Origin of the sequence: Sphingomonas eleionomae, assembly GCF_049889035.1 — a bacterium.
Taxonomy (GTDB): Bacteria; Pseudomonadota; Alphaproteobacteria; order Sphingomonadales; family Sphingomonadaceae; genus Sphingomonas.
On the sequence record NZ_JBLTWP010000004.1, the window covers coordinates 1 to 52,944 of the forward strand.

A 52,944-nucleotide genomic window follows, 5' to 3' on the forward strand; every position below is an offset into this window, starting at 1 on the left:
GCGAAAACGGCCCGGTCCGGCAGCCCAGAAACTGCCGGACCGGGATTAACCAGATTTTCAGCCCTGGTGCGGTATCCACAGGGCATCATGTTGAATATGGTGTGCCAGATCGGCGTCGTGCCGCCCCCAGCCGTGGATGGCCGTCGCCATCCGCGCCATGAGGTTGCGGTAGGCGCGGCGATGCGCACGGCGGGCCAGGGACGCTTCGGCGCCGTGCTTCAGGACCTGTCGGTTGCCGGATGCCGAATCGTCACATCCACCCCGATGCACGTCGGCGAGCGTGTGTTCGTGCGGCTGCCGGGATTTCAGGCATTTGTCGGCGAAATCGTGTGGATCGAGAACGGTCAGGCCGGTGTCCTGTTCGATGTCGCGCTGCATCCGGCGGTTGTCGACCACATCTGTCAGCCGACAACGCGTCGCTGACCCGCGGCGAGCCGGACGATCAGCGTTTGGCAGCGAACGCCATCACCTGCTGCATCATCACATCGATCCCGCCCGCCGATTCCGCCAGCCAGTCGCTGTTGCCGACCGTGTTGATTGCAACACCCATTGGCGTCGGCCAACCGCGAAGGGCGTGAACGACGGTCCGCAGCGCTTGCATGGTCGATACCGCCGCCTGCCAACCAGCCGCTGTGGCGATCACGCCGACCGGCAATCCGTCCAGATAGGGGCGGGCATCGCCCCGCGTCAGTTCGATATGATCGAGCGCGTTCTTGACCAGGCCGGACAAGGTGCCGTGATAGCCGGGCGATCCGATAACCAGTCCGTCCGCCGAGCGCACCGTATCGATAAAGGCGCGGATCAGATCATTGTCCATCGCCGATTCCGGGTCGAAATTCGGGAAATCGATCGCCGGACCGGTCAGCAAGGTGGTGCGCGCGCCCGCCGCCTGAGCCGCATCCAGTGCGCGGGACAGGGCGGCGGCCGTACCCGACAACGGGCGGAGCGTGCCACCGATGGCAACGATATGCGGCTGGGTCATGCGGTGGAGCGCTAGCCCATGGCTGCACCGCTTTCCAGAAGGATTTACGGCCGCCTGCGTCAGACGCGGACGGAGCGCCACGCCTCTGCAATCTCGGCAAGATCGGCGCCAACCCGGCGAAATGGTTCCGGATCGCCGCCAAGGCTGGCGTCGATCACCTGTTTCCGAAGGCCGGAATAGAGCGTGGCCAGCGTGCGGGACACATCGCCGCCGCGATCGAAATCCAGCCCCGCCTCCAGCGCGAACAGGATGGCAATGGCGCGGGTCACCCGATCGCTCTTCATCTTGAAATTGCGGTTTTCCGTCGCCCATGCGGCCGTGGCGAGTGCGCGGATCAACTCTTCATAAAGCAGCGTGACCAGCGCATGCGGATCCGCGCCGCCTGTCCGCCCGGCCAGATCGACCGCGCGATAGACGCGTTCCGGGTTCGCCAGTCGGGATGGCTTGGTCATCGCGTTCAACGCTGGGCGTTCCACGCGTCGATCTGCTGGGTCAGGAAGTTCTGCGTCGATTTATAGGCGGCAACGCGCGCGTCCATGCTGGCAAACTGCCGGGTCATCCGGGTACGCGCGGCCTCTGCCTGCTCGGTCGCCTTTGCCTGCTGATCGGTCAGGTCGCTTTGCTGGCGATTATATCGCTGTTCCGATGCGCCAAGGCCGGTGGACCGGCTGGTCGCGGCGGTCGAGATGGCGAACAGCGCGCCCGACAAACCACCGGTTCCGGCTGCAAACATCCGGCCGACCGCCTCGGGATAGCTGGTCAGCGCGCGGTTCAGCTGGGCGCTGTTGACGCTGAGCGATCCATCGCGGGCCGTGGCGACACCAAGTTCGGCGAGGGTGCGCGGCGCCTTGCCATCCGCCGGGATCAGCTGGCGCAGGGACAATTCGCGCATCGCCTGCATCATCGAACGGGCGCCGGGATCAGCGCGCAGCGGACCGGAAATCGGGTCCGTCGCCTCCCGCAGCGCGGAGTAAAGCTCGTTATAGGTGGTGACAACATCGTTCACCGCCTGGCGCAGATTGTCGGTCGGCTGCGACGCGCCGATCTTGATCGTGGTGCCCGTGCTGGCCGAAACCAGATCGAGGCGGACGCCGGGGATCAGATCGGAGATGCTGTTCGTCGACCGGCGAACGGCAACGCCATCGACCGCCACAACCGCATCAGCGGCGGCGGTGCCGATGTTCGTGCCCGTCGCCCCCACGCCGATGGCAAGCGCCGACAGGCCGGGGGCGGCCTCATCCTCCGTCGCGGTGAGCCGGAACGCCTGTGCCGCACCGCTCGCCCCCTTAAGAACCAGGCGCGCGCCTTCGCTGTCGGCCACGATGGAGGCGGTGACCCCCGCCTTGGCAGCGTTGATCGCGTCGCGGACCCCGGTCAGGCTGTTGTTGGTTTCGTCGATCGTGATGTCGATTGCGGCCGAAGCGCCGGCGGTAAAGCCGGTCATCGTCGTGCCGGACACGGTCGCCGTGCCGAATTGAAGGGACAGCACGCCCGTGCCGATCGCGGCGGCGGGATCCGTTACCGGATTGGCAAAGGCAACCTGTGCGGCGGCAAGCTGGCGCACCTCCACATCCGCGTTCAACGACGTGATCTGCGCCCCGTTCAGACTGGTGGCGCGCACGATGCTGGTGTTGCTGCTGGTCGCTTGGGTGGTCAGCGTGCCGCCACTGACGAGCTGAGACAAGGCAGTTGAAAAGCCGCTGATGCCGCTTTTCAGCTGCGCGACCGTCGACAGCTGCGTCGTCAGCGTTTCCTGACGCTGTTCAAGCTGGGCGTTCTTGGCCGCGAACTGCGCCTCGACCAGGCTGTTGACCAGCGCGGTCGTGTCAATCCCGGAGCCGGTGCCCAGCGTCTTGGTGATCGATTCAACCATGGTCCGTATCGCCTTGCGCTATTCCCAACCAGAAACGACCGAACGTCCGCCCGGCTTTAGGGTTTTCGGCTGAGTTGATTGCCATTTTCGTCGAACCAGGCGGTGCTCGGCACATCGATGTCGGGCAGCGCCGGACGCGCCGCGGCGTTGATGTTGAAGATGAAGGCAAGGACGGTGGCGATCGCCATGTACAGGTCGTCGCGCACCTCCTGCCCCTCGCGGCTGGTGTAATAGACCGCGCGGGCGAGCGTCGGATATTCCAGCACGGGCTTGCCCATTTCGGCGGCCAGTTCGCGGATGGCGAGTGCGGTGTCGCCGCGCCCCTTTGCTACCACGACCGGCACCATGTCCTGACCCTGCACATAGCGCAGCGCGACGGCGAAGTGCGTCGGGTTGGTCAGCACGACGTGCGCCTCTGCCACTGCCTTGCGGAACCCGCCCTTCAGGATCTGGCGCTGGCGCTGACGCTGGGCGGCCTTGTTCTCCGGATTGCCTTCCGATTCCTTGTGCTCGTCCTTGATTTCCTGCTTCGACATTTTCAGCCGGTTCATGCGGCGGATGATCGCGATGGGCAGGTCGATGGCGGCGATGGCGGCAAGGCCCGCTGCCATGGCGAAGACGAGATAGATGAAGGTGTCACCCAGCGCGCCCATCGCTCCGGGCACGTCGGACGCCATCAATCCCGTCATGTCGTGCGCCGCAGACCACAGGATCGACCCGCCGATCGCGCCGAGAAGGATCGCCTTCAGGATGGCCTTGCCAAGCTCGATCCAGCCCTGCGGCCCGAAAATCCGTTTGAGGCCCGCGCCGGGATTGATCCGGCTGGCCTTGGGTGCCCACAGCTTGCCATTGAAGCGCAGGCCGCCGATCCCCGCCTGCGCGAACAGCGCCGCCGCTGCGGTCATCGCCAGCAGGCCGCCCAGCGACGGGGCGATTTTCCACCCCGCCTCCAGAATCGGCTGCCAAGGCTGAAAATCCTCGATCTCGCCGCGCCCAAAGGCAAAGCTGGCGCGCATCAGTTCCTTGCACGCGCCCAGCAGCGACGGTCCCAGCGTCGCCATCCACAGACAGCCGGCCAGAATGACAATGGCCGCGCTAAAATCCTGGGATTTAAGGACATCGCCGTCATCCAGCGCCTTTTGGCGGCGTTTCTGGGTTGGTGCTTCTGTCCGTTCGCCGGCGGTCTCTGCCATCAGCCGAACACCAGGTTCTGCGTGGCATCAAGCCCTTCGCGGACGATGACCTGCATGTAATCGCCCATGGCGGGCAGCGCGACGAACAGCGCGACGACGCCGACCAGCAAGCTGGCCGGCAGGCCGACGGCGAACAGATTGAGCGACGGGGCCGAGCGGGACAGCATCCCGACAACCACGTTCATGCACAGCAACAGGAACCCGACCGGCAGGGCGAGCAGCAGCCCGGCGGCAAAGGCATAGCCGCCGAACATGGCAATGTCGCGCAGCCGCTCTGCCGCCAGCCATGAGGCACCGGGCGGCATCACCTGATAACTGCGCACGATCAAGTCGACGAGGATCAGGTGCCCGTCGACCGACAGGAACAACAGGGTCAGCAGGACCGACAGGAAATTGCCGAGCGCAGGGCTTTGCTGGCCGTTCTGCGGATCGACCGCGGCCGCAAAACCGATGCCCATCGACATGCCGATAGTTTCAGCCGCGACCAGCGGAGCGGCAAATGCGATCTGCAGGACAAAGCCGAGTGCCAGGCCGATCAGCGCCTCTGCACCGATCGCTAGAAAGGTGGTCAGCGAGAAAATCTCTGCCGGGGCCTGAACCGTCGTGACGTTGAGCGTCAGGATGCCGATGGCGGCCGACAGGATGACCCGCACCTGTACCGGGACAGCGACTGCACCGAAGACCGGGGCGGCCAGAAACGCCGCGCCGATCCGCACCATGGTGAAGACCAGCGCCCAGAGCTGAGGTTCGATCGAGAGGCCGAAGCCGAGCATGTCAGTGCAGCGTCCGGCGATCCCCGGCGCCGGACGGCGCCGTCAGCGGTGGCAGGGTGATCGCGCGCGGCCGGGACGGCCAGCGCAGCGCGCCAGTCGGCGCGGGCGCGACGGCGGGACAGGGTGTCATCGAACCAGCTCCGGAATGCGTTCAAAGATGCTGATGGTGAAATCGCCGAGCAGCGACAGGATCATGCTGCCGAACACGACCAGCGAGACGCCGACGATCGCCAGTTTCGGCACGAAGCTGAGCGTCTGTTCGTTGATCGACGTTGCCGCCTGGATCATGCCGAGGATCAGGCCCGACAACAGCGCCGGGATCAGGATGGGCGTGGCGGCCAGCGCCAGCACCCACAGCGCCTCGCGCGCGACAGAAAGGAAGTAATCGGCGTCCATGTCAGGTCATCCGGCAAAGGGGTGATAGGTCGTGTCGGTCGAGCGCGCTCATGTGACGAAACTGTTGGCCAGGCTGCCCATCGTCAGCATCCAGCCATCGACCAGCACGAACAGCAGAAGCTTGAACGGCAGGGAAATGATGGTGGGCGACAGCATCATCATGCCCAGGCTCATCAGCACGGTCGCCACGACAAGGTCGATGATGATGAAGGGCAGAAAGATCAGGAAACCGATCTGGAACGCGGTCTTCAGCTCGCTGGTGATGAAGGCGGGCAGCAGGACCGAGAAGGGCACGTCGGCCGCGTTCTGGAACGGCCCCGTCTTGGCCATGTCGGCGAACAGCTTGATATCCTTCTGACGCGTCTGCGCCATCATGAACCCGTGCAGCGGCTTGCCCGCCAACTCGATCATCTGGGTCGCGCCGATCTGTCCGGCGGCATAGGGCTGGATCGCGGTGGTGTTCATCCGTTCGATGGTGGGCGCCATCACGAAAAAGGACAGGAACAGCGACAGGCCGATCAGCACCTGATTGGGCGGCGTCTGTTGCAGGCCAAGCGCCTGGCGCAGGATCGACAGCACGATCAGGATGCGGGTGAAGCTGGTCATCATCAACAGGATGCTGGGCAGGATCGTCAGCAGGCCCATGATGATCAGGACCTGCAGCGACAGGCTCAGCGGCGCATCGCCGCCGCCAAGGTCGCCCAGCGCCCGATCGATCGCATCGCCCGCACCCGGCGCCGCAGGCGCGGCTGGCGGGACGGGGGCGGGGACGGCGATGCCGGCCGCGTGCGACGGATCGGCGATCAGCAGCAGCGATGCCGTCAACAGGAACGTCGCCAGCGTGAGAATCCACGCGGGCGTTTCCCGGAACCGGTGCAGCGCCGCGGCAATCACCGCTCGATCCGATCGATCAGGGTCACGCCGCTGCGCGCGACGGACAATAATAGGGTGCGGCCTTCAAACTCGACCACCGCAAGGCGGGTGCCGGGCGAGACCATCATGGTTTCCTTGACCTGGATACGGCGGTCCGCCTGCTGGCCGGGCAACCGCGCCTCCAGCTTGCGCCACAGCCACAGGCTGCCGACCAGAAGGCCGCAGACCAGCGGCAGCAGCACCACCAGCTTCAGGATATATTCCCACATCATCAGCGGGCAGCCCGCTTTTCGGGGGACACCAGTTCGGTCATGCGCACGCCGAACCGGTCGCCGACAGTCACCACCTCGCCCCGGCCGATCAGCGTGCCGTTGACGAACACGTCGAGCAGCTCATTGGCCTGACGGTCCAGTTCGATGACGCTGGATTCGCCGAGCGCAAGCAGTTCGCGTAGCGTCAGATGGGTCGATCCGATCTCCACCGTCAGCCGGACGTCCACGTCCTGCAACAGCCGGAAATTGGCTGCGACGGCGCCGTCCACGGGCAGATCCCCGGTGATCGCGTTCATTGGAAATCCTCTTCAGGCAAAGGGTCGATTGAGGTGAGGCGGATGGCGGCATGGCCGTTGGCCGTGCCCACCGTGCCGGTGCCCAGTCGGCGATTGCCGACCATGACAGGCACGTTGGGGCCAAAGCTGATCGGGATGATGTCCCCTTCCTTCAGCTCCAGCAGCTTGCCCAGCGACAGGGTGGGTTCCGCCAGCACGGAGCGGACCGGGAAATGCACGCTCATCGCGGCGCGGGTCAGCCCGGCCAGCCAGCGCGGATCCGGTTCCGACGACTTGCCATGCACCTTGGCCGTCAGCGACGGGCCGTGCGGCTTCAGCGCGGCGACCGGATACAGAATGTCGATCATCGCCGGATGGCTGCCATCGGCGGCAATGCCGAACCGGGTGACGATCACGGGATCATCGCCATCGATGACGGAAAGCATCGCGGCATTGGTTTCAATGTTGCCGGGGGCAAAGCCGATCCGGGCGACCGGTTCCCAGGCATTGGCCAACGGGCCGCTCATCGACTGGGCCATGCGGCGGATCACGGCTTCGGCCGCCGGGGAAAACTCCGTCGGCAGGCTGTGCGGCGCTTCGCCGAAGCCGCCAAAGAACAGATCGAGCAGTTCGAGCGCAAAGCGGCCAGGGACGACCATGATCGCCTGGCCGCCGTCCGGGCTCATCGCCACGGGCAGCCAAGCAGTCAGCCCCGGTTCGCGCTGCGCGCGATACTGGGCAAACCGTTCGACCTCGACCGGTTCGGCCCAGCTGCGCACCGCGCGCCGCAGCATCGGTTCAAACACCCCGCGCAGCGAACGCGCAAACCGCGCCGACAGATGCTGCAGCGTATGCAGATCGCCGAACGGGTTGACGTTGGACACGCCGATCGCAAGCGCATGTTCCGCCTTGCCGCGGGGCTGTGCGCGCCGTTCCGTGTCCGGAGTGTTTGAAGCCGTGTTAACCATCGGCGTTCACTGAACGATAAAATTGGTAAAATAGACGTTACTAATTCCGCCAAAGCCCTCTTTTTGCTTCAGCGTGTCGTTCACCGCCTTGGTCAGCCGGCGCTGCAGTTTCGCCTTGCCATCGGCGGTGAACACCTCTTCCTCCTCGGTCTCGCTCAGCGCGAGCAGGATGGCCGAACGCACCGCAATCTCGTGCGTTTTCAGATTGTTGATGACCGTGTCGTCATAGGGCGTGGAAACGGCGACGCCGACCTGGATGAAGTGGACGCTTTCGCGCAGGTTCGACGTGAACTCTTTTTCTAGGGCATAATAGTTGCTGGCATATTCATCGCCGCCTTCGCCCTTTGGTGTCGGCTTGCCGGCCGATTCGGAGCCGCCTTCGCTGCCCTCGCCTTCGCCGCCGCCTTCCTTGCCGGCCTCGGCCCGCTTCTGTTCGGAGTGAGGGACCAACTTGGGGCCGGATGCTTCGGCATGGCCATCAGCCTTGCCGCCGATCACGCCGCCGAAATACAGGCCGGCGCCCGCGCCCCCGCCGCCCAGGACGAGGACGCCCAGGCCGATCAGGATCCATTTCATCTTGCCGCCCTTTTTCTTGGGCGCTGCTTCGTCGGTTTTTGCGTCGCTCATTGGTCAGGTTCCTTGCAAGTCACGCGATGCGGTCATCGGGCCGAGCCTTGGCGTCGGCGTCGGCGGTGGTTGAAACGGAGGATGCAGGGCGCGGCCGCGACGGCGCGTCCTGTTCCGGCTGGTAAGGGGATCGGCCCGGCGACTGCCGGTCGCTGCCATCGAACTGGGCGGTCAGGCGCAGCCCCCGGCTTTCAGCGAGTTCGCTCAGGCGGGGCGCAGCCTCGGCCAGCATCGCGCGGGCGCTGGCCTGTTCGGCGGTCACCTGGACATCCGCGACGCCGCTGCGTTCGGTAATGCGGATCTCGATACTGCCCAGCGCATCGGGCGACAGGCGGATGCGTACGTCCTGACGCCCATCGGCGCGCAGCGTTTCAATCCGGTCGATCATTGTCGCCATCCATTCGCGCCGTTCCATGTCGAGCCGGCCCTGATCCGCAGCCGCAGGCGCAGCGACGGCGATGCCGGGCAGCTCGGCGTGCTGAGCACCCGCGGGGCCGGTTGCGGCAAGATCGACGGCCAGGTCGATCAGGCGGGCGCCGCTGCGCTGGGCACGGTCATCCAGCGCGGTCGCGATCTGACCGATGAACAATTGTGCCGCAGGCACCGGTTCGGCGCGGGCGGGCGGGGCGGCGGTGTGCAGCGGCTGCGGTTGCGGCTGCAACTGCGACTGCGGCACGGGATTGGTGTCGGCAGGGATGGGCGGTCCAGCCTGACCCATGCCGATCGGCACTGGCTGCGCGGCCGCCAAAGGCTTGCCGTCGGAAATTGCGCCCAGCCCAGCTGGCGGAAAGGGGAGTGAGGACATCGGCGCTGCACGGGCAGGTGCCGCTGGCGCTGCGACCGGCAATGGTGCCGGACCTGTCCGCGGCTCGGCGGGCTGAAGGGCGGGCGGGACCGACACGGCCGCCGGGTTTGCGGGCTCGCTATCGCTCACCACCGGCAGGACGGCGTTCTGGGCCGGCTGCACGGGTGATGCGATAGTCTGCAATCCCTGTCCTTGGTCGGGCAGGGGCGCCGGTGCGGCTGCCGGTGCCGGTGCCGGTACCGCTACCGCTGCGGCCAATGGCTGAACAACGGGGGACGGCATCGGCCAGAATGGCATTTCGGCAACCGATGCAGGCTGGTCGGCATCGGAGTCGGGCGACGTTTTGGGCGCTGCCGCATCCATTTCGATCGAATCGGACGGGGCGGTGAGCAGCGGCTCGACCGGCAGGGTTTTGCCGATGGCGGCACCGTTTTGCCGGTTAGCGATCGCCAGCGTTTCGGGCAGGGCTGCGATGACGGGTTTGACCGGCGTAGGGGCAAGCCCGGCCAGCATCGCGCCGAAACCGGCGGAAACGGCCAGCGGTCCGGGCGCGGAGACGCTTCCGGGCACTGGGCTGCCGGGCAGGGCAGCGAAGGAAGGCAGCATGGTCGGCATCGGTTCAATTCCCATGCCGATCCATTCAGCAAGGATCGTGCCGTTTTGGCGGCTTGCCCGGTGGCAGGGATTCCATGGCGCGCCGGGCGCGGGCGGCGGCTTCTCCGGCGGCACGCTGCATCAGCTTTTCCATCGCGGTTTCATCGCGCCGCGCCTCGACCGTGCGGGCGCGGGCCTGATCCAGCTGGCGGGTGGCACCGGCCACGCGCTGTTCGGCGGCCATCGCCGTCTGGTTCAGCCGGTCCCGATAATGGGCCGACGCGATCATGGTCAGCGCGGCATCGGGCGCGGGGGTTGGTACGGGCGCGACTTCGGCGGCAAGCTGGGCGATGCGGGTACGCAGCGCCTGTTCCTCGTTCAGCCGGCGCTGCGCCTGCGCCTCCTCTGCCTGAACCAGGCTGAGCTGAAGGCCGCGAACGCGGTGCAGCCGGGCGAGCCGAGCGCTTTTGCTATCCATCGCCGAACACGCCGATCAGTTCGGCGGCGGCTTCCTCCAGCGGGATCACCGCGTGGGAATCCTGGCGGATATAGTCCATGATCGCCGGGTGGCAGGCGATGGCAAGATCCAGCGCCGCATCCGTCCCCGTGCGATAGGCACCCATCAGCACGAGATCGCGGTTTTCCTCATAGGTGGCGAGGTGACGGCGCAGAATGCGGGCCGCCTGTTGATGCTGGGTCGGCGTGATGTCGGTCATCACGCGGCTGACCGAGGGGCCAAGGTCGATGGCGGGATAGACGCCGCGTTCGGCGAGCTGACGCGACAGCACGATATGGCCGTCAAGGATCGAGCGGGCCGAATCGACCACGGGATCATTCCCGTCATCGCCATCCGCCAGCACGGTATAGATGGCGGTGATCGATCCGCCGCTGACCACATCCGTGCCCGCCCGTTCGATCAGACCGGGCAGCATGGCGATGGCCGAGGGCGGATAGCCGCGCGCGCTGGCCGGTTCGCCCAGCGCCAGCCCGATCTCTCGCCCGGCATGGGCAACGCGGGTCAGCGAATCCATGATGAGCAGTACCTGCTTGCCCTCTGCACGGAATGCCTCGGCAATGGCCGTGGCGCGCAGCGCACCCCGGATGCGCAGCACCGGCGAATGATTGGCCGGCACCGCGACGACGACCGACCGGGCGCGGGCATCGCCCGACACCTTGGTTTCCAGGAAATCGGCAACCTCGCGGCTGCGCTCGCCGATCAGGCCGACCACGATCACATCGGCCTTTGCCGCGCGGACCATCATGCCGAGCAGCACCGATTTGCCGACACCCGATCCGGCCATGATGCCGACGCGCTGGCCCTGACCAATGGTCAACAGGCCGTTGATCGCCCGGACGCCGACGTCCAGCGGCTTCAGCACCCGGCCCCGGTCCAGCGGGTTTTGCAGCCTGCCGGCCAATGGCCAGCGGCCGGCGCCGCGGATCGGGCCCTGGCCGTCGATCGGATTGCCCGCGCCGTCGACGACGCGGCCAAGCAGGGCAGCGCCCACCTCTGCCTCACCCGGTGCACCGATCGGCCGAACCGGCGCATTGGGGAGCAGGGGCGCGGGCCCGCCCAGGTTCATCATCAAGGTGCGACCGCCGCGAAAGCCGATGACTTCGGCCTGCACCAGCCCGGCACCCTCGCCGATGGCACACACCGTACCGACGGGCAGGGAGAGGCCCACCGCCTCCATCAACAGGCCGTCATAGCTGGCCAGCCGTCCCGCGACGCGCGGTTGCGGGGTGAAATCCACCTGATCGATGGCGTCCAGATACTGGTCGGTAAAACGGCCGAGCATCAGTTCGGCACCGCCGCACGGTTGATCGCGGCATCCAGCTGTTCGAGCCAGAGCGCCGGGCCGTCCTCGATCAGGGTCGACGCCGATTCAAGGACGAAGCCGCCCCGATCCACGCCCGAATCGCCCACGGCAAAGACGGATTTCGGCAACTGCCCCTCGATCAGCGGCATATCGTCGGGATGCAGGCGCAGCAGCGCCGATTCGCCGCCATCGGCAAGCAATTCGACCGCGGCGGCAATGCGTGCATTCATGCGATCGGCATCGATGCCGGTATCGCCCACGATCCGGTGGACCAGTTTCTGGACGGTTGCGCGCAGCCGGGCAGCCATGCGGTCGCGGTCGACCTGAGCGCCACTGGCAAGCGCGGCCGCGATCCGGTCGCCCAGCGAATCGCCGCGTTCCCTTGCCTGGCCGATTTCGCTCAGCGCAGCAGCCATCCCCTCGGCATAGCCGGCGGCGCGGGCAGCATCGATTGCGTCCAGTGCGGATTCGGCCGGATAGGGCTCGACACTGGCGGACAGCGGATCCCAGCCCTCGGTCGGGTTGCGATCCGGGTCGGCCGGGCGGAAATGCCGCGGGCCGGGCGTTTCCGGGCTGAAGCTGCGCGGTTGGGCCGCCGCTGCCGGCGTCGGCGCGATCGGCCGCTCGGCAAATCCGGCGGGCGGCGCAAAGGCACGGGCGAGTGCGTCCGCCGCCATCTGATGCCGACTGACAAAGCCGGGCGCGAAATCAGACATAGTCGTCCTCGCCAGCGCCCATCATGATCGTACCGTCCTTGGCCAGCTGGCGGGCAAGCGTGATGACCGCCTTCTGCGCCTCCAGCACCTCGGACAGCCGCATTGGCCCGCGCGATTCCATCTCGTCGCGGATCTGGTCGGCGGCGCGGCTGGACATGCAGCCCAGGAACCGCTTGCGGGCCGCTTCGTCCACGCCCTTGAGCGCGCGGACCAGGGTGTCGCTGTCGACATTGCGGATGAGCGTGCCCAGATTCTTGTCGTCGAGGTCGAGCAGATTGTCGAAGACGAACATCGCCTCCTCGATCGCGCGCGCGACATCGCGGTCGATCTTGGCCAGTTTGGGCATGACGCGGGTTTCCGTCGCCTTGCGGCCAGAGGACAGGATCTTTGCCGCATCGCGCGTGCCGCCGATCTGCAGGCCCGACCCGCCGCTCGCCTGACCGGCACGCTTGGCCAGCATCTGTTTCAGCGTGTCGATCGCCTCAGGCGTGATCGGGCCCAGCTTGGCGATGCGGTGCAGCACCTGGGGCTGAATCGCCTCGGGCAGCATTTCCAGCACCTTAGCCGCAACGGCGGGGTCAAGGTTGGCGATCAGGACCGCCGCGATCTGGGGATGTTCATCCTCGATCAGCGCGGCGATCTCGCTCGGGTCCAGCCAGTCGAGCAGGTCGATGGCACAGGCGGCGGCAGGCGGCGTGATGCGGGCCAGCACGCTTTCGGCCTTTTCCGGGCCGAGCGCGCGGTTCATCATTCCCTCGATCCGAGGGCGCGGGTCAAAGCTGACCGAGGTGCGTTCACGGGCGCGATCGACGAAATCGTCCAGCACCGCCTCGACCTCGATCTCGCTGACATCGGCGACGGAGAACATCGCCTTGCCAAGCTGACGGACCTCTTCGGGTTCCAGCTTCTGCAGGATGGCGGCGGCCTCTGCCTCGCCAACCAGCATCATCAGCACGGCGGCCCGTTCTACGCCCGAATAGCTGCGCGGTTCTTCCGTCATTGCTTGGCGTCCGCCTGGATCATGTCGCGCACCGCAAGCGCGGCGCGGGCCGGGTTGTCGCGGGTAAAGCCCCGGACGAGTCCGACGCGCTCTTCATAGCTGTGTGCGGTTTCCAACATCTCAACGCTGACTGGTGGACGTTGCGGAGCATCGCCTGTGCCGGCCGGGCTGTCGGGGTCGCCCAGCGCGCTGCCGGTACCCGCCGGACGAGCCGCGGCCGGGCTGGCGACCGCTTCCCGCTTGCGGGTCATGGCGCGGACCATCGGACGGATGCCAAAGAACAGGACGAGCAGGGCGATGATCAGGGCCGTACCGTGGCGCATTGCCATCGGCACCCATTCGGCCTCGTACCATTTCGGCTCGACCTTGGCCGTCACCTCGCTGGAAAACTTGCGACTGATCACGGTCACCTGGTCGCCGCGTTCCTGATTATAGCCGACGGCCGCACGGACAAGCTGGGTGATCTGCTGAATTTCCACCGGGCTGCGCGGCTTGCCGCCATCGGGTTCGCGCAGCAGGACGGCGACGGAAAGGCGGCGGATCTGGCCCGGCATCTGGCGGGTCACCGACACTTCGCGGTTCACGTCATAGCTGCGGGCAAAGTTCTCGCTTGCCTTGACCAGCGGGGTGGCCGCCGTGGTCGTGGCTGCACCGGCTTCGGCAGTCTGGCCGGGCGGCGTTGCAGGCTGTGGCTGCTGATTGGGCCGCTCAACCGTGGCCGGAGCGGGCACGGTGTTGGATAGCGCGCCGGGGATACCGCCGGGCGTCGCACCCTCGCCCTGCGGCGTGGTGTAATTGCCCTGTTCGGCACGGACGACCGCATTTTCCTTGTCATAGGTTTCGCGGGTCGCCTGATTTTCATCCAGGTTCACATCGGCCTGGATTTCGGCGGAGAAATTGCCGGCACCCAGCAGCGGCGTCAGCAGCTTGGCCAGCTGTTCGCGGTACTTTTCCTCGACCCGGCCCTGAAACTCGATGCGGGCATCGCCGCCCGAACCCGTCGGGTCCTTGCCGCCCGGCTGGTTGAGCAGGGCACCCATCTGATCGACGATGGTCACCGATTCCGGCTTCATGCCCGGCACGGACGATGCGACCAGGTTGATGACGGACTTGACCTGCGCATCGCTCATCGTGCGGCCAGGCTGAAGTTTGACGATGACAGAGGCGGACGGCGCCGCCTTGTCGCGCACGAACACGCTTGCCTCCGGCATGGCCAGATGCACGCGCGCCTCGGCAACGGTGTCGATGGTGGCGATGGAACGGGCAAGTTCCGTCTCGCGCGCCTGGCGAAGCCGCTCGCCCTCGACCGCACGGCTGACGCCCATGGGCAGCTGATCCAGCAGGGCATAGCCGCCCGGCGCTGCCTTTGGCAGGTCCTGGGCGGCCAGCAGCATCCGGGCGCGGTGATAATCATCCTCGCCAACGGTCACCGATCCGGTTCCGTCGAGCTGGCTTTCGATCCCCGCAGCGGTCAGCGCCTCGACCACCTGACCCTTGTCGCTGTCGGGCAGGTTCTGGAACAACACGCGCTGCGGCGGGCTGGCCAGCACGGCCCAGGCCAGGGCGGCAGCGCCGATCAGGCCGAGCAGAAACAGAAACGGCAGCGCGCGTTTAACCGCGGGCTGATCCATCAAGCCGGAAATCTGCCGGAACGGGTCCGCAAGGCGATTGCCGGCCGGGACGGGCGCGGTATCGATGGTGGCGGGAGTGATCGCGTTTTCCATGGATTACACCGGCATACTCATGATGTCCTTGTAGGCGGACAGGAGCTTGTTGCGGACCTGCATCGTCGCCTCGAACGCGACGGATGCCTGCTGGCGGGCCATCATCACCTTGGCGATGTCGATGGTTTCGCCGCGTTCATACTGGGCGGACAGTTCCGATGCCTGGGTCTGGGTGGCATTCACCTGCGCCAGCGCGGTCTGCATCGAATCGGCAAAGCTGGCGGGGCGTGGAGCTTGATCCACCGGCGTCGCTGCCGCCTGTTGATTGGCCCTGGCCAGCGCCTGGTTGCGCTCAAGGATCTGGGCGCGCAGCTGCATCACCCGGTCGATGCCCATCGCATCCCCGGCACCGCGGATCGCGCTCATGCCGACACCGCCTGGGCGCTGTCGTCACCCTGTTCGCGCAGCCGGGCCAGCCGGTAGCGCAGCGTCCGTTCGGAAATGCCAAGTCGGCGGGCCGTTTCGATCCGGCTGCCGCCGCACGCCTTCAGCGTTTCGCGGATCGCCTGAAACTCGCTCATCTGAACGATGTTGCTCAGCGGCACCGCACCGTCCGTGGGGATGGCCGCGGGCACAGGGGCCGCAACCGGGACAGGCGCGGCGACCCGCGCTGACTGCTGAACCATCGGGCGGTCGAAAATGATGTCGCCAGCCTCGATCCGGTCGAGCGTTGCCAGCAACAGGGCGCGCTGGATGACATTTTCCAGCTCGCGGGCATTGCCGGGCCAATCGTGGCGGACGAGCAGGTCGAGTGCGTCCGCGCTGATCGCGGGCAGCATCTGGCGCGTGCTGGCATGACGGACGACCATTGCGGCGGCCAGCGCGGCAATGTCGCCCGGCCGGTCGGCCAGTGCGCGGGTCGACAGCGGAAAGACGCTCAGCCGGTAATAAAGGTCGGCGCGGAACCGGCCCTCGGCCACTTCGGCCTGAAGGTCGCGGTTGGCACAGGCGATGACGCGCACGTCAATGGGTTCGGCCGCAGTCGCGCCGATCGGCACCACTTCGCGTTCCTGAAGCGCGCGCAGCAACTTTGCCTGAAGCCCAATCGGCATTTCAGCGATTTCGTCGAGCAGCAGCGTACCGCCATTGGCGGCACGGAAAAAGCCTTCGCCGCCCGAGGATGCGCCGGTGAAGCTGCCCTTCACATGGCCGAACAGCATCGCTTCCAGCATGGTTTCGGGCAACGCGGCGCAGTTGATCGCAATGAACGGGCCATCGCGGCGGGCGGAGCGGTTGTGGATGGTGCGGGCCATCACTTCCTTGCCCGTGCCGGTCGGCCCGTTGATCAGGACGGTGATATCCGCGCCGGCGACGCGTTCGGCCAGCGCGAACAGCGCCAGGCTTTCGGGATCGGCGGCAACCGGGGCCATGCCGCCCTTCAGCAGCGCCGCGGCATAGCCCTGCGCCAGCGCGCCATCCTCTGCGGTAAATCGCAGCAGCGCGCTTTGCCCGTCATGAAAGGGGCGGGCCTCCAGCGGGCCATCGCCCAGGATCAGCGTACGTGCGGGAACCGCCGGGGTTTCGCCCTCCAGCACCAGGTGCATCGCCCCTGCGCTGTTCCGGTCCCCGGCCTTGGCCAGGACAAAGCCCTGGGCGCGCAACTGCGAAACCAGCGTGAATTTCGACTGGAGAACGGCTGGCGTGGCGTGGATCACGGTCATTGGAAACCCCCTGTTCAACAGGGTGATGCCGCCAATGTGGTAAACGAAGCGTAAACCATGCGGAAAATCGACCGCCCTGATCCCCGCGCCCGCGTGGGCACGGCCGGGCGGGGCGCGCACGTGCCGGTATTCCCCGCGGATTTCCGCGGTCTGGGGCGCTGTCGGCGGGGCTGCCGAAAAAAATGCTTAATGTCGGGGACAGCCTGTCGTTCACCCTGACGGCTACTCACCGCTCCCACTGTTTGGGGGGACAGAACAGCCGGAAGTAGATGGAGATCGGACCATGACTGTAATCGGAACCAACATCAGCGCCCTGCGCGCCAGCAACGCGTCGGCATCGGCCAACAACGCCCTGTCGGCCTCGATGGAGCGTCTGTCGACCGGCAAGCGCATCAACTCGTCGAAGGACGACGCCGCCGGCCTCGCCATCGCCACGTCCATGACCTCGCAGATCCGCGGCATGAACCAGGCGGTCCGCAACGCCAATGACGGCATCTCGATGGCTCAGACCGCCGAAGGTGGCCTGAACGAAGTGACCAACATCCTGCAGCGCGTCCGTGAACTGGCCGTGCAGTCCTCGTCGGGCACCTATTCGGACGAAGACCGCACCAACCTGCAGGCCGAAGTCACCGAACTGCAGGGTCAGCTGACGGACATCCTGGCGAACACCGAGTTCAACGGCGTGAAGCTGTTCGACGGCACCGCCGGTTCGGGCGGCAGCGTTTCGATCCAGGTCGGCGCGAACGCCGGTGAGACCGTTGCGCTCGACCTGTCCGAAATCGATCTGGACGACGCGATTGCCGTCGACATTTCGGACGCGACGGACGCTTCGGACGCGCTCGACACCCTGGACACCGCGATTGAGTCGATCTCGACCAGCCGCGCCACGCTGGGTGCCAGCCAGAGCCGCCTGCAGTCGGTCGTCAACAACCTGACGCAGAACATGACCAACCTGACCGACGCGCGCAGCCGGATCGAGGACGCGGACTTCGCCGCCGAAACGACGGCGCTCGCCAAGGCGCAGATCCTGAGCCAGGCGTCGACCGCGATGCTGGCCCAGGCGAACCAGAGCCAGCAGGGCGTGCTGTCGCTGCTGCGTTAAGCTGACGCGTACCGGTCCCCCCGCCCCCCCAATAGCGGGTGGGGCCGGACCGCAGTCGCCTTCCCTAGCGGAGGGCAGGAAAACCCCGGTGGCCGCAACGCCGCCGGGGTTTTTGCCTTTTAGGCCTGTCGGTACATCAAGGGTCGCGCCGCGCCTCGTCCAGCAACCGCTCGCGCCGCGCAGCTTCCGCAGCGTCGCGCTCCCGCTCCGCCCGGGTCCGCCCGTGCAGCGCGCGATTGGCCGCTGCTGTCGCTTCGGCGGTGGCCCGCGCCCTTGCCTTGCGTGCCGCCCGAAGGTTGACGACATCCCCCATGGGGATCAGCCGCGGACCTGCCTGGCCACGGCATCGAGCAGGCCGTTGACGAAATTCTTTTCGCGCTTGTCGTAAAAGGCGTCGGCGACATCCAGATATTCGCTGATCACCGCGCCGGTCGGCACGTCGGGCCGGGCGAGCAGCTCATAGGTGCCGCAGCGCAGGATCTGCCGCATCGGTTTGTCCAGCCGGTCGAGCGACCAGCCCGCCGACAATTTGGACGCGACCAGCGTGTCGATCTCTTCCCGCCGGGCATCGACGCCCTTCACCACATCATCAAAGAATTGCACGTCGGCATCGACATAATCGACGCCCTCGATGCTGGCCCCCAACCGGTGCTGATGAAATTCCGACAACAGCTGGACCAGCGGCGTGCGCTCCATCTCCTGCTGATACAGGGCCTGGACGGCACCAAGACGGGCGGCGGCGCGGGCCTGGGTTCGGGATTTCGACGTGGGACTGGGCATGGGTATCACTTGCATAGCAACCCGTTCGGTTCAGGCGAAGCCGAGAAACGGGGGATGGATCAAGGCATCGCGACGGGTCGCGACACCAACGAATAGTGGTCAGCTCGACAGGCGCAGCGCAACCGATCGGGCATGGGCGGGCAGGCCCTCCGCCTCGGCCAGCGCGACAGCGGCCGGGCCGATCGCCGCAAGGCCGGCCGGGCCAAGCGAGAGGAAACTGGTCCGCTTCATGAAATCCAGCACGGAAAGGCCGCTGGAAAACCGCGCGCGCCGGCCGGTGGGCAGCACGTGATTGGGCCCGGCGACATAATCGCCCACCGCCTCTGGCGTATGGCGGCCAAGGAACACGGAACCGGCATGGCGGACCTGCGCAAACAGGGTGTCCGCATCGTCACAGGCCAGCTCCAGATGTTCCGGGGCCAGCCGGTCGACCAGCGGGATCGCATCGGCCAGCGACGGGACCAGGATGATCGCCCCGTTGGCGTCCCATGCGGCGCGCGCCACGCGCGCGGTCGACAGCGTGTCGATCTGACGATCCACGGCGGCGGCGACGGCATCGGCAAAGTCGGCGTCATCGGTGAACAGGATCGACTGACTGGTCGGATCATGTTCCGACTGGCTGAGCAGATCGGCGGCGGTCCATTCGGGGTCGTTCCGGCCATCTGCAACGACGACGATCTCGCTGGGTCCGGCCACCATGTCGATGCCGACCACGCCGAACACCTGGCGCTTTGCCTCCGCGACCCAGGCATTGCCCGGGCCGGTGATGACATCGACCGGCCGGATGCGCTCGGTGCCATAGGCAAGGGCGGCGACCGCCTGTGCCCCGCCGATCCGCCAAACCTCGTCCACGCCCCCAAGTGCAGCCGCGGCCAGCACCAGCGGGTTCGCTTCGCCGCCGGGCGTCGGCGTCACCATTACGAGCCGGTCGACGCCCGCGACCTTGGCCGGGACGGTGTTCATCAGGACGGAGGACGGATAGGCCGCCCGGCCGCCCGGCACATACACGCCAGCCGCCGAAACCGCGCTCCATCGCGCACCGGTGCGGATGCCGTTCGGCTCTTCTGTCACGCTGTCCTGCGGCCGCTGCTTTTCATGATAGGCGGCGATGCGATCGCGGGCGAGTTCCAGCGCCTGGCGCAGGCCCGGCTCCAGTCCGTTCAGCGCCTCGACACACGCCTCGCGCGGGATGCGCCAGCCGGTGCGATCAAGGTCGTGCCGGTCGAAATCGACGGTCAGCGTCCGGACCGCATCGTCCCCCTGCGCACGGACGCGGGCGATGATCGCGGCGACATCGCGCGACACGTCGCTGTCCGCTTCGCGCCGGGCATTGACGAGTGCGTCAAACGCATCGGCAAAGCCGGCATCGCTGGTATCCAGCCGGATCATGCCGCGCGGCTTTCGCTGACCACCCGGCGGAACGCATCGATCAGGGGAACGACGCGCGGGTTCGTCTTGAACGCGGCACGATTGACGATCAGGCGGCTCGACACTTCGGCAATCACTTCAACCTCGACCAGTCCATTCTCGCGCAAGGTGCGGCCCGATGACACCAGATCGACGATCCGCGGCGCCAGCCCCAGCTTGGGCGCCAGTTCCATCGCGCCGTTCAGCTTCACGCATTCGGCCTGAACGCCGCGCGCCTCGAAATGCCGGCGGGTCGCGCCGGGATATTTGGTCGCCACGCGCACATGGCTCCACCCGCGCGGATCATCGGTCGCGGCGAGATCGGCCTGCTCCGCAATCGACAGGCGGCAATGGCCGATGCCAAGGTCGACGGGCGCGTAAAGCTCGGAATAATCGAATTCCATCAGCACGTCCGAACCGACGATGCCCAGTTGCGCCGCGCCATGCGCGACAAAGGTGGCGACGTCGAACGCGCGCACCCGGATCAGGTCGATTGCCGGATCGTTGGTGGCAAAGCGCAATGCCCGGCTGCCATCGTCGCTGAACGCGGCTTCCGGTTCGATGCCGACCGCGCGCAGCACGGGCAGGGCCTCGTCCAGAATGCGCCCCTTGGGCACGGCGATGATCAATGGCTGGGTCATTGGCTGCGGCGCTTTATCTGGGGTATGGCTGGCGCGCAACAAGGGGCTTGGAAACGCTGGGATGACGAGCGGCGATGGTGGCGAATTCCAGCGGCAGGCAGCGATCTGCCGCACGATGCAGTCGCCCTTTACCGCATCGGTGCTGGAGGCGGGCGCGCGGATCCTGTTCCAGGGCCCGCGGACGGCCCAGATGATCGCCGATTGGCCGGGTAGCCGGAGCGAGGCGGCGGTTGCGTTGCGCTTTTCGGGGGCCATGCACGCGCTTGCCCGCAGGCGGGTCAATCCGGCGCTGGTTGCGCTCTATCACGCACTGGACGGCGATTTCGATGCCGTGATCGGGGCGACGCTGGCGGCGCATGACGATTGGGTCGCGGAATGGATGCAGTCCCCGCCCCAGACGAACGAAGTGTATCGCGCAGGGCCGATCATGGCCGCGCTGTTGTGTGCGGCAGCGCGATTTCCGATGCCGTTCGAGCTGCTGGAGCTGGGATCGAGCGCTGGCCTCAACCTCAATCTGCATCGTTTTGCCTATGATCTTGGCGGCGTTCGCGCCGGTAATGCGCTCAGCCTGCTCCGCATTGCGCCGTCATGGCGCGGGCCGCCGCCACCGGCCGCCCTGGTGCAGGTGACACAGACGCGCGGGGTGGATCGCGACCCGCTCGATCCGCTGGACGAGGGGACAAAGGAGCGGCTGCGCGCCTATTGCTGGCCCGATCAGACGGAACGGATGGCGCGGCTGGAGGCGGCGCTGGCGATGGCCGCCGTATATCCACCGCGCATCGACCGGGGCGATGCCGCCGACTGGCTTGAGGCGCAGCTTGCCCTGCCGCAGGCCGAAGGGACTGGCCGCGCGGTGTTTCATTCCATCGTCCTGCAGTATCTGGACGCCGCCAGGCGGGATCGGGTGGCGCGGGCAATGGCTGCGGCCGGGCGGGCGGCAACGGCTGCGCGGCCGCTGGTCTGGATCAGCTTTGAATGGGACGAGGGGCGATCCTGTGTGGAAATCGCCCTGACGCTGTGGCCGGATGGAACGCGGCGGGTGCTGGGGACCAGCCATGCCCATGGCGCCTGGGTCGACTGGACCGGCTGACCCTGCTCAGCTTGCGGTCAACCAGTCCCGGATGGCGGCGTTGAGGGCCTCGGGTGCCTCCCACGGCACGAAATGGCCCGCCTGTTCGATCCGCGTAATGCGGAGGTTCGGAACAAGTGCGTCCAGACCGTCAAGCTGACAGGGCAACAGCGCGCTGTCCTTCATGCCCCAGATGACCAGGGTCGGCATGGCGATCGGCGGGAACGGGCCGTCCAGCCAGGCGGGTCGCGCGGGCGCCTCGCCGATTGCCGGCACCTCGATCGCACTGGCCCGATACCAGTTCAGCATGGCGGTGATTGCGCCCGGTTGCGACCATTCGTCGAGATAGGCCGACTTTTCCCCGACCAGCAGCGCGGGATCGGCATGCCGGGCAAAACTGGTGTCGAAAAACGCGGACAGGCCAATCGCATCCAGATGCGCCTCGATCCCCGGATTGCGGAACGCAGTGATATACTGGCTGGCGGCGCGCTGGTCCGCATCGTCGAACAATGTCCGCTGAAAGATCAGCGGGTGCGGCGCATTGGCGATGATCAGCCGTTCGATCCGGTCGGCATGGCGCAATGCGGCCATCCAGGCGATAGCACCGCCCCAGTCATGCCCCACCAAAGTGAACCGGCCGATGCCCAGATGATCGGCCAGAGCGATCAGGTCGGCAACGGGATGTTCGGGCGCATAGGCTGCGACGTCCACCGGCTTGTCCGACCGGGCATAGCCGCGCTGATCGGGCGCGACGACGAAATGGTCGCGGGAAAATTCGGCCATCTGATGCCGCCAGGTGCGGTGCGATTCGGGAAAGCCGTGCAGAAAGATCATGGCGGGGGCGGCAGGATCGCCCGCCGTCCACACATCCAGTGCAACGCCGGTGGCAAGCGCGATCCGGTGCTGCCCGGTGCTCACGGATAGCTGACCGTCTTGGGCACTTCCGGGATGGGGATATATTCCTTGTCATCACCGGGCACGGTCGGAAACTCTCCGGCCTTCCACGCGCGCTTTGCCTCGTTGATCCGGTCGCGGCTGGAAGAAACGAAGTTCCACCAGACATGGCGCTCGGTGCGAAAGGCTTCGCCGCCCGCCAGCATGATGCGGCCGCCGCTGCTGCTGGTCAGCGTGGCGGCGATGCCGGGGCGCAGCACATACAGCAGTTGCGGCTCCAGCGTCATGCCGTCCAGCGTCGCATCGCCCATCGCCACATAGATGCAGCGTTCGTCCGCATCGGCATCGATCGGCACGCTGGCCCCGGCGCCGAGCAGGATGTCGGCATAGATGGTGCCGGCATGGGTCGTGGTCGGCGCGGTGCGACCCCATAGCGTGCCCATGATGATGCGCGCCCGCACGCCCGAATCCTCCAGCACCGGCAATTCGGCGCGCGGCACATGCTGGAACGCGGGATCCGTCTCCTCCAGATAATCGGGCAGGGCGAGCCAGGTCTGGATGCCGGACAGCTCCGGTCCATGCGCGCGTTCCGCGCCGGGCGAGCGTTCGGAATGGACGATGCCGCGCCCCGCAGTCATTAGGTTGACCGCACCTGGCTCGATCGTGGCAAAGGTGCCGAGCGAATCGCGATGGTCGATCGCCCCGCCGAACAGATAGGTGACGGTCGACAGGTTGATATGCGGATGCGGCCGCACGTCGATTCCCTCGCCCTTGGGCAGGCGGGCGGGGCCCATCTGGTCGAAAAAGATGAACGGACCCACCATGGTCCGCGGACGGGAGGGCAGGGTGCGATGCACCTTGAACCCGCCAAGGTCATGGCTGGTCGGGCGGATCACCTGATGAATCAGGCTGTCGGCAGCCGCATCGGCTCCGAAATCGGTCCAGTCGCTCATCGGATATCTTTCTTCTGGCGCGGAATCGCGGGTCGACGATCAGAATAGCGCGAGGCGGGGCGCAAGTCGCCCCATTTGCCTTGTGATCAGTTCAGGCCGGCGGGCGAGCCCGCTTGCGCCAGAACCGTCAGTCGATGATTCAGCCGGTTCAGGATCGCACGGCGTTCATCGTCACCGGCGTCGCGCCAGACGGCGATTTCCTGACCGGTCCGGCCACAGCCAAGGCACCAGCCGGTTGCCGGATCAAGACGGCAAACCCCCGTGCAAGGGCTCATCACCCCCTCTGGCGCCACATAGTCCGCAAAGTCATCGTCTGCTTGCATGGCAGGCGCTCCGGCTCAGCGGCCGAGCGTGACCTCAAGAAACGCAGGGAACGGGCCGTTCCAGCCATCGTCGGGGCCGTCATCAGCGGCCGCGCGGTGATCGCGCCGTTCCGGGCGCGCGGCCGGTTCCTGCCGGCGCGGCGCCGCAGGACGCGGTGCCCGCTCTGTTCGCTCTGCGCGTTCTGCTGGTTCCGGTGCCGCTGCCTTGACCGGTGCATCGGCCCCCTTGCCGCGCGATCGGCGACGGCGCGGGGCGTCGCCCTCGGCCGGCTTGTCCGCTTCGCTGCCGACGGGCGCATCAGCGATAGTTGCTGGCGTCCGGTCGAGCCGCGGGATCTGCTGGCCCGTCAGCTTTTCGATATTGGCGATGTTTTCCGCATCCTCCGCCGTGACGAAGGTATAGGCGGTGCCCTTTGCGCCCGCCCGGCCGGTGCGGCCGATGCGGTGGACATAATCGTCCGGATGCCAGGGCGCATCGAAATTGAAAACGTGGCTGACGCCCTTGACGTCCAGACCGCGTGCCGCGACGTCGCTGGCGACCAGGATGTTGATCTCGCCCGCCTTGAACCGGTCCAGTTCGGCGATTCGCGAGGATTGATCCATGTCGCCATGGATTTCCCCGGATCGGAACCCGTGCCGCTTCAGGCTCTTGTTCAGTTCGCGGACGGTCGTCTTGCGATTGCAGAACACGATGCCCGTCTGCACGTCTTCGGACTGAAGCAGGCCGCGCAGCACGTCGCGCTTTTTCATCGCGCTGGTCTGCACGATATATTGCGTGATGTTCGTGTTGGTCGTCGCGGGGCGGGCGACCTCGATCGTCTTGGGGTTCGACAGGAACTTGTCCGCCAGCTTCTTGATCGGCGGCGGCATCGTTGCCGAAAACAGCAGCGTCTGGCGATTGACCGGCAGCTTCGAACAGATCGTTTCGATGTCCGGGATGAAGCCCATGTCGAGCATTCGGTCCGCCTCGTCGATGACGAGCATGGAACAGCCGGTCAGCAGGATCTTGCCGCGTTCGAACAGGTCCATCAGGCGACCCGGCGTGGCGATCAGCACATCGACGCCGCGCTCCAGCGCCTTGACCTGATCGCCCATCTGAACGCCGCCGATCAGCAGGGCCATCGAAAGCTTGTGGTTCTTGCCGTACTTCTCGAAATTCTCCGCCACCTGAGCGGCAAGCTCACGCGTCGGCTCCAGGATCAGGCTGCGCGGCATCAGCGCGCGGGTGCGGCCCTGCGCCAGGATGTCGATCATCGGCAGGACGAAGCTGGCGGTCTTGCCGGTGCCCGTCTGCGCGATCGCGATCAGGTCGCGCATCATCAGCACGGACGGAATGGCCTGTGCCTGGATGGGCGTCGGCTCGCTATAGCCGGCCGTGGACACCGCCTTCAAAAGTTCATCGGAGAGGCCGAGATCGGCAAAGCTCATGCAAATGTCCGGAAAATGGGCACGCCGAATGGTCGCGCCGCCGCATCGGCGCTCGCGGATTTATGCCTGAATGTCAAGCGTTGAGGGTGTTCGGTGGCTATTGCGCGGGAACCAGGGCGTGAAAGGAATTGATCTGGCACTGCCCGCCGGAGCGGGAACGCACCCAATCGCGCTCGGCGCAGATTTTGCCGTCGCTGGCCGGCTTTAGATAGACGCCGGAATAGAAATTGAGTGCCGGGCAATCGCTACCCAGCCGCGCGCGCACCCGTTTGCCGCCGCTCATCACCAGGTCGACGCTATCCGGACGCGTGATCGTGGCAGCGGCAATCTCTCCCAGCGGCAGACAGCGGCCCGCGCGCTTTTCCACCCAGGTGATCGGCGGCGGGGCGGGCGCGCGGGAGGATGCCGGGCTGACGCTGGCGGCCAATGCGGTGGTGTTCGGCACCCGGATGACGATTCGCTGGATGCTCATGGTGGTCGTGACGACGCGGCGCTGGCCCTGAACCGGCGGATCGGGCGGCGCACCGGGCAGCAGGGCGCCCGTCACCGCGATCATCAGCCATGTAAACGGGTTCGAGATCGTCATACCTCTGACATCATGGAGCGGGGGTTTTGAACTGCGGATGAACTGGCCGCAAGGGCGAAAGCCATGCTAGGGGTTTTGACGTATGGCTATGAATGCGCGACCGGCATCGGCGGAAATCGCCGCCCCGACCCCGGCACAGGCGGCGCTGCTGGACGTGCTGGCAGCGCGGCTGCCACCGCAGGCGATCATCACCGATCCGCTGACCATCGATCCCTGGCTGCATGACTGGCGCGGCCGGTATGACGGCATCGCACCGGCGATCCTGTCGCCGGCCACGACGGCGGAAGTGGCGATGATCGTCCGCGCCGCTGCCGATCACGGCGTTCCGCTGGTGCCGCAGGGGGGCAATACGTCCATGGTGGGCGGGGCAACGCCGCCGCCCGACGGGTCGGCGCTGATCCTGTCGCTGCGCCGGATGCGGGCCATCCGGTCGCTGGATGCGGAAACGGGCTTGGCAGTGGCAGAGGCTGGCGTGATCCTGGCTGACCTGCATGATGCCGCTGCCGCCGCGGGCCGGCGCTTTCCCCTGACGCTTGGCGCGCGGGGCAGCGCCACGATCGGCGGCCTGGTGTCCACCAATGCCGGTGGCACGCAGGTGCTGCGATTCGGCACGATGCGCGCGCTGACCGCGGGGGTCGAGGCGGTTCTGCCCGACGGGTCGGTGCATGACGGGCTGATCCCGTTGAAAAAGGACAATCGGGGATATGACCTCAATCAGCTGTTGATCGGGGCCGAAGGGACGCTGGGCGTCATCACGGCGGCTTCCCTGCGCCTGGTGCCCGCAATCGCGGCACGGGCGGTCGCCTGGGTCGGGCTGGATAGTCCGGATGCGGCACTCACGCTGCTGCGTGCGTGCGAGGCGCGGGGGCAGGCGGTGGAGGGGTTCGAGATCATCCCCGGCGATTCGCTGGCGCTGGTGTTGCGGCATATTCCGGGAACGCGGTCGCCGATCGCCGGAACGCACCCCTGGCACGTGCTGATCGAGGCGGTGTCGACCGACCTTGCCGTGCTGCCCGATCCGGCGGCCGTGCTGGAACCCGTGCTGGCCGACGCGCTGTCGGGCGGCCTGATCCGCGACGCGATGATCGCGGCGAGCGAGGCGCAGGCAGACGCGCTGTGGCGCATCCGCGATTCGCTGTCGGAGGCGGAGCGTGCCTCCGGACCGGCGGTTCAGCACGACATTTCGGTTCCGGTGCCGGTCATGCCGCGCTTCATGATTGAGGCGGCGGCTGCGGCAGAAGCGCGCTTTCCCGGGACGCACGCCACCGCATTCGGCCATCTGGGCGACGGCAATGTGCATTTTCACGTCCGCGCGCCGCACGGTGCGGATCGGGATCGCTGGTATGCCACGGACGCGCCCGTCATCACCCGGTTCGTCCATGATCTGGTGACGGCGGCGGGCGGATCGATTTCGGCCGAGCATGGCATCGGCCAGATGAAGATCGCCGAACTGGAGCGGCTGGCCCCCCCGGCGCGCCTGGCGGCAATGCGGGCGATCAAGGCGGGGCTGGACCCGGCCGGACTGTTCAATCCGGGGAAACTGGTCAGGCTTGCGGGCGAGGCCCCGGTGCCATAGACGCGCGGGAACGTTGATTCAGGAGATCGGGATGGCCACCGCGCCGCAAAACCAGTCGTTGCCGCTGTTCTATAATGAGCTGACCCCGCTTTCGAGCGAGACCCATGCGGCGTTCAAGCTGCGCCGGTCGCCCGGTGCGCGGTTCATGGTCAATACCCATGCCGTCCCGCTGACGGTCGAGGAATTTCCGCTGGTGCAGCGGAGCCAGCCGATCGTGTTTTCGGTCGGCGACGATCCCGTGCCGCTGGCGCTGTACGGCCTGAACGAGGGCGTGAACCTGTTCTTCGACGAACAGGGTCAGGTGACCGAGCAGGGCCTGTACATCCCGGCCTATGTCCGTCGCTATCCGTTCCTGCTGGCCCGGCTTCGTCCCAATTCCGATGAATTGTCGCTCTGCTTCGATCCGACGACCGACACGATCGGCGCGTTCGAGGATGGCGAACCGCTGTTCACCGATGGCAAGCCAAGCCAGCTGACCGAGGCTGTGCTGCAGTTCAACGAGCAGTTCGAACAGGCGGGCATGAAGACCAACGCCTTCATGCAGGAGCTGAAGGCGCTCGATCTGCTGATGGACGGCGAGATTTCCATCCAGCCCGAAGGCGCGCCGCAGCCATTTATCTATCGCGGGTTCAAGATGGTCGATGAGCGCAAGCTTGCTGACCTGCGCGGCGATCAGCTGCGCAAAATGTCGCAGAACGGCATGTTGCCGCTCGTTTACGCGCATCTCTTCTCGCTCGGTCACGCGCAGCAGCTGTTCGAGCGTCAGGCGATCCAGGGCAAGATCCCCGGCGTCGAGTTCACGGCCAATCCGGCGCCTGCCCAGGCCTGACCGCGCTGACACTCTAAACGTGGGCGGCGGATGAGCGATCATCTGCCGCCCATTTGATTCGTGGCCCGTTCGCGACGACCGATGGGAGCGAAAGCGCCGCAAAGCGCGCCGAGCCGCCCCCTTGAACAGCAATCCAGCCTTGCCTATGTTGGTCTTGCGCAGCGGTTCCGTGTTCCCCCTTTCGCGGACCTGCGTGGCACGCCTTGGCGTGTCTCCTCCCTGAACCTTGGCCACCTCGTGCATTGCGCGAGGTGGTTTTTTATGTGCCGTCGGGATTATTCGGCGGCGAGCCGCTGCGGCATCACTTCGTCCAGCACGGCATCCAGCAAAGCGCGCAGGGCGGCGGTCGTTCGGTCCAGCCCCGGTCCCGGCTGATCCAGCCGGTGATCGAGGTACAGCGTCCGGTCCAGCTCGATCTGCACCGCCTGGATGCCGGACGCCGGTGCGGCGTGCCGATCAAGCAGATGCCCGCCGGCATAGGGTGCGTTCAGCGCAACGCGCAGCCCGGTCGATCGCGCCGCATCCTCGATTCGCGACACCAGGCGGGGCGAGGCGGAACGACCGAACCTGTCGCCGATCACCAGTTGCGGCGCGCTGCCGGCGGGCATCAATGGCGGCATGGAATGCAGGTCGATCAGCACGGCGACGCCGAATCGTTGTCGCGCCCGGGCCAGCAGCGTGGCAATCGTGCGGTGATAGGGCCGGTGGTCCTCCTCGATCCTTGCCTCGATCTCTGTCGCCAGCCAGCGGCGGCGCCAGATCGGGCCGCTGCCCACCGCACGGCGCGGCACCAGGCCAAGGCCGCTGCGGACGCGGGGCGACCGGTTCGGCAGGCGCTGGGCAATGCCGGCCTCCTCGATCGACGGATCGCGTTCGTCCTCCCCGCGATTAAGGTCGATCCAGGCGCGGGCGCGTCGGGCGATGACCAGGGTTTCGGCAACCCGCACGGCCAGCGCCACGGCATCGACGTACCGGTCCTCCAGCGGCATCAGCGCCGCCAGCGGCACGCCAAGGGCAGCGCAGAGCGATGGCGGATAATCGCGCCCAGCGTGCGGAACCGACAGCACCAGCGGCGTTTCCGGATCAACCGGACCGATCAGATCATGGCTATGGGACGACTCGCCGGGCTGCACGGCGCGAATGCTAGCCCGCGGGCTGTCCGCGCGCCAACCCCCCGAAAGAACGCCACGGCAGGGACGGGCTGGAAAATCTTAAGGGCTTGCCGCATAAAATGGGCGAATAGGGCCGCCTGACACCGGAGAAACCATGTACCGTATCCTGCTCGCCGAGGATGATCGCGGCATGCGCGAATATCTGACGCGTGCGCTTGAGCGCTCCGGCTATGCCGTTTCGGCGGTCGATCGGGGGACCGACGCGATCCCGCTGCTGGAAAATGAGCCGTTCGACCTGCTGCTCACCGACATCGTCATGCCGGAAATGGACGGCATCGAACTGGCGCAGCGGGCGGGCGTGATCGCGCCTGACCTGCGGGTCATGTTCATCACCGGATTTGCTGCCGTGACGCTGAAGGCGGGCAAGGCGCTGCCCAATGCGCGCATCCTGTCCAAGCCGTTTCACCTGCGCGATCTGGTGCTGGAGGTGGACCGGCTGTTCGCGCGGGACGATAGCGGGGCGATTTGATCAAGATGCCGCTTGCCAGCGGCTTGTTCGCTGGCTAAAGCCCGCATCCCGGCGGGCGTGTAGCTCAGTGGTAGAGCACTGTGTTGACATCGCAGGGGTCGCAAGTTCAATCCTTGCCACGCCCACCATGAAAAGCCCCGCTGCCTGACCCAGGCGGCGGGGTTTTTTACGCCGCAGCACCCTCGATCTGCATGGGGTCCAGGCCCCCTTCCATCAGCGCCTTGGCATCAAGCAGCAGCGTACGGGCCGTCTGTTCGGACCGATCCGCATCGCGCGACAGGATCGCCTCCATCACCTCCCGGTGCTGCGCCAGCTTTGCCTCTTCATCCCTGGCGATATTGTCAGTGTAGCGGATGGAAAAGTGCAGTGCCGCCGATACCAGCGGCTTCAGGCGGCAGTAAAAGCTGTTGCCGCTGGCATCGAGGATCGCGAGGTGGAAGGCGATATCGGCGGCCAGCGGATCATCGGCCCCGCGATGAGCGGCCGACATTCGCGCAAAGCCGGCACGGATGCGCTCGTGCGCCTCTGCACTGCCCCGGCGGGCCGCCATGGCGGCTGCCAGCGGCTCGATCCCCAGCCGCACCATCGTGAACTCGATCAGCAGCGGCAGCGAGAAATTGCGGCGCAGCGTCCAGCGCAGCACATCCGGATCGAACAGGTTCCATTGCGAAGGCTGAGTGACGGACGTGCCCAGCCGGGGCCGGGCGGTGACCAGCCCCTTGGCATTCAGCACCTTGATCGCCTCGCGCAGCACGGACCGGCTGGCGCCGTATCGGACGCCAAGTTCCGCCTCCACCGGCAGCAATTCGCCGGGGGCATGGACACCGGTGACGATGGCGGTGCCCATCCCCTCGACAATGGCGCGGGTGCGACGCCCGAGACCAGGCTCAGCAAAATCCAGCGCAGTCTCGATATCAGCGGTCATGTCGCCTGTGTTACGGCGCATGACCGTTGACGGCAAGCGGGCGTCCCGGCCCTATTTTGCGGTCGAGAACGCAAAGATCGTGCGGCTGGCATAGGGCTTGCCCGGGCGCAGGATCGCGTCGGGAAAGCCGGGCTGGTTCGGCGAATCCGGGAAATGCTGGGTTTCAAGCGCAACTGCCGAGCGGAAGGGATAGGCATTGCCGCCCTTGCCCGTCACGCTGCCGTCCAGGAAATTGCCGGAATAGAACTGGATGCCCGGCTCGTTGGTCGAAATGGTGAGCACGCGGCCGGAACCCGGATCAGCAAGCACTGCGGCCTCGCGCATTCCCGAACCGTTCAGCACCCAGTTATGGTCATATCCCTTGCCGATCACGATCTGCGGATGCTTGGCCCCGATGTCGCGGCCGATCGGTTTGGCGGTGCGGAAATCGAACGGTGTCCCTTCGACCGGAGCCAGCTCGCCCGTCGGGATCGCCGTCGGATCGGTGGGCAGATAGCGGTCGGCATTCAGTTTGAGCGTGTGATCCAGCACCGTCTTTGCGTTGACGCCAGCCAGGTTGAAATAGGCGTGCTGGGAAATGTTGAACGGCGTCGCCTTGGTCGTTTCGGCGCCATAATCGACGATCAGCCGATTGTCGTCGGTCCAGACATAGGTGACGGTGGCCGTCACCTGACCCGGATATCCCTGATCCCCGTCCGGGCTGACCAGGGTGAAGCGGACGCCCGGGCCATCGGCGGTATCGACGCGGCGGCCGGACCAGAGCGACTTGTCAAACCCGACCTCGCCGCCATGCAGGTGATTGGGCGCGTTGTTGGTCGCCAGCTGATAGCTTTTGCCGTCCAGCGTGAACTGCCCCTTGGCAATGCGGTTGGCAAAGCGGCCGACGACCGCGCCGAAATACGGGCTGTCGGTCAGGTAGGGCGCTGCGGTGTCAAAGCCGAAATTGACATCGGCCAGCTTGCCGTCGCGATCCGGCACGTCCAGCGTCAGGATGGTCGCGCCAAGATCCATGATGGTCAGGCCCGCGCCGCTTTTGTTGCGCAATTCCCATTTGGTGACGAACCGGCCGTCCGGCAGGTTTTCCATCGCCTTGTCCGTGATGGTGATGCCCGTATCGGCCGGCGCGCTGGCCGCTTCGGTGCCATTGCCCGCATCCCCGCCGCCCGAGCATCCTGCCGCCGTCACGCCAAATGCCATCGCCATCAACAAACCCTTCCGCATCCGTCCTCTCCCTTTCCCGTTTCTGTTGGCAGGCCAGCGTGGATCGGTGTTCCACCCGGCGGTTCGCACGCTCTTCAGGTCCGCACAAGTATAAATGATTGCGCTAACAATCCTAGAATTGAAATGGTTCGACGCTGCGCCGTTCGCCCAGCAGAAAGGCGTCGGCAACCAGCTTTATGGGCGAAAGGTCGACATCGCTTGCGCCCGTGTGCACCAGTTCCGCAAAGCGGCGATACAGGCGGCGATATTCATGATCGGGGGCGTGCTGTTCCGCCTCATCGCCGACCCTGAGCACCGATCCGCCCATCGACAACGTCAGATCGCCGGCATCAGTGCTGACGACCATGTCCCAACTTTGCGGCCCCGTCTGCAGAAAATCGAAATCGGCATCGACTGGCGTGTCGCCTGAACGAAGGGCAAGCCGGGCGGCGATCGGGGCAAAGCGGTTGGCGGGGAAATCCAGCCGTGCCGCCTCGACCCGCACAGGCTGCGGCAGGATGCGGGTCAGGATCGACAGGGCATTGATGCCGGGATCGAACACGCCAAGGCCACCCGGCTGCAGGATCCAGTCCTGTCCGGGGTGCCACACCCGGATATCCTCTTTCCAGCGGATGGAGACGCTGTGCACAGCCTTGTCCGCTAGCCACGCACGGGCGGGCTCAACGCCCGCTGCCTCACGCGAATGCCATGTGGCGAACAGCGTGACGCCGCGCCGGTCCGCTTCCTCGGCCAGCAACTCGACCTCCCGCACCGTGGCGCCGGGTGGTTTTTCGATCATCAGATGCTTTCCGGCCGCCAACGCCAGCATCGCCTGATCGAACCGGCCCTGGGGCGGCGTGCACAGCGATACCGCATCCAGATCCGGTTCACCCTCCAGCATCGCCTGAAGCGTGGGATACCGGATCAGCGGATCGCCGGCCGGCATGCTGCGGCTGGCTGCGGCGAGCAGGCTGATTTCCGGGATATCGGCAATCGAGGGCAGATGCTGATCGCGTGCGATCTTGCCGATCCCGACCAGACCGATGCGCAGCGGGGAAGCGGCCGTCCCGACAGGCTGGCGTGCGTCAACCATCGGATCAGACCTTCAGCCGCTTGAGCACCGGGGACAGGACGCCGGCCATCACGTCATAGCCTGCATCCGTCGGGTGGACGCCATCATCCGCCATGCCCGGTTTCATCCCGCCATCCGGCCCGGCAAGGGCGGGGTGGTAATCGATATAGGTCGCCTTCTGCTCGGCGGCGAACTGACGCAGCCAGCGATTATGCGCAGCGATGGGCCCCAGCACGTCGAGGCCGGGTCGCCATGGAAATGCCGATGCAGGCGGAATCGATGCCAGGATCAGGCCGATGCCGTTCACTTTGGCAATCGCGGCCATCGCGCGGAAGTTATTGCGGGTGTCCTCTGCCGACATCGGGCCGGTGTTGCCGGCAATATCGTTGGTGCCGGCCATCAGATGCACGTAACGCGGCTTCAGGTTGACCACATCCTGCTGAAACCGGGCCAGCATCTGCGGCGTCGTCTGGCCGCTGATCCCCCGTCCGATGCGTCCGGCCGAGAAAAAGGCGGGTCGCTTGCCGCGCCATCCTTCCGTGATCGAATCGCCCATGAACACGATGCCCACGGGCTTTCCGGCCGCCAGCACTTCGGCATTTTCGGCGCGATAGCGGAACAGGTGGGGATAATCCTCTCGCATCAGGCGCTGCCAGCGCGCGTCCCAGCTTTCGCCGGGTACCGTATCGCCCACTTGCGCTGCGCCAGCGACACCGGTCAGCGGCAGCGCGGCCGCCAGTCCCAGCAGGTGCCGACGCGCGATGGGCATGCCGCGTCCGGTGCCGACCTGGTTCATCATCCCTCCACCTAGCAATCCTGGACAGCGCGAGGGCGCCGTCCTTTTGTCTGATAATATCCCGCAGCGATCTAGCCCAGCCCGCCCGGTTTTAGCAATCGCCGATGATCGCGGTTGCCGATCACCCCGTCTGACGGGCCAGCCGGTCCTGCAGCCATGCGGAATAGGGGCGGGCCGATGCGATCGCCGCCTCCACGCCCAGCCGGTGTGCCTGCTGTGCCGCCTGGCGTTCCGCATCGGGCGTGCCGAGCAGCCTGCCATTGGCCCCCGGCGTCATGCCAATGCCGAGCAGGAGTTGCAGCCACAGGTCGCGCGAAACGCTGTCCTCCTCGAAATAGGGCAGGCGGGCACGGCGGGTGAACTCGCCCAGGGTGCGCGCAAGGCTTTCCGACCGGTCAAGCGTGCCCACCCGCGTCCAGAAGGGGCCGGCGGGCAGGCCGGGCAGCGCGTAATGGGCGGCGACATAATCGCGCACCCGGTCGGCCAGCATCCCGGCGCGCCGGTTATATTCCGCCCGTTCCTGAGGAATGATGTCCCGGCCGGGCAGCAATTCGGCCAGCAGGTCGATCTGGCCCATCGCCAGATGCAGGTTGGTCCAGCCCAGCGGCTCCAGCGACGCGGCCGCATCGCCAAGCGCCACCAGATTGAACTGAAACGGGTCGTTCAGCCGGCCGGGACGGACGGGAACGATCGGGCCGGGCTCTGCGCCCGTGGTGCGCGCAAGCGCGGCCGCAGCGGCGTCGTCTGTCGTCGCCGCACTGGCATAGCCAAGCATCAGATGCGTGCGATCGCGCCCCGGCGAAACCGAAATCCACCCCTCCGGCACGGCGACCCAGTCATCGACGGGCGCTGTCATCGGCTGGGCGGGGCGGGCGGGCAGCATCAACCGGTCGCAGCCGAGCTGGCTGGTCCAGTCCTGCCGCTGGTCTGCCTGAGCCAGCGCGAACAGCCGGGCGCCGGGTCCGGTGCAATCGAGGTACAGGTCGGCCGCCACCCCCTCGCCATTGGCCAGCCGGACCGAGCGGATCATGCCCGCCGGATCGCGGTCGAGCGCGACCGGTTCGCCCGGCCCGCCCGTCACACCGGCCTGTTGTGCAGCACTCATCAACAGGCGCACATAGGCTCCGGGATCGATGCGCAGCGCATAATCAAGGTCGCTGAGCGGCGAGGCGGGATCGTCGGACGGTTCGGCAAAACGGCCCAGTGCCGCCAACGCCGCCGCCGGACCCGCCGGCCGGTCCATCTCCGCACTTGCCCCTGCCCGGCCGGATCCCTGCCCGACGAACCCGCCGATCAGAGCGGGATTGGGTGCAGCGCCATGGCCCGTAAACCATGGATCGTTCGGCCCCCAGCCGCGATACCGGCAGGCAAGCCGGTGCGTCGCCCCTGTCCGGGTGAGCAGCATATCCTCGTCCAGCCCGACCCGTTCGAAGAACCGGCCAAGCATTGGCAGGCCGGTATGCGCCATGTCGGCGATCGCGCCTTGCGGTTCGCGCGGGACGATCACCCGGATCTGTGCACCGGGCAGCGTGCGCGCCAGCACGAGCGCGGCCGACAGCGCCACCGGGCCGCCACCGAAAATGGCGATGCGTGCCAGCGCAGGCCGCGATGCTGCACCCGTTCCGGTCATGCTGCGGCCAGCCGCTCCGCCTCTTTTTCCAGATAGGCACGGTGCCCCGGCATCCGCGCGACCGTCGCCTCGATTTCCCGTTCCAGCCCGCCCAGCGCGGCCTTCAGACCGGCGGCGGGGGGCAGGTCGGCACGGGGGTCATAGGCATCGGGCACAATGCCCTGGCCCAGATAGACCGCGATCCAGCTCGGCTCGAAAAACAACCCCTCGCCATATTTGCTGACGCGGCCTGCCCGGCGCCACAGATCCAGCTTGTCGGCCAGGCTGTCGGGCAGCGCCATGGTGCGCACATGGTTCCAGAAATCGGAATCGGTGCGGCGCGTGGCGTTGTAATGCAGGATCAGGAAATCCCGGATGCGGTCATATTCCATGTCGACCAGCCGGTTGAACTCGGCGCGGTCGGCATCGTGCATGCCATCGGCCGGGAACAGGTCGATCAGGCGCGTGATCGCCATCTGCACCAGATAGATGCTGGTCGATTCCAGCGGCTCCAGAAAGCCGGAGGCAAGGCCGATGGCAACGACATTTCCGACCCAGCTTTCGCGCCGCCGTCCGGCCCGAAAGCGCAGGATGCGGGGATCGGCCAGCGGCTTGCCCTCCACCGCCCCCAGGATCGCGGCGCACGCCTCATCCTCCGACACATGGCTGGACGAAAAGACATAGCCATTGCCGACCCGGTGCTGCAACGGGATGCGCCAGCGCCACCCGGCGGGCATGGCGACGGCGCGGGTATAGGGTTCGATCTCGCCCGGCGGCGAAGTGCAGGGCAGGGCGGCGGCACGATCGCAGGGCAGCCAGCCGCTCCAGTCCTCCCACGCCGCGCCCATGGTTTCGCCCAGCAACAGGCTGCGGAAACCGGAACAGTCGACAAACAGATCGCCCTCGATGACCGACCCGTTGTCCAGCCGGAGCGCAGCAATGTCGCCGCTGTCGCCATGGCGGATCACCTCCACCACCTTTGCCTCGGTCCGCACCACGCCGCGCGTTACCGCATAGTCGCGCAGGAACGGCCCAAAGCGGGTGGCATCGAACTGATAGGCATAGCCATAGGTCGAAGCGACGCTGCCATCGCGCAGATCGGGGATGGCGAAGCGCCGCGCCTCTGCCATCCGGACCCCCATGGAATAGGCGCCGATCGGCACATTCGCCCCCGTTGCCTGCGCGCGCAGCCAGAAATGGTGAAAGCCGACCCCGGCCAGATCCTGACCATAAGTGCCGAAGGGGTGGATATAGCGTTCGCCGATCGCGCCGAAATCCTGGAAATCGATGCCCAGCTTGAACGTCGCATTGGTGGCGGCCATGAACGCCGCCTCGTCAATGCCAAGGCCGGTGACGAATTCGCGGACGTGCGGCAACGTCGCCTCGCCAACCCCGACGATCCCGATTTCCGCCGATTCGATCAGGTGCACATCGGCAATGCCGCCGAGATGGCGGATGAGCGCCGCCGCCGTCATCCACCCCGCCGTTCCGCCGCCCAGCACCACCACCCGGGTGCGCGGGATCATGCCGCCGTCAACGCCTGTCATGCTGCCGTTGTGGCAAGTTTCTGACCGCGCTGAAAGAGGGCATGGGCACGGGGGCGGCGCGACCGGAAACACCGGCCTGTCGCAGGCCACCCGGCCATAGCGGCTTGCAGGTGTGCGCGGGGACCGGCATGACCCGGCGCGCCGTTTCAGGAGTGCTGCCAATGTCCCTGCCGACCTTTACCCTGGACGGGTTCGACCTTGACGCCTTTGTCCGCGCGACCCTGGCCGAGGACTTGGGCACCGGCCGCGATGTGACGTCAGAGGCGGTGATCCCCGCCGATGCCCGGTTCGAAGGAGTGATGGACAGCCGCGATGCCATCATCGTTGCGGGCCTGCCGATTGCAGAGGCGTTTTTTCGCGCGCTGGATCCTGATGTCGCGATCGAACGGCTGGTTCAGGATGGCGACCGGGTGGCGGCCGGCACGGACCTGATGCGGCTGCGCGGAAATGCGCGGGCGATGCTGACTGCCGAGCGGTCTGCGCTGAACACGGTGCAGCATCTGTCCGGCATCGCGACATTGACCCGCAGCTATGTCGACCGGATCGAGGGGACGGGCGCGACGTTGCTGGACACGCGAAAGACCATACCGGGCCTTCGCATTGTCGAGAAATACGCGACCCGGATGGGCGGCGCGACCAATCATCGGATGGGATTGTGGGACGCGGCGATGATCAAGGACAATCACGTCGCCGTCGCCGGATCGGTGGAAAAGGCCGTGCGCCGCGCCGTGGCCGCCGGTGTCGAGCGGATCATCGTCGAGGTGGACCGGGTGGATCAGATCGAGCCTGCCCTGGCGGCGGGGGCGACCCACTTGCTGCTCGACAACATGGACCCGGCGACGCTGCGCGGGGCGGTGATCTTGGTCCGCGGACGGGTGCCGACCGAGGCATCCGGCGGGGTTCGGCTGGAAACGATTCGCGCGATCGCCGAAACCGGCGTCACCTATATCAGCGTCGGGCGGCTGACCCAGTCTGCCCCTGCCGCCGATATCGGGCTGGATTTTGCCGCGATCTGAGGCGGATGGACGGTTGCGCGCGGAACGGCTGGCGCTAGGATCGCCTTATCCGTTTCGGGGAGGACATCCACATCATGAAGCCTGCATCGATCGTTCAGTTTGACCGTTTCTACCTGGCCTCGATCGCCGTCTGGGTCGTCGGGGTGGGGCTTGGCTGGCAAACGGCCAATCAGCAGATGCTGGATAATCCGGCCTTTGCCGCCAATCCGGAAATGGCGGGGATGATCCCCGGCATTCTGGGCGGCGTCACGCTGGTCGGCGTGTTGTTTTCGCTGTTGTTCTGGTGGCTGGTGTCCAAGCGAGCGAGCACCGTCGGCAAGTGGATCATCACTATCCTGTGCGCCATTTCGGTGCTGTCGCTGCCGCTAGCGTTCATCAACATGGCGCAGACCGGCGTGCTGAACACCGTCGTCAATGTCGTGGTCGTCGGCTTGACCCTGGCGGCGACGGTCATGCTGTTCCGCGCCGATGCGACGGCATGGTTCCGGGGCGACGGGGACGAGGAGCCGGTCGACCGCACCTTTGGCTGACCTGCCACGCCAATGCATGGCGCGGCCACACAGGCCGCGCCTGCAAACCTCAATCCTGATCGATCACCACGGTTGCGGGGTGATGCCGGTCCAGATGCCGCCGGATGATCCGCAGGTTGCGGGTGTTCGAGCGAAAGAACAGGTCGGGCACCGCGCCGATCCACGGGATCAGGCCGAGCAGCCAGTCGAACCCGACATTGGCCGACATCCGCACCATCGCCCCCTTGCCCATGCCCAGGTTGCGCGCTTCCCACAGCATATAACCGCCCATGATCGCACCGATGGTTGTGCCGCCGATGGGCAGCAGGTCAAGCGCGACGTCAAGGCCGATGCGGTAATTGATGCCGGGAATCTTGATCGACCGTTCGAGCAGGTGTTCCATCGCCTCGATCCGGCGCCGCACGGACGCGGGATCGGTGCGGACCGGCAGCTTTGCCGCCATGCGGGCGAACTCTTCGCGTCCCAGTCCCTTGCCACCAGCCATTGTCCGGTCACTTCCCTTCGCGCAGCTGATCCAGCGGATGCCAGGCGCGGGGGTTGGTTTGAAACCGGCGTAGCCTGAGCGCGACCAGCGACCAGCGAAGCGGGCGCGCAATCGGAATATAGGCATGGTCATCGACCAGCGCCAGTTCGGCCGCGGCCAGCCGCTCGCGGTGGGTTTGCGCGTCACCCGCGTCCCGCGCGGCCAGAATCGCATCGCGCGCCGCGCTGCCACAGGGGCGACACGCATTTTCAAGGAACCAGCGCGCCTGATCGGACGGGGCAACCCGGTCGATCACGCGCAGATCGGCGTCGGCATCGGGCGAAACGCGCTCAACGCGCAGGCCGATTGCGGCAAGGGCAGGGCCAATCCTGCCCCATAACAGGTTGCCGCCGCCATCGGGCGTCAGGGCCAGCCGGATGACCGGTTTCCGCCCGCCATTGCGCGATCGCCAGATGCTGACCCGTGCCCGGGCCGTCGCCTGTCGTTCCTCAAGGCTCTGCGCCAGCCAGGCAGGCCGTGTCGGCTCACGGCCCAAGTCCATGGGGGCCGGCAGGATGGTGTCGATCGCGGGCCAGTCGGGGCGGAAGGCGGCGGTGATCGCCGCCCGGTCCAGCGCCATCGCCAATGCCTCCCGATTGGCTGGATCGGCCAGAAACCCCTCGCGCCTGGTCACGGCCAGGCCGAACAGGCCATGGGCCGGATCGACGCGGATATTGGCGTTGCCCGCCCCCATCCGCTCGACCAGCGGCCAGTCGCGATAGCTGCCGCCGAGGACCAGGTCGCTCTGGCGCTGGACAAATCGGGCGACCGCAATGGCCGCGGATTCGCCGCGCAACTGGATCGTGTCGGCCGGTGCAGGCTCCCCATCCGATGCGCCGTCCGCCCGTGCGGGGTCATAGGCGGGGGCAAGGACGACGGCACCGCGCACCCGATCCGCAATCCGCATCGGCCCGCTGCCGCCCCCCGCGGTCACGGCAAATTCCGGCTGGGCAAGGCGCAGCAACAGGTCCGGCATCGGGCGGCGCAGACGGATTTCGATGATCTGGGGCGTCATGGCGACGACCTCTTCGACCGGTGCGAGCAGTGACTGGCCCACCGGCAGCCGTCGGGCACGGCCGATGGCGGCGGCGGCGTCGTCTGCCGTGACGGTCTGGCCATCGGGGCGTTCGGCATCGCCGATGCGGAACACGACGCTGCCGCCATCGTCGATCACGGTCCAGCGGGCGGCAAGGCCCGGTTCGATCGCTCCGGCGGCATCCAGCCGCACCAGCCCCTGCGCCGTCGCCGCGGCCAGCACGCGCTGTGGTTCACTCATCAGGGTGCCATATGGGCTGGCCGTGCCCAGCGGGGGGCCGATCACGCTGACGCTGACGGGGATGTCGTCCGGGCGGCGCCCACAGGATGCGGCCAGCAACGCGGTCAGCGCAAACAGGGTCGGGGACAGCCGGGCCATCCCGCTGGTCTATGCCCTGAAACCGGCAAAGCCAACCTGATCCCCGCGCATTCCTGGTGCGGACGGCGGGACTCGAACCCGCACGAGCCAAGGCCCAAGGGATTTTAAGTCCCGTGCGTCTACCAATTTCGCCACGTCCGCATCAAGGGAAAGCGCCGGTGATGGCGGAGGCGAAAGCGCATGGCGGCGCGCGCGTCAAGCGCGGGCGATCATTCCGCCATGTTCAAACGGATGCGCATTTCCTTGCCGGGCTTGAAATAGGGAACCCGTTTGGCCTGAACGGCAACGGTTTCGCCGGTGCGGGGATTGCGGCCCGTGCGGGCATCGCGGGCGCGGGTGGAAAAGGCACCAAAGCCGCGCAATTCGACCCTGCCGTCCTGCATCAGGCGGCTGGTGATCTGATCAAAGAAGATCGTGACGATTCGTTCGATATCGCGAACCGAAAGTTCAGGGTTGTCCTGCGCAAGCAGGCGAACCAGTTCGGATCGGATCATGAGCATCCTCCGGGGCAACCGCCAGGATCAGTATAAGCCCGAAATGGCGCCGTCTGTCCTGCCGAACCCGGATTTTCTCGCATTTTCTGGTCGCACTAGCAAGCGAACCAACCTGTGCGGTGAATTTGGCGGGCGGGTTTCCCGTGTCGAACGAGAAACCCGCCAACCATATCAATTACTTCTGTTCGCGGCTCGCCTTCAGCGCTTCGCCCAGAATGTCGCCCAGCGATGCGCCCGAATCGGACGAACCATATTGCTGGACCGCCTGCTTTTCTTCAGCGATCTGCATCGCCTTGACCGAGAAGGTCGGCTTCTTGGACCGGTCAAAGCCAGTGACCATGGCGTCGAACTTCTGGCCGACTTGGAAACGCTCGGGACGCTGTTCGTCCCGGTCGCGGCCAAGGTCGGTCCGCTTGATGAAGCCGGTTGCGCCATCGTCGCCCGCCTGCACCTCAAGGCCGGCATCGCGGACTTCAAGCACGGTCACGGTGACGACCGCATTCTTGTTCAGGCGATCGCCAGCAGCGGCGGTGACCGGGCCACCACGCTCGAGCTGCTTCATGCCAAGGCTGATGCGCTCCTTGTCCGGCTCGATCGCCAGAACGACGGCCTGGACGGTTTCGCCCTTGCGGTGCAGCGCCAGCGCGTCCTCGCCCGAAATGCCCCAGGCGATGTCCGACATGTGGACCATGCCGTCGACGTCGTTGTCCAGACCGATGAACAGGCCGAACTCTGTCGCATTCTTGACTTCGCCCTCGACGGTCGAACCGACCGGGTGCGCCTCGGCAAAGGCTTCCCACGGATTCTGCTGCGCCTGCTTGAGGCCCAGCGAGATGCGGCGCTTTTCCTGATCCACTTCCAGAACGACGACTTCGACTTCCTGGCTGGTCGACACGATCTTGCCCGGGTGGACGTTCTTCTTGGTCCAGCTCATTTCCGAAACGTGGACCAGGCCCTCGATGCCGGCTTCCAGTTCGACGAACGCACCATATTCGGTGATGTTGGTCACGCGGCCCGACAGCTTGGCGCCGACCGGATACTTGGCGAAGGCGCCATCCCACGGATCGCTTTCCAGCTGCTTCATGCCAAGGCTGATGCGCTGCGTGTCGCGGTTGATGCGGATGATCTGGACGCGGACGGTCTGACCGATCTCCAGCACTTCCGACGGATGGTTGACGCGCTTGTAGCTGAGGTCGGTGACGTGCAGCAGGCCGTCGATGCCGCCCAGGTCAACGAACGCACCGTAGTCGGTGATGTTCTTGACCACGCCGTCAATCACCTGACCTTCGGCCAGCGACTGGATCAGGCCCGAACGCTGTTCGGCGCGGGTTTCCTCAAGCACCGCACGACGCGACACGACGATGTTGCCGCGCTTGCGGTCCATCTTCAGGATCTGAAAGGGCTGCGGGATGTCCATCAGCGGCTGGACGTCGCGGACCGGGCGGATATCGACCTGGCTGCCGGGCAGGAAGGCGACGGCGCCGTTCAGGTCGACGGTGAAGCCGCCCTTGACGCGGCCGAAGATCACGCCTTCGACGCGGGCGGTCTTGGCAAATTCGGCTTCCAGCTTGTCCCAGGCGGCTTCGCGGCGGGCGCGGTCGCGGCTGAGCATCGCTTCGCCGTTCGCATTCTCGACGCGGTCGACATACACCTCGACCTCATCGCCGACCTTCAGGTCAGCCTTCTGGCCCGGCGCTGCGAATTCGCGCAGGGGCACGCGGCCTTCCGACTTCAGGCCGACGTCGATGACGGCCAGATCATTTTCGATGCCGGTAACGGTGCCGATGACGACGCGGCCTTCAAAACCGTCGGAGCCGCCGAACATATCGTCCAGCATCGCCGCGAAATCATCACGGGTGGGATTTGCCGAAGTGGCCATAAAAACGAAGTTCCTAACAATAACATTTTCCGGCCAGCCGGTTGTTTCCGGCGGTCTTTTGGCCGAACCGTCGCGAGGGCCGAATGCCCGGCGCGACATCCTTAAAAACGCGGCATCGATTGGGGTCCGCCAAAGCGAAAAGGGCGCCCGGGCAAAATACCCTGCGCCGCACCCCGTCGGGCACCACACCCTTCGGACGGCGCGCGCATAGCGCCGATGGCTGCGGAAAGCAAGGTTTCGCCGGTGATCAGCGCCCGGCTGGCGCCTCGCGGTTTCGCTGTGCCTCGACCAGTTCGATCGCCCGTTTCACCGCCAGATCGATCGACAGAAAGCTGGTGTCGAGCGGTGCGGCATCGGCGGCCATGACCAGCGGGGCGGTTGACCGACCCGAGTCGCGTTCGTCGCGTTCGCGTATATCGGCAAGCACGCGGTCAAAGCTGACGTCGCGGCCCATCCCCTTCAGGTCGGCATGGCGCCGCCGGGCCCGGATCTGCGGCGTTGCCTTGACGAACAGCTTTGCATCGGCATCCGGCGCGATGACCGTGCCGATATCGCGTCCGTCCAGCACCGCGCCGCCGGGCTGGCGGGCAAAACGCTGTTGCCGCTGAAACAGGGCGCGGCGAACGAGCGGGTGGGCCGACACGATGGAGGCCGTGCGCCCCACCGCATCGTCGCGCAATTCGGGATCGGCGAGCAATGAATCGGGAAAGTCGCAACAGGCGACTGCATCGGCTTCGATCCGGGGGTCAAGTTCCTCGCGCAGCACCAGTGCGGCGACTGCGCGATACAGCAGGCCGGTGTCGAGATGCGGCAGGCCATAATGCCGGGCAAGCGCACGGGCGATGGTCCCCTTGCCCGACGCTGCGGGCCCGTCGACGGCGATGATCATGCCGTCACTTCAGCGCCGCGCCGGCCAGCGCGTCAAGTGTCGAGAAAAAGCCGGGATAGCTGGTCGCCACCGGAGCGGCATCGTCCAGCGTGACGGGCGCGCGGCAATGCTGGGCCGCGACGGACAGGCTCATGGCGATGCGATGATCGAGATGCGTGGTGATCGTTGCGTCGCCCGCCAGCGGATCCCCGCCGGTGCCGTCGATGATCATGCCGTCCTCCACCTCCTCGACCCGCGCGCCGATGGCGGACAGGGCAGCAGCCATCGCGGCAATCCGGTCGGATTCCTTGACCCGCAGTTCCTCGGCTCCGCGGGCAACGGTCCGACCGGATGCAAAGGCGGCGGCGACGAACAGGACGGGGTATTCGTCGATCATGCTGGGCGCGAGGTCGGGTGGCACCTCGATCGCCGACAGCGGCGCATGGCGGACGCGCAGATCGGCGACAGGTTCTCCGCCAACCTCGCGTTCCGCAAGCGCCTCGATATCCGCGCCCATCAGGCGCAGTGCCGTGACGATGCCCGACCGGGTCGGGTTCATGCCGACATTCAGGACGGTGACGTCCGACCCCGGCACGATGCTGGCCGCGACCAGCCAGAAGGCGGCGGAGGAAGGATCACCGGGCACGACGATCGATTGCGGCTTCAATTCAGCCTCGCCGCGAATGCGGATGACGCGGCCGGCCGGGGATGGCTCGACCGTGAGTTCAGCCCCAAAACCCGCCAGCATCCGCTCGCTGTGATCGCGGGTGGGTACCGGTTCGATAACGGTCGTGATGCCTGGGGTGTTAAGCCCGGCAAGCAGGATCGCCGACTTCACCTGCGCGCTGGCGACGGGCAGGGTGTATTCGATGGGCACCGCGGGAACCAGGCCGCGCATCGTCAGCGGCAGGCGGCCCCCGGGGCTGGCGGTGAATTCGGCACCCATGGCGGACAGCGGCTCGATCACGCGGCCCATCGGGCGTTTGCTGAGCGAGGCATCGCCAATGAATGTCGCGGTCAGCCGGTGGCTGGCGAGTAGACCCATCAACAGGCGGGTGGACGTGCCGGAATTGCCCATGTCGAGCGCCTGTTCCGGCTGCATCAGGCCGCCAACGCCGACACCGTCGATCGTCCAGCGGCCATCGTCGCCGCGCTCGATCCGTGCGCCCATTGCCCGCATCGCCGCTGCCGTGGCGAGAACGTCTTCTCCCTCCAGCAGCCCGTCGACGGTGGTGCGGCCGATAGCCAGCGCGCCGAACATCAGCGAGCGGTGGCTGATCGATTTGTCGCCGGGCACGCGGACCGTGCCGCGAAGCGGGCCGGCGGCGGCTATTTCGAGCGGGCGGGCGGGAGCGTGGGCGGACATGGCGGGCGGGCTTTTGACAGTGCGCTTGCGCTATGGCAAGGCGCCGCCCACTTTACAGGCCGGGCCAGAGCGCACGGCCCGGTCCAGCAGAATCGAAAGGCAAGAGGCGGCACATGGTCAAGCCGGAATGGGGCACGAAGCGAACCTGCCCGAAATGCGCGACGCGCTTTTATGATCTGACCAAGGACGAGCCGGTCACCTGCATCAATTGCGGGTCGACCTGGTATCCCGAGCCGATCCTGAAGTCCAAGCAGCCGCTGCCGTTCGAAGCGGTCAAGGGGCCGGTCGAGAAGGTCGAGACGGACAGCGATCTGGGTGCCGACGAGGATCTGGACATCGCGGACGACGATACCGATTCGCCGGATGACGAGGTGGATCTGGGCGGTGACGACGATCTGGGTGTCGATACCACCGACGCTGAAGACGAAAATTAATGGATTAAGCGAGCGCCCCTGCATCGGGGCGCTTGCATTCCCTGAAAGGCGTCGTTAGAGGCGCCTTCCCGGACATGTGGGGCCGTAGCTCAGCTGGGAGAGCGCTGCAATGGCATTGCAGAGGTCAGGGGTTCGATCCCCCTCGGCTCCACCATCGATTTTAAGCCCTTGAAGTGGCTTAAAAATCCCGGAAAACCAAGGCTTTTTACAGGCGGCTGTTACATTTGTAATAGGAAGCCAAAGCCATGTGCACATACCTCGCCAAGCGCGGATCAACCTATTATTTCCGCCGCGTAATCCCGGTCGAATTGCGTCCTGCCTTTGATGGCCGGACGGAGTTCATGATGTCCCTTCGCACGAAGGACCGGGAGCAGGCGAAGCGTCTGATCCCTGCCCGCACCATAGATACTGACAGGGCGCTAGCCGTCGCAACTGAGACGCTAGTCCAAGCTGTGCCTATGGACCCGGCCGACAGGCGCGAAAGCGCAGCAGATCGACTCATGCGGGCGATGCATGAGCATAATGAGGTGGGCAACCAAATCGTAGCTGACGAGATTGCGGAGCAGGAAGCCCGGCAGGCTGCCCGCGAGGAGGAACGTCAGTATTGGCGTCGCCGGATGCGTTTCACCACCCGCGAACTTTCGCCTAATGAAGCCGCTGTCAAAGACCTGTTGTCACAAAAGGACTTTGATCTTGAGCTTGCCCGCGACAGGATCGCCTCCCTCACCATAGCTCTACGGGAAGCGAAAGCCGCTGGCGATCCGGATGCACTTGCCCGCTCGAATAAGCCGTCGATGTCCATTGCGGCTAACGAGGGGCAGCAACAGACCGGGGTGATGCTGGATGACACTATCGTCCCCCGCTGGGCGGCAGAGCGTAAGGTGGCCGCAAAAACCAAGGATACCCATGCATCCGTAGCCCGCCGCTTCTACAACAAGATGGGCCGTATGCCTGTCGATAAGGTGACGCGCCGGGATGTGCTCAGTTTCAAGGATAGGCTGATCGAGGATGGGCAAAGCATTGCCAACATCAACACGATCATTGGCAGGCTTGCTACCCTTATGCAGTGGGCCATGGATAATGAGCTTGCCGCGAGCAACCCCGCCAAGGGGATAGCGATGCGCGACCCCGACCGTGCCCGGAACAAGCGGCGCGAGTTCGATCTAGCTTCGCTCAATGCAATCTTTGCCAGCCCAGTCTACGCATCGGCCAGTCGCCCTACGGCAGGAAGAGGAGAGGCAGCGTATTGGATGCCTTTGCTGGCATTGTTCACAGGCGCGCGAATGGAAGAGCTTGGCCAGCTTCGACCGGCCGACATAACGGAAATCAGTTACCCGGATATGGACGGGGTTCAGCAAACAAGCTGGTTTATCCGCATAACAGAGGATGCAGAGGACAATCTTAAGCTGAAAAACGCTGCCAGCGAACGGGACGTGCCGCTGCATCCTGAGCTTGTGCGGCTGGGCTTCCTAGCCTTTGTCAACCAGTTGAAGGCCCAGGGTTCTGACCGGCTGTTTCCCCGATTGAGGCCGGACAAATATGGCAGGCTTACCGCTAAGTGGGGCGAATGGTTTGGCCCCTACCTCCGCGAGGTCGTTGGCGTCAAAGACAGGCGGCTGGTATTCCATTCCTTCCGCCATACGTTCAAGCAATATGCCCGCCTGTCCAACATCATCGAAGGCGTGCAGAGGCAGATAATGGGCCACAGTGCTGGCGACGTGGCCGATGAGTATGGCAGCGGCTATCCGCTGTTTCAGGTCGTCACCGGCATGGCGCAATACCGCATTCCCGGCCTCACCCTACCCGCACCTTGGGAGGCGGGGCAGGATCGAGGCGGATAGTCAGTCGAGGCTTTCGGCAGGGCGCTGCCAGCCTGGCAGGGCAGAGGGTTCAGCGCGGGGCAGGGGTGACCCTGCCAGCGGCCTTGCCGCGCCCTCCCACGCCCGCTCAGCACGGGCATCGCTGGCTATGCTGGCGGCCGGTCGGGCGGATGCGCCACCCTGATTGCTCCAGGCGTCTTTTCCAGCCCCGCCAGGGGGAATTGCGGGGCGTCCGGCTGGCTGTGGTGCGGCGGGATTGGCCTGCCTCTCAGGGGCGCTCTGAGCGGCTGTGGTGAAGGCGAATTGCTGCGGCTTGCCGTCATCCCATCCCATGCCCATTGCCGACCAGTTGACCCGGCCCGCTGCGGCGTCCTCTGCGGTGATTTCTCCGTTCCGCACGGCAAGCGCCGCCATGTCCGCCCGCATCATCGGTTCAAGCCCGGCAACGGCTGCCTCGTCGCCCGTGCGGATATATTCCCTGAGCGCAGTGTCATAGCGGGCGACGCTGGCGGAGTCGCTGGCTTCGATCAGGGCATCCACCCGCTTCATGGTGGGAACGAGCGCGGGATTGGCCTTCGCAAACTCGATCAGCGCCGCCTTGTGAGCGTGCCAAGGGGTGCGGCCGGTAGCCATGATGGTTCGTGCCCGTTGCTGGATGGCGGCAACGTCCTTCCCTGCCGCATGGGCGATGCAGAGGGTGGCGTTGATCTGGGCGCGTTGCTTCTGGTTAAGCGTAGTCATTTTTGGAGTTTCGTTCTTTCTTTCGGATACAGGCGAGGGTGTAGCTATAGGCTTTGGCGATGATGTCGCCGGTGAGGCATGGGCTCCCCGCTTGCTCCCATTGCCTGAATACGGCGCAATAGACGTGATGCGCCTCCTTCTGGCTTTCGACGGACAGCCGGGCCAGGATGTCGATACGCTCCTTGCCGGATGGAAGCGGCAGACCCGCCCGGCAAAACTCCCGGTCGATCATGGACTGCATCACAAGGGTCGCCACATTGGCGGGCGCTGCCATTGCCTCATATTCCGGGCTGTCGATCCAGCGCAGCACGGCGCATAGTTGGGCATCGCGGAATGCAAGGTCCGCATGATCGGGCAGCCGTTCCTGTAACTCCGCCAGGGAGCGCGGGCGCTGCGGATGCCGATAGGGTCCAGCGGGCGGGCGGCGGAACGGAGGAAGGTGCCGATCCTGTCGCGGCGCGTTCCGCGTCAGTTCCTTGAGCGTCGCCTGCCTAGGCAATATGGAACGCCTTTGTCTGTGTCATGGCGGAGCTTGGCAGGCCCGCGTGTCGGGATTGCATTTTCAGGCCGTTGAATGCCGTGTCAGCAAGGGGCAACGCTGGCTTGCGGTCAGCGGAAATAGCCACGGCGCTTGCCGGACAGGTAGTTGCTGATCGCGGCGAACGGGTCGCCCGGAACAAGGTTCAGGATGTCAGCCGGGATCAGGTTGGGCTTATGCTGCAACAGGTGCCCCAGCACGGTATCGGGCAGCATCTCAAAGCCATCGACGGATTGCTGCTGCCAGACATTCTCACGGGCGTTCATGTCATATCGCAGGCTCTCCCATGAGATGACGAATCGGTCATGGGCAAGGCCGCTGCGCTGATCGCGCCCGATGCGATCAACCTTGAAGTTCCGGTTCGCCTTCTCGAAGGCTGCCACAGAGGCCTTAGCTTCCTCTTCAAGCGCCTTGCTCAGCTCGGCAGTGAGTTTTTCGCCCTCCTTGGCCAGGCGGGCAGCGGTTGCCTTCGCAGCGTTCAGCCGGTCGAACAGGGCAACATCCTCACGGGCAGCGGCAAGGGCGTGAGCATTGCGGGCCATGTCGTCGCGAATGTCATAGGTGGTGCGGGTGGTCATTGATTTGGGTTCCTGTTGGAAGAAGCGCGGGCAGCGGCCACCCTTTCCGGCGTGGCATTGGCCCGGCGCGGAAGGACGGCGGCGCGGGGCCGCAGGTTGGGATTATCTGAGTGGAAGGCGGCTAGCGCCGCTGCGGCCGGATTGGGGCCAGGCGTGCGCCGGAGCGCATAGTCGGGGAAGGGCAGTCCAAGGACGGTGAGCGTTGCCCGCAAACCCGTCATGATCCGGCGATCGGAGCGGGTGAAATACTGTTCTGCCTGAGGGCTATAGAGCGCATCGGCATTGATGGTGATGGTGTTCATTGATCCTGTTGAGGTGAAGTTATGTCCACGTGAGCAAGAGAGATAGCTCCCGGATGGATGGCCGGGGCAGCCGGAGGCAAACCGGGATCAGCCGGATGCGTGAGCAGGGACAGGTGATGCCTGTTTGATGGGAGAGGATTATCCGGGATTAGCTAGGATAATTATTTGGGGGATACCGGATAGAATTGCTCGGCATCATCTGGTTTTTGAGTCATGGTAGTCTGTCAGGGTCGCTTGGTTTCTCAGCCCTTACTCATATAAAGTATTGTGTTATGCTATCAGTATATCCAGTATTATATACTGATCCTAGATTGGGAAAGATGTTGGAGGGCTGCCCGGGCTACTCCCGATCAAATAGATGAAATTTCCATTCAATCTGAGGGTATGCCCGGCCTGCCTTATCTGATCCTGAGTTGGGATGAGCGTCGGAAGGTGTTGCCCGGTCGCGCCACCGCCAAGACCTAAGCCTCGACGCCTACTCCGGGATTGCTCCCTATCTAGCGCGATGCCGTTTTACGCCCGGCGAACGGCGGCGAACATCTCACTTTGGCAATGCCAATGTGTTTCCTGTTCGACGATGGTATCGTTTCAGTATTTGACCCTCAAAGCAGTAGGGTTGGCTGATTACGATCGAATGAGATAGCCGCTGCGGCTCCATATGCGTGACGGTATCGTTTCGTTATTCGTTTCCAACGCACCCGTGCGACGCTATCGCTGGATAATGTCGTTAACGATAGCCACCCTGCTTGTATTTGCGCCTGATCCCAAAGAGGCAACCGTAGCTTGGATGCACTGTGTCTCATATGAGTCGGAGGCCATGGCAATTAGCCGAGAAGCGGCCGATTTAGTTGTGACAGCGGCTTTCGGCGCTTGCCAAAAACAGGAAGATGATGCGCGTTCTGCCTGGGCACCTTCCTATAAGCAGGCGTTTGGGGATAACGGTGATCCGATTGCCAACCTAAAGGCCCAAGTTCGTGAGGTTATGACAGCACGGGTAATAAAGAAGAGGATGGCTTTGGAGGCACCCAAAAACTAGTTTAGGTGTGAAATTATGCGGCTAAAGCATTAAATTAGTTTCGGGGAATACGGCTCGCTCCGCTCAGCCGGTGACGCAGTATTCCCGGCCTACCCCGCTAATCACGGTGCCCGCAAACTCGCTGATCGCTCACCCGGATCAGGGCAGAGCTTTAGGTCCAACGGACCAGGCGGGCCACGCCTCGGGGTGCTTTCGTGGCGGTCGTCATCACCGCGAGCACCAAAAATCATAACCCGGCTTTCGAAATGTGTCAATTTTGCCCTAGGAAGCCCGCAGGACTCAGGTGAGGGATTTTGGCTATCCAACAGCCCCCCCGGCCCAGATGACTCTGAGCGGCCCTCCTAGGGCAAGTTATGGCATGCCCATGGATTGCCGCTGATCCCGGCGCGTCATTTGCCCGTCATGCGGTCGTTGAGTGCCCGGATCATGCAGAGCAATACCGGGATACCGTCGCCTTGGAGATGCCGAAATGCGCCATCGTCTGTGCAATGCTGGCCCCGTTCGCCTTTCGCCACTCCGCGACGGTCTTTGCATCGGCCGCAAATGGACGGCCGAGTCCAGCCTTCCCCCGGTGCGTCATGCCTGTGGCTGCCAGCGATGCCTTGGCGGCTGCCCGCCCGCTGTCGCAGCGCTCCTTGATCCGCTGGCGTTCCATGTCTGCCATCTGGGCCAGGACGGCGACGATCAGCTCGCCCACGCCGCGACCGATCGGCCCCAACCCGCGAACGTCCAGTGTCACCCCGCGATCCAGCAGCTTTCGCACCGTGGCTTGCACGTCCAGCGCATCGCGCCCTAGCCGGTCCAAGGCATAGACAAACAGGGTATCGCCATCCCGTATGTAATCCAGCAGCTTGGCAAAGCCGGGGCGGTCAGCGGCAAGTGTCGCTCCGCTTATGCCTTCGTCGGTAAACTCCCTGTCGAAGCCGCCTCCAAGGGCTTGGCGCTGGGCTTCAATGCTCTGGGCGTCTGTGGATACGCGGTAATAGGCAACACGGCTCATGGCTTTATCCCTCACAAGTTATTCGTGACTTATGAGGGATACTCATAAGACAATCAAGTATCTTATGAGGTATCTTAGAGCCGTCGATCCGGAGTGCCTCATAAGCTACAAGTTGTGAGTCAGGGCATCGGCAGAGACAGCAATCCGGCTGGGCTGGGTTTGGCATTGGTGACACGCCACGCCGGGAGAACGAACCGCCCGCAATAATACAGGTTGCGCTAGGCGTGTCATAATTGCAGCGGGCAGGCCTGCCTATGGGGGACATCACGCATCAGGTTGGTCAGAGTTGGCCCTTCGCACGAGTATGCCGAAATTAGGTCATTGACGATCTATCGCCTTGGGCCTTAGATTTAGAACAGACAATGAACGTCTTCAAAGGTGATGTTATGGGCACAACCAACTTTGCAATAGCTTCTGAGCCTTTTGTTGATTTCGATACGTCAGGGTGGTCTCAACCCAATAGAGAAAACTTAACTGGCGCTTTGAACAATCTTTCGGGCGTAACGTCGGTATCATATGCAGGTGCAGGCAATACTACGCGCGTCCGTTATAACCCCCATGTAACAGATCGTAGTATCTTGATTGATTTGGCAACCGAAGCAGCAGATCGCATCTTGCCTGAATATAAGTTTAATGAAAGGTAAACTAGAAAATCCGTCAAATAGATGCAAAATTGCAATATAGGAGGGGCCGTTGCCAGCAGATTGGTGGAACTTATCTTCGCCATTCATCGCGGCAGTGACCGCTGTGTTCTTGGCCCGTCGTGCAGATAGGGAAAAGGTAAACTGCTACGTGGGTTGGACAATCGATTGGGACGATGTGGAGGACCGGCCCTATGAATGGCCATTCGTTGCTATTCACAATCGTTCTCCGCATAAAATCGCGGTACGTAGCGTCCGTTTTCTGACTGGAGTATTTATTAAAACTGTCCATGAAGGCACGGCACTGGCCTATGACGACCCATTCGATCTTTCATTTCCATATCTAATCGATCCTGGCGAAATTAAAACACTGCAACTAGATCATCAAGCAGCGCAGAAGGTGCTATCGAGGTCGTCTCGAATTTCGCGCGTCATAAATTTCTGTGCTCGCCAGCCAAGACTGATGATCGAGTGTGTAACGACAGGCAGCACTCGGCTCAGAGCATCTGCGGAAGAATTGCTGCCTTGGGACGAGCGGCAGCGCTGGGCGAAGCATTAACCAGGGGGCTTGCGTCCAAGCCGAAAGTGTTACATCCGGCTGTCACAGCCGCTACAGTCTGCATTAAAAGCCAATCGTTTTCAGGTGGTTACGATCCGGAAGTTCGATCCCCCTCGGCTCCACCACTTCCCTTTCCCGATCATCGTTGACGATGGCCAGAGCCGCGGCGGCGCGGGCGGGCGGGTGTTGCCTAATCGGCGTCAGCAATAGCAGTTGGAGTGGCCGGAGCGGTTGCGGCGGCGCGTTCGCGTTCGGCGCGGGCGCGGTCGGTGCGG

The 52,944-nt window shown here is 65.3% G+C and carries 60 protein-coding genes and 3 tRNA genes (1 of these 63 only partly in view); 15 read left to right on the forward strand and 48 right to left on the reverse strand.

Features of this window, described 5'->3' with window-relative positions:
- The first annotated feature begins 180 nt into the window (after nt 1–180).
- Nucleotides 181–423 carry a PilZ domain-containing protein gene (locus ACNI3Q_RS11150; RefSeq protein ID WP_426277570.1) on the forward strand — a complete coding sequence of 81 codons (243 nt, stop codon included), beginning with the start codon at nt 181–183 and terminating at the stop codon, nt 421–423.
- A gap of 19 nt (nt 424–442) precedes the next feature.
- Here the strand turns inward: ACNI3Q_RS11150 and ACNI3Q_RS11155 are convergent, their stop codons facing one another.
- The 19 genes from ACNI3Q_RS11155 to ACNI3Q_RS11245 all read right to left on the reverse strand — a co-directional run bounded on the left by ACNI3Q_RS11155 (nt 443) and on the right by ACNI3Q_RS11245 (nt 16,552).
- Nucleotides 443–982: an NADPH-dependent FMN reductase gene (locus tag ACNI3Q_RS11155; RefSeq protein WP_426276706.1), complete on the reverse strand. Its 540-nt coding sequence runs from the start codon at nt 980–982 to the stop codon at nt 443–445.
- A 59-nt stretch (nt 983–1,041) separates the two neighbouring features.
- Nucleotides 1,042–1,434 (reverse strand): flagellar export chaperone FliS, encoded by a 393-nt coding sequence (fliS, locus tag ACNI3Q_RS11160; protein ID WP_260020434.1) that lies wholly within the window; start codon nt 1,432–1,434, stop codon nt 1,042–1,044.
- A 5-nt stretch (nt 1,435–1,439) separates the two neighbouring features.
- Nucleotides 1,440–2,855 (reverse strand): flagellar filament capping protein FliD, encoded by a 1,416-nt coding sequence (gene fliD, locus ACNI3Q_RS11165; protein WP_426276709.1) that lies wholly within the window; start codon nt 2,853–2,855, stop codon nt 1,440–1,442.
- A gap of 56 nt (nt 2,856–2,911) precedes the next feature.
- Nucleotides 2,912–4,048, reverse strand: coding sequence for an EscU/YscU/HrcU family type III secretion system export apparatus switch protein (locus ACNI3Q_RS11170; protein ID WP_426276711.1), 1,137 nt, complete (start codon nt 4,046–4,048; stop codon nt 2,912–2,914).
- Entirely contained in the window at nt 4,048–4,821 is a 774-nt protein-coding gene (fliR, locus tag ACNI3Q_RS11175) for a flagellar biosynthetic protein FliR (protein WP_260020431.1), read from the reverse strand. The genes ACNI3Q_RS11170 and fliR overlap by 1 nt, the downstream gene beginning before the upstream one ends.
- Before the next feature lie 126 nt (nt 4,822–4,947).
- On the reverse strand, nt 4,948–5,217 hold the full coding sequence (fliQ, locus tag ACNI3Q_RS11180) for a flagellar biosynthesis protein FliQ (RefSeq protein ID WP_260020429.1): 270 nt from the start codon (nt 5,215–5,217) through the stop codon (nt 4,948–4,950).
- A 48-nt stretch (nt 5,218–5,265) separates the two neighbouring features.
- Nucleotides 5,266–6,111, reverse strand: a complete 846-nt coding sequence (gene fliP / locus ACNI3Q_RS11185; RefSeq protein WP_426276714.1) for a flagellar type III secretion system pore protein FliP — start codon at nt 6,109–6,111, stop codon at nt 5,266–5,268.
- On the reverse strand, nt 6,108–6,362 hold the full coding sequence (locus tag ACNI3Q_RS11190; protein WP_260020428.1) for a flagellar biosynthetic protein FliO: 255 nt from the start codon (nt 6,360–6,362) through the stop codon (nt 6,108–6,110). The genes fliP and ACNI3Q_RS11190 overlap by 4 nt, the downstream gene beginning before the upstream one ends.
- Complete coding sequence (gene fliN, locus ACNI3Q_RS11195; RefSeq protein ID WP_426276716.1) at nt 6,362–6,658, reverse strand: flagellar motor switch protein FliN; 297 nt, start codon at nt 6,656–6,658, stop codon at nt 6,362–6,364. Before fliN ends, ACNI3Q_RS11190 begins: the two co-directional genes overlap by 1 nt.
- Nucleotides 6,655–7,605 (reverse strand): flagellar motor switch protein FliM, encoded by a 951-nt coding sequence (locus tag ACNI3Q_RS11200; RefSeq protein ID WP_426276718.1) that lies wholly within the window; start codon nt 7,603–7,605, stop codon nt 6,655–6,657. Before ACNI3Q_RS11200 ends, fliN begins: the two co-directional genes overlap by 4 nt.
- 6 nt (nt 7,606–7,611) lie before the next feature.
- On the reverse strand, nt 7,612–8,232 hold the full coding sequence (locus ACNI3Q_RS11205) for a flagellar basal body-associated FliL family protein (RefSeq protein WP_426276720.1): 621 nt from the start codon (nt 8,230–8,232) through the stop codon (nt 7,612–7,614).
- 19 nt (nt 8,233–8,251) lie between these two features.
- Nucleotides 8,252–9,667: a flagellar hook-length control protein FliK gene (locus tag ACNI3Q_RS11210; RefSeq protein WP_426276722.1), complete on the reverse strand. Its 1,416-nt coding sequence runs from the start codon at nt 9,665–9,667 to the stop codon at nt 8,252–8,254.
- Nucleotides 9,668–9,677: 10 nt separating this feature from the next.
- Entirely contained in the window at nt 9,678–10,109 is a 432-nt protein-coding gene (locus tag ACNI3Q_RS11215; RefSeq protein ID WP_260020423.1) for a hypothetical protein, read from the reverse strand.
- Nucleotides 10,102–11,430, reverse strand: coding sequence for a FliI/YscN family ATPase (locus ACNI3Q_RS11220; RefSeq protein ID WP_260020422.1), 1,329 nt, complete (start codon nt 11,428–11,430; stop codon nt 10,102–10,104). The genes ACNI3Q_RS11215 and ACNI3Q_RS11220 overlap by 8 nt, the downstream gene beginning before the upstream one ends.
- Nucleotides 11,430–12,167 carry a FliH/SctL family protein gene (locus ACNI3Q_RS11225; RefSeq protein WP_426276724.1) on the reverse strand — a complete coding sequence of 246 codons (738 nt, stop codon included), beginning with the start codon at nt 12,165–12,167 and terminating at the stop codon, nt 11,430–11,432. Before ACNI3Q_RS11225 ends, ACNI3Q_RS11220 begins: the two co-directional genes overlap by 1 nt.
- A complete protein-coding gene (fliG, locus tag ACNI3Q_RS11230) occupies nt 12,160–13,167 on the reverse strand; it encodes a flagellar motor switch protein FliG (RefSeq protein WP_426276726.1) in 1,008 nt (335 codons plus the stop codon). The genes ACNI3Q_RS11225 and fliG overlap by 8 nt, the downstream gene beginning before the upstream one ends.
- Entirely contained in the window at nt 13,164–14,891 is a 1,728-nt protein-coding gene (gene fliF / locus ACNI3Q_RS11235) for a flagellar basal-body MS-ring/collar protein FliF (RefSeq protein WP_426276728.1), read from the reverse strand. Before fliF ends, fliG begins: the two co-directional genes overlap by 4 nt.
- A 3-nt stretch (nt 14,892–14,894) precedes the next feature.
- Nucleotides 14,895–15,257 (reverse strand): flagellar hook-basal body complex protein FliE, encoded by a 363-nt coding sequence (fliE, locus tag ACNI3Q_RS11240; RefSeq protein WP_260020418.1) that lies wholly within the window; start codon nt 15,255–15,257, stop codon nt 14,895–14,897.
- Nucleotides 15,254–16,552 (reverse strand): sigma-54 interaction domain-containing protein, encoded by a 1,299-nt coding sequence (locus tag ACNI3Q_RS11245; RefSeq protein ID WP_426276730.1) that lies wholly within the window; start codon nt 16,550–16,552, stop codon nt 15,254–15,256. Before ACNI3Q_RS11245 ends, fliE begins: the two co-directional genes overlap by 4 nt.
- 283 nt (nt 16,553–16,835) lie before the next feature.
- Here ACNI3Q_RS11245 and ACNI3Q_RS11250 point away from each other — a divergent pair, with 283 nt between their 5' ends.
- Entirely contained in the window at nt 16,836–17,654 is an 819-nt protein-coding gene (locus ACNI3Q_RS11250; protein ID WP_426276732.1) for a flagellin N-terminal helical domain-containing protein, read from the forward strand.
- 136 nt (nt 17,655–17,790) lie between these two features.
- On the opposite strand, the gene ACNI3Q_RS11255 is transcribed toward ACNI3Q_RS11250, so the two are convergent.
- The 4 genes from ACNI3Q_RS11255 to hisG form a co-directional block, all read right to left on the reverse strand.
- The gene (locus tag ACNI3Q_RS11255) at nt 17,791–17,967 is read right to left on the reverse strand and encodes a DUF4169 family protein (RefSeq protein ID WP_260020415.1); all 177 of its coding nucleotides are present in this window, start codon (nt 17,965–17,967) and stop codon (nt 17,791–17,793) included.
- A gap of 5 nt (nt 17,968–17,972) precedes the next feature.
- Nucleotides 17,973–18,434 (reverse strand): transcription antitermination factor NusB, encoded by a 462-nt coding sequence (gene nusB, locus ACNI3Q_RS11260; protein ID WP_426276734.1) that lies wholly within the window; start codon nt 18,432–18,434, stop codon nt 17,973–17,975.
- A gap of 99 nt (nt 18,435–18,533) precedes the next feature.
- The gene (hisD, locus tag ACNI3Q_RS11265) at nt 18,534–19,823 is read right to left on the reverse strand and encodes a histidinol dehydrogenase (protein ID WP_426276736.1); all 1,290 of its coding nucleotides are present in this window, start codon (nt 19,821–19,823) and stop codon (nt 18,534–18,536) included.
- Nucleotides 19,820–20,482 carry an ATP phosphoribosyltransferase gene (hisG, locus tag ACNI3Q_RS11270; RefSeq protein WP_426276738.1) on the reverse strand — a complete coding sequence of 221 codons (663 nt, stop codon included), beginning with the start codon at nt 20,480–20,482 and terminating at the stop codon, nt 19,820–19,822. The genes hisD and hisG overlap by 4 nt, the downstream gene beginning before the upstream one ends.
- Before the next feature lie 61 nt (nt 20,483–20,543).
- Here hisG and ACNI3Q_RS11275 point away from each other — a divergent pair, with 61 nt between their 5' ends.
- Nucleotides 20,544–21,572, forward strand: coding sequence for a DUF2332 domain-containing protein (locus ACNI3Q_RS11275; protein WP_426276740.1), 1,029 nt, complete (start codon nt 20,544–20,546; stop codon nt 21,570–21,572).
- 6 nt (nt 21,573–21,578) lie between these two features.
- On the opposite strand, the gene ACNI3Q_RS11280 is transcribed toward ACNI3Q_RS11275, so the two are convergent.
- From ACNI3Q_RS11280 to ACNI3Q_RS11300, 5 genes are all read right to left on the reverse strand, one after another.
- The gene (locus ACNI3Q_RS11280; protein ID WP_426276742.1) at nt 21,579–22,469 is read right to left on the reverse strand and encodes an alpha/beta fold hydrolase; all 891 of its coding nucleotides are present in this window, start codon (nt 22,467–22,469) and stop codon (nt 21,579–21,581) included.
- Nucleotides 22,466–23,398, reverse strand: coding sequence for a pirin family protein (locus ACNI3Q_RS11285; protein ID WP_426276744.1), 933 nt, complete (start codon nt 23,396–23,398; stop codon nt 22,466–22,468). The genes ACNI3Q_RS11280 and ACNI3Q_RS11285 overlap by 4 nt, the downstream gene beginning before the upstream one ends.
- 86 nt (nt 23,399–23,484) lie before the next feature.
- Nucleotides 23,485–23,721 (reverse strand): DUF1289 domain-containing protein, encoded by a 237-nt coding sequence (locus tag ACNI3Q_RS11290; protein ID WP_426276746.1) that lies wholly within the window; start codon nt 23,719–23,721, stop codon nt 23,485–23,487.
- Nucleotides 23,722–23,736: 15 nt separating this feature from the next.
- Nucleotides 23,737–25,149 (reverse strand): DEAD/DEAH box helicase, encoded by a 1,413-nt coding sequence (locus ACNI3Q_RS11295; RefSeq protein ID WP_426276748.1) that lies wholly within the window; start codon nt 25,147–25,149, stop codon nt 23,737–23,739.
- A gap of 97 nt (nt 25,150–25,246) precedes the next feature.
- On the reverse strand, nt 25,247–25,735 hold the full coding sequence (locus ACNI3Q_RS11300; RefSeq protein ID WP_260020406.1) for a hypothetical protein: 489 nt from the start codon (nt 25,733–25,735) through the stop codon (nt 25,247–25,249).
- An 88-nt stretch (nt 25,736–25,823) separates the two neighbouring features.
- Between ACNI3Q_RS11300 and ACNI3Q_RS11305 the strand changes: the two genes are divergently transcribed.
- Both ACNI3Q_RS11305 and ACNI3Q_RS11310 read left to right on the forward strand, forming a co-directional pair.
- On the forward strand, nt 25,824–27,311 hold the full coding sequence (locus ACNI3Q_RS11305; protein ID WP_426277572.1) for an FAD-binding oxidoreductase: 1,488 nt from the start codon (nt 25,824–25,826) through the stop codon (nt 27,309–27,311).
- A 31-nt stretch (nt 27,312–27,342) separates the two neighbouring features.
- On the forward strand, nt 27,343–28,140 hold the full coding sequence (locus ACNI3Q_RS11310) for a SapC family protein (RefSeq protein ID WP_426276751.1): 798 nt from the start codon (nt 27,343–27,345) through the stop codon (nt 28,138–28,140).
- A gap of 275 nt (nt 28,141–28,415) precedes the next feature.
- Here ACNI3Q_RS11310 and ACNI3Q_RS11315 read toward each other — a convergent pair whose 3' ends face one another.
- Nucleotides 28,416–29,273, reverse strand: coding sequence for an N-formylglutamate amidohydrolase (locus ACNI3Q_RS11315; protein ID WP_426276753.1), 858 nt, complete (start codon nt 29,271–29,273; stop codon nt 28,416–28,418).
- 133 nt (nt 29,274–29,406) lie between these two features.
- Here ACNI3Q_RS11315 and cpdR point away from each other — a divergent pair, with 133 nt between their 5' ends.
- Both cpdR and ACNI3Q_RS11325 read left to right on the forward strand, forming a co-directional pair.
- The gene (gene cpdR / locus ACNI3Q_RS11320) at nt 29,407–29,781 is read left to right on the forward strand and encodes a cell cycle two-component system response regulator CpdR (RefSeq protein ID WP_260020402.1); all 375 of its coding nucleotides are present in this window, start codon (nt 29,407–29,409) and stop codon (nt 29,779–29,781) included.
- Between the two features lie 53 nt (nt 29,782–29,834).
- A tRNA-Val gene (locus ACNI3Q_RS11325) sits at nt 29,835–29,909 on the forward strand.
- A gap of 38 nt (nt 29,910–29,947) precedes the next feature.
- On the opposite strand, the gene ACNI3Q_RS11330 is transcribed toward ACNI3Q_RS11325, so the two are convergent.
- From ACNI3Q_RS11330 to ACNI3Q_RS11355, 6 genes are all read right to left on the reverse strand, one after another.
- Entirely contained in the window at nt 29,948–30,706 is a 759-nt protein-coding gene (locus ACNI3Q_RS11330; protein ID WP_426276755.1) for a FadR/GntR family transcriptional regulator, read from the reverse strand.
- A 51-nt stretch (nt 30,707–30,757) separates the two neighbouring features.
- On the reverse strand, nt 30,758–31,909 hold the full coding sequence (locus ACNI3Q_RS11335; RefSeq protein WP_426276757.1) for an aldose epimerase family protein: 1,152 nt from the start codon (nt 31,907–31,909) through the stop codon (nt 30,758–30,760).
- A gap of 130 nt (nt 31,910–32,039) precedes the next feature.
- Nucleotides 32,040–32,999, reverse strand: a complete 960-nt coding sequence (locus ACNI3Q_RS11340) for a Gfo/Idh/MocA family protein (RefSeq protein WP_426276759.1) — start codon at nt 32,997–32,999, stop codon at nt 32,040–32,042.
- A 4-nt stretch (nt 33,000–33,003) separates the two neighbouring features.
- Nucleotides 33,004–33,774 carry a GDSL-type esterase/lipase family protein gene (locus tag ACNI3Q_RS11345; RefSeq protein WP_426276761.1) on the reverse strand — a complete coding sequence of 257 codons (771 nt, stop codon included), beginning with the start codon at nt 33,772–33,774 and terminating at the stop codon, nt 33,004–33,006.
- Between the two features lie 121 nt (nt 33,775–33,895).
- A complete protein-coding gene (locus tag ACNI3Q_RS11350) occupies nt 33,896–35,404 on the reverse strand; it encodes a tryptophan 7-halogenase (RefSeq protein ID WP_426276763.1) in 1,509 nt (502 codons plus the stop codon).
- On the reverse strand, nt 35,401–36,930 hold the full coding sequence (locus ACNI3Q_RS11355) for a tryptophan halogenase family protein (RefSeq protein WP_426276765.1): 1,530 nt from the start codon (nt 36,928–36,930) through the stop codon (nt 35,401–35,403). Before ACNI3Q_RS11355 ends, ACNI3Q_RS11350 begins: the two co-directional genes overlap by 4 nt.
- Nucleotides 36,931–37,091: 161 nt before the next feature.
- On the opposite strand from ACNI3Q_RS11355, the gene nadC reads away from it, so the two are divergent.
- Nucleotides 37,092–37,946: a carboxylating nicotinate-nucleotide diphosphorylase gene (nadC, locus tag ACNI3Q_RS11360; protein ID WP_426276767.1), complete on the forward strand. Its 855-nt coding sequence runs from the start codon at nt 37,092–37,094 to the stop codon at nt 37,944–37,946.
- Nucleotides 37,947–38,020: 74 nt separating this feature from the next.
- Nucleotides 38,021–38,476, forward strand: coding sequence for a hypothetical protein (locus tag ACNI3Q_RS11365; protein ID WP_426276769.1), 456 nt, complete (start codon nt 38,021–38,023; stop codon nt 38,474–38,476).
- Between the two features lie 49 nt (nt 38,477–38,525).
- Here ACNI3Q_RS11365 and ACNI3Q_RS11370 read toward each other — a convergent pair whose 3' ends face one another.
- The 7 genes from ACNI3Q_RS11370 to aroA all read right to left on the reverse strand — a co-directional run bounded on the left by ACNI3Q_RS11370 (nt 38,526) and on the right by aroA (nt 45,020).
- Nucleotides 38,526–38,960, reverse strand: a complete 435-nt coding sequence (locus tag ACNI3Q_RS11370; protein ID WP_426276771.1) for a DUF4112 domain-containing protein — start codon at nt 38,958–38,960, stop codon at nt 38,526–38,528.
- A gap of 7 nt (nt 38,961–38,967) precedes the next feature.
- Entirely contained in the window at nt 38,968–40,413 is a 1,446-nt protein-coding gene (locus tag ACNI3Q_RS11375) for an ABC transporter substrate-binding protein (RefSeq protein ID WP_426276773.1), read from the reverse strand.
- 54 nt (nt 40,414–40,467) lie between these two features.
- Nucleotides 40,468–40,554 (reverse strand) — tRNA-Leu (locus ACNI3Q_RS11380).
- A 68-nt stretch (nt 40,555–40,622) separates the two neighbouring features.
- Nucleotides 40,623–40,907, reverse strand: coding sequence for an integration host factor subunit beta (locus tag ACNI3Q_RS11385; protein ID WP_426276775.1), 285 nt, complete (start codon nt 40,905–40,907; stop codon nt 40,623–40,625).
- A 175-nt stretch (nt 40,908–41,082) separates the two neighbouring features.
- Nucleotides 41,083–42,786 carry a 30S ribosomal protein S1 gene (gene rpsA / locus ACNI3Q_RS11390; RefSeq protein ID WP_426276777.1) on the reverse strand — a complete coding sequence of 568 codons (1,704 nt, stop codon included), beginning with the start codon at nt 42,784–42,786 and terminating at the stop codon, nt 41,083–41,085.
- 247 nt (nt 42,787–43,033) lie between these two features.
- Nucleotides 43,034–43,675, reverse strand: a complete 642-nt coding sequence (locus tag ACNI3Q_RS11395; RefSeq protein ID WP_426276779.1) for a (d)CMP kinase — start codon at nt 43,673–43,675, stop codon at nt 43,034–43,036.
- A 4-nt stretch (nt 43,676–43,679) separates the two neighbouring features.
- Nucleotides 43,680–45,020, reverse strand: a complete 1,341-nt coding sequence (gene aroA / locus ACNI3Q_RS11400; protein ID WP_426276781.1) for a 3-phosphoshikimate 1-carboxyvinyltransferase — start codon at nt 45,018–45,020, stop codon at nt 43,680–43,682.
- Between the two features lie 113 nt (nt 45,021–45,133).
- Between aroA and ACNI3Q_RS11405 the strand changes: the two genes are divergently transcribed.
- From ACNI3Q_RS11405 to ACNI3Q_RS11415, 3 genes are all read left to right on the forward strand, one after another.
- Nucleotides 45,134–45,454: a TIGR02300 family protein gene (locus ACNI3Q_RS11405; protein ID WP_426276783.1), complete on the forward strand. Its 321-nt coding sequence runs from the start codon at nt 45,134–45,136 to the stop codon at nt 45,452–45,454.
- 78 nt (nt 45,455–45,532) lie between these two features.
- Nucleotides 45,533–45,608: transfer RNA gene (locus tag ACNI3Q_RS11410), tRNA-Ala, on the forward strand.
- Between the two features lie 91 nt (nt 45,609–45,699).
- The gene (locus ACNI3Q_RS11415; protein ID WP_426276785.1) at nt 45,700–47,295 is read left to right on the forward strand and encodes a DUF6538 domain-containing protein; all 1,596 of its coding nucleotides are present in this window, start codon (nt 45,700–45,702) and stop codon (nt 47,293–47,295) included.
- Here the strand turns inward: ACNI3Q_RS11415 and ACNI3Q_RS11420 are convergent, their stop codons facing one another.
- The 4 genes from ACNI3Q_RS11420 to ACNI3Q_RS11435 form a co-directional block, all read right to left on the reverse strand.
- Nucleotides 47,296–48,015, reverse strand: a complete 720-nt coding sequence (locus tag ACNI3Q_RS11420) for a hypothetical protein (RefSeq protein ID WP_426276787.1) — start codon at nt 48,013–48,015, stop codon at nt 47,296–47,298.
- The gene (locus ACNI3Q_RS11425) at nt 48,002–48,325 is read right to left on the reverse strand and encodes a hypothetical protein (RefSeq protein WP_426276789.1); all 324 of its coding nucleotides are present in this window, start codon (nt 48,323–48,325) and stop codon (nt 48,002–48,004) included. The genes ACNI3Q_RS11420 and ACNI3Q_RS11425 overlap by 14 nt, the downstream gene beginning before the upstream one ends.
- A gap of 299 nt (nt 48,326–48,624) precedes the next feature.
- The gene (locus tag ACNI3Q_RS11430; protein ID WP_426276791.1) at nt 48,625–49,131 is read right to left on the reverse strand and encodes a hypothetical protein; all 507 of its coding nucleotides are present in this window, start codon (nt 49,129–49,131) and stop codon (nt 48,625–48,627) included.
- Nucleotides 49,128–49,433 (reverse strand): hypothetical protein, encoded by a 306-nt coding sequence (locus tag ACNI3Q_RS11435; protein WP_426276793.1) that lies wholly within the window; start codon nt 49,431–49,433, stop codon nt 49,128–49,130. The genes ACNI3Q_RS11430 and ACNI3Q_RS11435 overlap by 4 nt, the downstream gene beginning before the upstream one ends.
- Before the next feature lie 658 nt (nt 49,434–50,091).
- Here ACNI3Q_RS11435 and ACNI3Q_RS11440 point away from each other — a divergent pair.
- Complete coding sequence (locus tag ACNI3Q_RS11440) at nt 50,092–50,469, forward strand: hypothetical protein (protein ID WP_426276795.1); 378 nt, start codon at nt 50,092–50,094, stop codon at nt 50,467–50,469.
- A gap of 424 nt (nt 50,470–50,893) precedes the next feature.
- On the opposite strand, the gene ACNI3Q_RS11445 is transcribed toward ACNI3Q_RS11440, so the two are convergent.
- Complete coding sequence (locus tag ACNI3Q_RS11445) at nt 50,894–51,469, reverse strand: recombinase family protein (protein WP_426276797.1); 576 nt, start codon at nt 51,467–51,469, stop codon at nt 50,894–50,896.
- Between the two features lie 362 nt (nt 51,470–51,831).
- Here ACNI3Q_RS11445 and ACNI3Q_RS11450 point away from each other — a divergent pair, with 362 nt between their 5' ends.
- Together ACNI3Q_RS11450 and ACNI3Q_RS11455 are read left to right on the forward strand one after the other, a co-directional pair.
- The gene (locus ACNI3Q_RS11450; RefSeq protein ID WP_426276799.1) at nt 51,832–52,113 is read left to right on the forward strand and encodes a hypothetical protein; all 282 of its coding nucleotides are present in this window, start codon (nt 51,832–51,834) and stop codon (nt 52,111–52,113) included.
- Between the two features lie 148 nt (nt 52,114–52,261).
- Complete coding sequence (locus tag ACNI3Q_RS11455; RefSeq protein ID WP_426276801.1) at nt 52,262–52,669, forward strand: hypothetical protein; 408 nt, start codon at nt 52,262–52,264, stop codon at nt 52,667–52,669.
- A gap of 190 nt (nt 52,670–52,859) precedes the next feature.
- Here the strand turns inward: ACNI3Q_RS11455 and ACNI3Q_RS11460 are convergent, their stop codons facing one another.
- On the reverse strand, nt 52,860–52,944 hold the 3' end of the coding sequence (locus ACNI3Q_RS11460) for a hypothetical protein (RefSeq protein ID WP_426276803.1). 131 nt of this gene lie beyond the right edge of the window; 85 of the gene's 216 nt are visible here — the last part of the coding sequence; its start codon lies off the right edge, out of view — the gene reads right to left on this strand; its stop codon occupies nt 52,860–52,862.

Excerpts from the sequence above, each read along its gene's own strand:
- ACNI3Q_RS11150 (WP_426277570.1), top strand. The coding sequence starts at position 181 with ATGCGCACGGCGGGCCAGGGACGCTTCGGCGCCGTGCTTCAGGACCTG.
- ACNI3Q_RS11155 (WP_426276706.1), bottom strand. The coding sequence starts at position 982 with ATGACCCAGCCGCATATCGTTGCCATCGGTGGCACGCTCCGCCCGTTG.
- fliS (WP_260020434.1), bottom strand. The coding sequence starts at position 1,434 with ATGACCAAGCCATCCCGACTGGCGAACCCGGAACGCGTCTATCGCGCG.
- fliD (WP_426276709.1), bottom strand. The coding sequence starts at position 2,855 with ATGGTTGAATCGATCACCAAGACGCTGGGCACCGGCTCCGGGATTGAC.
- ACNI3Q_RS11170 (WP_426276711.1), bottom strand. The coding sequence starts at position 4,048 with ATGGCAGAGACCGCCGGCGAACGGACAGAAGCACCAACCCAGAAACGC.
- fliR (WP_260020431.1), bottom strand. The coding sequence starts at position 4,821 with ATGCTCGGCTTCGGCCTCTCGATCGAACCTCAGCTCTGGGCGCTGGTC.
- fliQ (WP_260020429.1), bottom strand. The coding sequence starts at position 5,217 with ATGGACGCCGATTACTTCCTTTCTGTCGCGCGCGAGGCGCTGTGGGTG.
- ACNI3Q_RS11190 (WP_260020428.1), bottom strand. The coding sequence starts at position 6,362 with ATGATGTGGGAATATATCCTGAAGCTGGTGGTGCTGCTGCCGCTGGTC.
- fliN (WP_426276716.1), bottom strand. The coding sequence starts at position 6,658 with ATGAACGCGATCACCGGGGATCTGCCCGTGGACGGCGCCGTCGCAGCC.
- ACNI3Q_RS11200 (WP_426276718.1), bottom strand. The coding sequence starts at position 7,605 with ATGGTTAACACGGCTTCAAACACTCCGGACACGGAACGGCGCGCACAG.
- ACNI3Q_RS11205 (WP_426276720.1), bottom strand. The coding sequence starts at position 8,232 with ATGAGCGACGCAAAAACCGACGAAGCAGCGCCCAAGAAAAAGGGCGGC.
- ACNI3Q_RS11210 (WP_426276722.1), bottom strand. The coding sequence starts at position 9,667 with ATGGGAATTGAACCGATGCCGACCATGCTGCCTTCCTTCGCTGCCCTG.
- ACNI3Q_RS11215 (WP_260020423.1), bottom strand. The coding sequence starts at position 10,109 with ATGGATAGCAAAAGCGCTCGGCTCGCCCGGCTGCACCGCGTTCGCGGC.
- ACNI3Q_RS11220 (WP_260020422.1), bottom strand. The coding sequence starts at position 11,430 with ATGCTCGGCCGTTTTACCGACCAGTATCTGGACGCCATCGATCAGGTG.
- ACNI3Q_RS11225 (WP_426276724.1), bottom strand. The coding sequence starts at position 12,167 with ATGTCTGATTTCGCGCCCGGCTTTGTCAGTCGGCATCAGATGGCGGCG.
- fliG (WP_426276726.1), bottom strand. The coding sequence starts at position 13,167 with ATGACGGAAGAACCGCGCAGCTATTCGGGCGTAGAACGGGCCGCCGTG.
- fliF (WP_426276728.1), bottom strand. The coding sequence starts at position 14,891 with ATGGAAAACGCGATCACTCCCGCCACCATCGATACCGCGCCCGTCCCG.
- fliE (WP_260020418.1), bottom strand. The coding sequence starts at position 15,257 with ATGAGCGCGATCCGCGGTGCCGGGGATGCGATGGGCATCGACCGGGTG.
- ACNI3Q_RS11245 (WP_426276730.1), bottom strand. The coding sequence starts at position 16,552 with ATGACCGTGATCCACGCCACGCCAGCCGTTCTCCAGTCGAAATTCACG.
- ACNI3Q_RS11250 (WP_426276732.1), top strand. The coding sequence starts at position 16,836 with ATGACTGTAATCGGAACCAACATCAGCGCCCTGCGCGCCAGCAACGCG.
- ACNI3Q_RS11255 (WP_260020415.1), bottom strand. The coding sequence starts at position 17,967 with ATGGGGGATGTCGTCAACCTTCGGGCGGCACGCAAGGCAAGGGCGCGG.
- nusB (WP_426276734.1), bottom strand. The coding sequence starts at position 18,434 with ATGCCCAGTCCCACGTCGAAATCCCGAACCCAGGCCCGCGCCGCCGCC.
- hisD (WP_426276736.1), bottom strand. The coding sequence starts at position 19,823 with ATGATCCGGCTGGATACCAGCGATGCCGGCTTTGCCGATGCGTTTGAC.
- hisG (WP_426276738.1), bottom strand. The coding sequence starts at position 20,482 with ATGACCCAGCCATTGATCATCGCCGTGCCCAAGGGGCGCATTCTGGAC.
- ACNI3Q_RS11275 (WP_426276740.1), top strand. The coding sequence starts at position 20,544 with ATGACGAGCGGCGATGGTGGCGAATTCCAGCGGCAGGCAGCGATCTGC.
- ACNI3Q_RS11285 (WP_426276744.1), bottom strand. The coding sequence starts at position 23,398 with ATGAGCGACTGGACCGATTTCGGAGCCGATGCGGCTGCCGACAGCCTG.
- ACNI3Q_RS11290 (WP_426276746.1), bottom strand. The coding sequence starts at position 23,721 with ATGCAAGCAGACGATGACTTTGCGGACTATGTGGCGCCAGAGGGGGTG.
- ACNI3Q_RS11295 (WP_426276748.1), bottom strand. The coding sequence starts at position 25,149 with ATGAGCTTTGCCGATCTCGGCCTCTCCGATGAACTTTTGAAGGCGGTG.
- ACNI3Q_RS11300 (WP_260020406.1), bottom strand. The coding sequence starts at position 25,735 with ATGACGATCTCGAACCCGTTTACATGGCTGATGATCGCGGTGACGGGC.
- ACNI3Q_RS11305 (WP_426277572.1), top strand. The coding sequence starts at position 25,824 with ATGAATGCGCGACCGGCATCGGCGGAAATCGCCGCCCCGACCCCGGCA.
- ACNI3Q_RS11310 (WP_426276751.1), top strand. The coding sequence starts at position 27,343 with ATGGCCACCGCGCCGCAAAACCAGTCGTTGCCGCTGTTCTATAATGAG.
- cpdR (WP_260020402.1), top strand. The coding sequence starts at position 29,407 with ATGTACCGTATCCTGCTCGCCGAGGATGATCGCGGCATGCGCGAATAT.
- ACNI3Q_RS11330 (WP_426276755.1), bottom strand. The coding sequence starts at position 30,706 with ATGACCGCTGATATCGAGACTGCGCTGGATTTTGCTGAGCCTGGTCTC.
- ACNI3Q_RS11335 (WP_426276757.1), bottom strand. The coding sequence starts at position 31,909 with ATGGCGATGGCATTTGGCGTGACGGCGGCAGGATGCTCGGGCGGCGGG.
- ACNI3Q_RS11340 (WP_426276759.1), bottom strand. The coding sequence starts at position 32,999 with ATGGTTGACGCACGCCAGCCTGTCGGGACGGCCGCTTCCCCGCTGCGC.
- ACNI3Q_RS11345 (WP_426276761.1), bottom strand. The coding sequence starts at position 33,774 with ATGAACCAGGTCGGCACCGGACGCGGCATGCCCATCGCGCGTCGGCAC.
- ACNI3Q_RS11350 (WP_426276763.1), bottom strand. The coding sequence starts at position 35,404 with ATGACCGGAACGGGTGCAGCATCGCGGCCTGCGCTGGCACGCATCGCC.
- ACNI3Q_RS11355 (WP_426276765.1), bottom strand. The coding sequence starts at position 36,930 with ATGACAGGCGTTGACGGCGGCATGATCCCGCGCACCCGGGTGGTGGTG.
- nadC (WP_426276767.1), top strand. The coding sequence starts at position 37,092 with ATGTCCCTGCCGACCTTTACCCTGGACGGGTTCGACCTTGACGCCTTT.
- ACNI3Q_RS11365 (WP_426276769.1), top strand. The coding sequence starts at position 38,021 with ATGAAGCCTGCATCGATCGTTCAGTTTGACCGTTTCTACCTGGCCTCG.
- ACNI3Q_RS11370 (WP_426276771.1), bottom strand. The coding sequence starts at position 38,960 with ATGGCTGGTGGCAAGGGACTGGGACGCGAAGAGTTCGCCCGCATGGCG.
- ACNI3Q_RS11375 (WP_426276773.1), bottom strand. The coding sequence starts at position 40,413 with ATGGCCCGGCTGTCCCCGACCCTGTTTGCGCTGACCGCGTTGCTGGCC.
- ACNI3Q_RS11385 (WP_426276775.1), bottom strand. The coding sequence starts at position 40,907 with ATGATCCGATCCGAACTGGTTCGCCTGCTTGCGCAGGACAACCCTGAA.
- rpsA (WP_426276777.1), bottom strand. The coding sequence starts at position 42,786 with ATGGCCACTTCGGCAAATCCCACCCGTGATGATTTCGCGGCGATGCTG.
- ACNI3Q_RS11395 (WP_426276779.1), bottom strand. The coding sequence starts at position 43,675 with ATGATCATCGCCGTCGACGGGCCCGCAGCGTCGGGCAAGGGGACCATC.
- aroA (WP_426276781.1), bottom strand. The coding sequence starts at position 45,020 with ATGTCCGCCCACGCTCCCGCCCGCCCGCTCGAAATAGCCGCCGCCGGC.
- ACNI3Q_RS11405 (WP_426276783.1), top strand. The coding sequence starts at position 45,134 with ATGGTCAAGCCGGAATGGGGCACGAAGCGAACCTGCCCGAAATGCGCG.
- ACNI3Q_RS11415 (WP_426276785.1), top strand. The coding sequence starts at position 45,700 with ATGTGCACATACCTCGCCAAGCGCGGATCAACCTATTATTTCCGCCGC.
- ACNI3Q_RS11420 (WP_426276787.1), bottom strand. The coding sequence starts at position 48,015 with ATGACTACGCTTAACCAGAAGCAACGCGCCCAGATCAACGCCACCCTC.
- ACNI3Q_RS11430 (WP_426276791.1), bottom strand. The coding sequence starts at position 49,131 with ATGACCACCCGCACCACCTATGACATTCGCGACGACATGGCCCGCAAT.
- ACNI3Q_RS11435 (WP_426276793.1), bottom strand. The coding sequence starts at position 49,433 with ATGAACACCATCACCATCAATGCCGATGCGCTCTATAGCCCTCAGGCA.
- ACNI3Q_RS11440 (WP_426276795.1), top strand. The coding sequence starts at position 50,092 with ATGCGTGACGGTATCGTTTCGTTATTCGTTTCCAACGCACCCGTGCGA.
- ACNI3Q_RS11445 (WP_426276797.1), bottom strand. The coding sequence starts at position 51,469 with ATGAGCCGTGTTGCCTATTACCGCGTATCCACAGACGCCCAGAGCATT.
- ACNI3Q_RS11450 (WP_426276799.1), top strand. The coding sequence starts at position 51,832 with ATGAACGTCTTCAAAGGTGATGTTATGGGCACAACCAACTTTGCAATA.